The organism is Actinomyces sp. zg296 (assembly GCF_009829695.1).
GTDB classification, from domain to species: Bacteria; Actinomycetota; Actinomycetes; order Actinomycetales; family Actinomycetaceae; genus Actinomyces; species Actinomyces marmotae.
The window spans coordinates 56,438-100,013 of the sequence record NZ_VWPG01000008.1 but is presented as its reverse complement, the minus strand read 5'-3'; the positions used below and the strand labels follow the sequence as shown (position 1 = coordinate 100,013).

36 protein-coding genes are annotated in these 43,576 nt (G+C 72.2%); 26 read left to right on the top strand and 10 right to left on the bottom strand.

All coding sequences use genetic code 11. The features are described 5' to 3' along the window. The first annotated feature begins 184 nt into the window (after nucleotides 1-184). Entirely contained in the window at nucleotides 185-442 is a 258-nt protein-coding gene (locus GVV76_RS07940; RefSeq protein WP_159523468.1) for a LysM peptidoglycan-binding domain-containing protein, read from the top strand. A gap of 106 nt (nucleotides 443-548) precedes the next feature. Further along, nucleotides 549-998, top strand: coding sequence for a transcriptional regulator NrdR (gene nrdR / locus GVV76_RS07935; RefSeq protein ID WP_159523484.1), 450 nt, complete (start codon nucleotides 549-551; stop codon nucleotides 996-998). Between the two features lie 25 nt (nucleotides 999-1,023). On the opposite strand, the gene GVV76_RS07930 is transcribed toward nrdR, so the two are convergent. Beyond that, nucleotides 1,024-2,163, bottom strand: a complete 1,140-nt coding sequence (locus tag GVV76_RS07930; RefSeq protein WP_159626249.1) for a glycosyltransferase family 4 protein — start codon at nucleotides 2,161-2,163, stop codon at nucleotides 1,024-1,026. Between the two features lie 590 nt (nucleotides 2,164-2,753). Then, entirely contained in the window at nucleotides 2,754-3,494 is a 741-nt protein-coding gene (locus GVV76_RS07925; protein ID WP_159523466.1) for an IclR family transcriptional regulator, read from the bottom strand. 129 nt (nucleotides 3,495-3,623) lie between these two features. Here GVV76_RS07925 and leuC point away from each other — a divergent pair, with 129 nt between their 5' ends. The 5 genes from leuC (at nucleotide 3,624) to GVV76_RS07900 (ending at nucleotide 9,127) form a co-directional block, all read left to right on the top strand. After that, nucleotides 3,624-5,066: a 3-isopropylmalate dehydratase large subunit gene (gene leuC, locus GVV76_RS07920; protein ID WP_159626230.1), complete on the top strand. Its 1,443-nt coding sequence runs from the start codon at nucleotides 3,624-3,626 to the stop codon at nucleotides 5,064-5,066. A gap of 35 nt (nucleotides 5,067-5,101) precedes the next feature. Next, a complete protein-coding gene (leuD, locus tag GVV76_RS07915) occupies nucleotides 5,102-5,755 on the top strand; it encodes a 3-isopropylmalate dehydratase small subunit (RefSeq protein WP_159626228.1) in 654 nt (217 codons plus the stop codon). Between the two features lie 101 nt (nucleotides 5,756-5,856). After that, nucleotides 5,857-7,179: a UDP-N-acetylglucosamine 1-carboxyvinyltransferase gene (gene murA, locus GVV76_RS07910; protein ID WP_159523461.1), complete on the top strand. Its 1,323-nt coding sequence runs from the start codon at nucleotides 5,857-5,859 to the stop codon at nucleotides 7,177-7,179. Nucleotides 7,180-7,268: 89 nt separating this feature from the next. Beyond that, nucleotides 7,269-8,096, top strand: a complete 828-nt coding sequence (locus tag GVV76_RS07905) for a lysophospholipid acyltransferase family protein (protein ID WP_236263314.1) — start codon at nucleotides 7,269-7,271, stop codon at nucleotides 8,094-8,096. Then, the gene (locus GVV76_RS07900) at nucleotides 8,093-9,127 is read left to right on the top strand and encodes an NAD(P)H-dependent glycerol-3-phosphate dehydrogenase (protein WP_159626226.1); all 1,035 of its coding nucleotides are present in this window, start codon (nucleotides 8,093-8,095) and stop codon (nucleotides 9,125-9,127) included. The genes GVV76_RS07905 and GVV76_RS07900 overlap by 4 nt, the downstream gene beginning before the upstream one ends. 45 nt (nucleotides 9,128-9,172) lie before the next feature. On the opposite strand, the gene GVV76_RS07895 is transcribed toward GVV76_RS07900, so the two are convergent. Further along, nucleotides 9,173-9,874, bottom strand: a complete 702-nt coding sequence (locus GVV76_RS07895) for an AMIN-like domain-containing (lipo)protein (RefSeq protein ID WP_159626224.1) — start codon at nucleotides 9,872-9,874, stop codon at nucleotides 9,173-9,175. A gap of 357 nt (nucleotides 9,875-10,231) precedes the next feature. Between GVV76_RS07895 and GVV76_RS07890 the strand changes: the two genes are divergently transcribed. From GVV76_RS07890 to GVV76_RS07880, 3 genes are read left to right on the top strand one after another with little or no spacing between them, the layout of a single operon-like run. After that, nucleotides 10,232-12,553 (top strand): Ig-like domain-containing protein, encoded by a 2,322-nt coding sequence (locus GVV76_RS07890; protein ID WP_159626222.1) that lies wholly within the window; start codon nucleotides 10,232-10,234, stop codon nucleotides 12,551-12,553. A 37-nt stretch (nucleotides 12,554-12,590) separates the two neighbouring features. After that, the gene (locus tag GVV76_RS07885; RefSeq protein WP_159626220.1) at nucleotides 12,591-13,805 is read left to right on the top strand and encodes a D-alanine--D-alanine ligase family protein; all 1,215 of its coding nucleotides are present in this window, start codon (nucleotides 12,591-12,593) and stop codon (nucleotides 13,803-13,805) included. After that, nucleotides 13,792-14,961, top strand: coding sequence for a thiamine-phosphate kinase (locus GVV76_RS07880; protein WP_159626217.1), 1,170 nt, complete (start codon nucleotides 13,792-13,794; stop codon nucleotides 14,959-14,961). The genes GVV76_RS07885 and GVV76_RS07880 overlap by 14 nt, the downstream gene beginning before the upstream one ends. Before the next feature lie 92 nt (nucleotides 14,962-15,053). Here GVV76_RS07880 and rpmB read toward each other — a convergent pair whose 3' ends face one another. Further along, complete coding sequence (gene rpmB / locus GVV76_RS07875) at nucleotides 15,054-15,245, bottom strand: 50S ribosomal protein L28 (RefSeq protein ID WP_017178316.1); 192 nt, start codon at nucleotides 15,243-15,245, stop codon at nucleotides 15,054-15,056. Between the two features lie 223 nt (nucleotides 15,246-15,468). Here rpmB and GVV76_RS07870 point away from each other — a divergent pair, with 223 nt between their 5' ends. After that, on the top strand, nucleotides 15,469-17,280 hold the full coding sequence (locus tag GVV76_RS07870; protein ID WP_159626216.1) for a DAK2 domain-containing protein: 1,812 nt from the start codon (nucleotides 15,469-15,471) through the stop codon (nucleotides 17,278-17,280). 18 nt (nucleotides 17,281-17,298) lie between these two features. Further along, nucleotides 17,299-19,662: an ATP-dependent DNA helicase RecG gene (locus GVV76_RS07865; RefSeq protein ID WP_236263312.1), complete on the top strand. Its 2,364-nt coding sequence runs from the start codon at nucleotides 17,299-17,301 to the stop codon at nucleotides 19,660-19,662. A 108-nt stretch (nucleotides 19,663-19,770) separates the two neighbouring features. Here the strand turns inward: GVV76_RS07865 and rsmD are convergent, their stop codons facing one another. After that, a complete protein-coding gene (gene rsmD / locus GVV76_RS07860; protein ID WP_159626214.1) occupies nucleotides 19,771-20,343 on the bottom strand; it encodes a 16S rRNA (guanine(966)-N(2))-methyltransferase RsmD in 573 nt (190 codons plus the stop codon). A 92-nt stretch (nucleotides 20,344-20,435) separates the two neighbouring features. Between rsmD and coaD the strand changes: the two genes are divergently transcribed. From coaD to GVV76_RS07830, 6 genes are all read left to right on the top strand, one after another. Continuing rightward, a complete protein-coding gene (gene coaD / locus GVV76_RS07855) occupies nucleotides 20,436-21,029 on the top strand; it encodes a pantetheine-phosphate adenylyltransferase (protein ID WP_236263310.1) in 594 nt (197 codons plus the stop codon). An 11-nt stretch (nucleotides 21,030-21,040) separates the two neighbouring features. Beyond that, nucleotides 21,041-21,574 carry an ATPase gene (locus GVV76_RS07850; protein ID WP_159523445.1) on the top strand — a complete coding sequence of 178 codons (534 nt, stop codon included), beginning with the start codon at nucleotides 21,041-21,043 and terminating at the stop codon, nucleotides 21,572-21,574. Between the two features lie 106 nt (nucleotides 21,575-21,680). Next, nucleotides 21,681-22,238 (top strand): YceD family protein, encoded by a 558-nt coding sequence (locus GVV76_RS07845; protein ID WP_159626212.1) that lies wholly within the window; start codon nucleotides 21,681-21,683, stop codon nucleotides 22,236-22,238. After that, entirely contained in the window at nucleotides 22,238-23,056 is an 819-nt protein-coding gene (gene rnc, locus GVV76_RS07840; protein ID WP_442858365.1) for a ribonuclease III, read from the top strand. Before GVV76_RS07845 ends, rnc begins: the two co-directional genes overlap by 1 nt. Nucleotides 23,057-23,060: 4 nt before the next feature. Beyond that, the gene (gene mutM, locus GVV76_RS07835; protein WP_159626209.1) at nucleotides 23,061-24,098 is read left to right on the top strand and encodes a bifunctional DNA-formamidopyrimidine glycosylase/DNA-(apurinic or apyrimidinic site) lyase; all 1,038 of its coding nucleotides are present in this window, start codon (nucleotides 23,061-23,063) and stop codon (nucleotides 24,096-24,098) included. Nucleotides 24,099-24,131: 33 nt separating this feature from the next. Further along, a complete protein-coding gene (locus GVV76_RS07830) occupies nucleotides 24,132-24,788 on the top strand; it encodes a response regulator (RefSeq protein WP_159523437.1) in 657 nt (218 codons plus the stop codon). A gap of 41 nt (nucleotides 24,789-24,829) precedes the next feature. Here GVV76_RS07830 and GVV76_RS07825 read toward each other — a convergent pair whose 3' ends face one another. The 5 genes from GVV76_RS07825 to GVV76_RS07805 form a co-directional block, all read right to left on the bottom strand. Beyond that, a complete protein-coding gene (locus GVV76_RS07825) occupies nucleotides 24,830-26,734 on the bottom strand; it encodes a sensor histidine kinase (RefSeq protein WP_159626207.1) in 1,905 nt (634 codons plus the stop codon). Then, nucleotides 26,727-28,538: a thiol reductant ABC exporter subunit CydC gene (gene cydC / locus GVV76_RS07820; RefSeq protein WP_159626205.1), complete on the bottom strand. Its 1,812-nt coding sequence runs from the start codon at nucleotides 28,536-28,538 to the stop codon at nucleotides 26,727-26,729. Before cydC ends, GVV76_RS07825 begins: the two co-directional genes overlap by 8 nt. Continuing rightward, nucleotides 28,535-30,310, bottom strand: a complete 1,776-nt coding sequence (gene cydD, locus GVV76_RS07815) for a thiol reductant ABC exporter subunit CydD (RefSeq protein WP_201292222.1) — start codon at nucleotides 30,308-30,310, stop codon at nucleotides 28,535-28,537. Before cydD ends, cydC begins: the two co-directional genes overlap by 4 nt. A 181-nt stretch (nucleotides 30,311-30,491) precedes the next feature. Continuing rightward, nucleotides 30,492-31,625 (bottom strand): cytochrome d ubiquinol oxidase subunit II, encoded by a 1,134-nt coding sequence (cydB, locus tag GVV76_RS07810; protein ID WP_159626203.1) that lies wholly within the window; start codon nucleotides 31,623-31,625, stop codon nucleotides 30,492-30,494. Nucleotides 31,626-31,648: 23 nt separating this feature from the next. Beyond that, the gene (locus GVV76_RS07805) at nucleotides 31,649-33,163 is read right to left on the bottom strand and encodes a cytochrome ubiquinol oxidase subunit I (protein WP_159523429.1); all 1,515 of its coding nucleotides are present in this window, start codon (nucleotides 33,161-33,163) and stop codon (nucleotides 31,649-31,651) included. A 548-nt stretch (nucleotides 33,164-33,711) separates the two neighbouring features. On the opposite strand from GVV76_RS07805, the gene GVV76_RS07800 reads away from it, so the two are divergent. The 8 genes from GVV76_RS07800 (at nucleotide 33,712) to GVV76_RS07765 (ending at nucleotide 43,514) form a co-directional block, all read left to right on the top strand. Then, on the top strand, nucleotides 33,712-36,318 hold the full coding sequence (locus GVV76_RS07800; protein WP_159626201.1) for an Rne/Rng family ribonuclease: 2,607 nt from the start codon (nucleotides 33,712-33,714) through the stop codon (nucleotides 36,316-36,318). 189 nt (nucleotides 36,319-36,507) lie between these two features. Then, nucleotides 36,508-36,987 carry a cytochrome c nitrite reductase small subunit gene (gene nrfH / locus GVV76_RS07795; RefSeq protein ID WP_159523425.1) on the top strand — a complete coding sequence of 160 codons (480 nt, stop codon included), beginning with the start codon at nucleotides 36,508-36,510 and terminating at the stop codon, nucleotides 36,985-36,987. 13 nt (nucleotides 36,988-37,000) lie between these two features. After that, a complete protein-coding gene (locus GVV76_RS07790; RefSeq protein WP_236263308.1) occupies nucleotides 37,001-38,575 on the top strand; it encodes an ammonia-forming cytochrome c nitrite reductase subunit c552 in 1,575 nt (524 codons plus the stop codon). Further along, the gene (locus GVV76_RS07785) at nucleotides 38,575-39,492 is read left to right on the top strand and encodes a tetratricopeptide repeat protein (RefSeq protein ID WP_159626198.1); all 918 of its coding nucleotides are present in this window, start codon (nucleotides 38,575-38,577) and stop codon (nucleotides 39,490-39,492) included. Before GVV76_RS07790 ends, GVV76_RS07785 begins: the two co-directional genes overlap by 1 nt. Then, complete coding sequence (locus tag GVV76_RS07780) at nucleotides 39,489-40,313, top strand: cytochrome c biogenesis CcdA family protein (protein ID WP_159523421.1); 825 nt, start codon at nucleotides 39,489-39,491, stop codon at nucleotides 40,311-40,313. The genes GVV76_RS07785 and GVV76_RS07780 overlap by 4 nt, the downstream gene beginning before the upstream one ends. 10 nt (nucleotides 40,314-40,323) lie before the next feature. Further along, on the top strand, nucleotides 40,324-41,871 hold the full coding sequence (gene resB / locus GVV76_RS07775; RefSeq protein WP_159523419.1) for a cytochrome c biogenesis protein ResB: 1,548 nt from the start codon (nucleotides 40,324-40,326) through the stop codon (nucleotides 41,869-41,871). Beyond that, nucleotides 41,864-42,808, top strand: a complete 945-nt coding sequence (gene ccsB / locus GVV76_RS07770) for a c-type cytochrome biogenesis protein CcsB (RefSeq protein ID WP_159626196.1) — start codon at nucleotides 41,864-41,866, stop codon at nucleotides 42,806-42,808. The genes resB and ccsB overlap by 8 nt, the downstream gene beginning before the upstream one ends. Continuing rightward, nucleotides 42,801-43,514, top strand: coding sequence for a TlpA family protein disulfide reductase (locus tag GVV76_RS07765; protein ID WP_159626194.1), 714 nt, complete (start codon nucleotides 42,801-42,803; stop codon nucleotides 43,512-43,514). The genes ccsB and GVV76_RS07765 overlap by 8 nt, the downstream gene beginning before the upstream one ends. The last annotated feature ends 62 nt before the right edge of the window (nucleotides 43,515-43,576 follow it).

The window sequence follows — 43,576 nt, the reverse complement described above, 5'->3', positions numbered from 1 at the left end:
CCCGGCCCAGGCCGGGCCCGCGCAGGGGATGGGGCGGGCAGGAGCCTCCAAGCGGGGTGGGGGCGCCGCGCGCGCCGGGCATGCTGGGGGTGCCGCGCGCGCTGGGCATGCTGGGTGCGCCGGGGGTGCCGCGCGCGCTGGGCGTGGGGCCTCTCGGGGAGTCCTCGCCTCGCTGCCGGCGCCCATGCGTTGGGCCGTCGTCTCGATGATGGTCGTCGTCCTACTCGCTCTGGCCGCCGCCGCGGGAATCATCGGCAGTGGTCTCATGGCCCCCGCGAAGACCTCCACGACCACGGTCCAGCCGGGCCAGTCCCTGTGGGACGTCGCCGCCGCCACGGGCGCGGCTGACGTGTCCGAGGCCATGGCTCAGATCGTCGACCTCAATGGCCTCGACTCCTCAACGATCCACCCGGGGCAGAGCCTCGTCGTCCCCGCCCACTGACGAATCGCCCAGAGGGGCGGTCGCTGGGCGCGCGGCTCCTTGCGGCGACGGCGGTGGGCGCCTAGGCTCCACGTCACAGGCCATGCTTCAACCCCGAGGAGCCCGCGTGCACTGCCCCTTCTGCCGCCACGACGGCTCCCGCGTGGTCGACTCCCGGACCTCCGATGACGGCCTGGCCATCCGTCGTCGCCGAGAGTGCCCGGCCTGCGGTCGGCGCTACACGACCATCGAGACGGCCAGCCTGTCCGTCCGCAAGCGCTCCGGCGCCGTCGAGCCCTTCTCCCGGGACAAGGTGATCGTGGGCGTGCGCCGGGCCTGCCAGGGCCGCCCGGTCTCCAATGATGACCTCGCGCTGCTGGCCCACAAGGTGGAGGAGGCCATCCGCGCCACCGGCCATGCCATCGTCGACTCCCATGAGGTCGGCCTGGCGATCCTCGGGCCGCTGCGCGAGCTCGATGAGGTCGCCTATCTCCGCTTCGCCTCGGTCTACTCCAACTTCAACAGCCTGGAGGACTTCGAGCGGGCCATCGCCGACCTCCGAGCGGCGCACGCCTGAGCCACTGGGAGGGCCCGCCGCCTCCTTAGCGCTCGTCGATCGCGCGGACCAGCCGCTCCACCAGGGACGGCCACGTCCAGCGATCGATCATGAGATCCCTGCCAGCGGCGCCCATCCGGGCGCGCGCATCGGCGTCGGAGAGTTGGCGGACGATCGCTTCCACGAGCGCGTCCTGGTCGCGCCCGTCAACCACGTTCCCAGTCACGCCCTCCACGACGGTCTCGGGCGCGCCACCGCTGGTCCCCGCGATGACGGGCAGTCCCGCCGCGGAGGCCTCGAGGAAGACGATGCCCAGGCCCTCGACGTCGAGGCCCCCGCCGCGCGTGCGGCAGGGCATGGCGAACACGTCCCCCATGGCCACATGCCCGGGCAGCTCGCCGTAGGGGACCTCGCCGGTCAGGATGATGGAATCGCGCACGGGGGAGCGCCGCTTGAGGAGCGCCAGGCGGCGCGCGTAAGAGCCCCATCCCACGATGACCAGGCGGGCCCCCGGGACGCGCTCCACCACGCGCGGCCAGGCCTCGATGAGGGAGTCCTGACCCTTGCGCGCCACGAGCCGGGACACGCACACCACCGTCGGGGCGCCCCCCAGCCGGTAGCGGGCGCGAAGCGCGGCGCGGGCGGCGGGATCGGGGCGGAAGCGGTCGACGTCGATGCCGCTGGGAAGATGGGTGGTGAGGGTACCCGCTGGCATGAAGGGGCGCAGGCGGCCGAGCGTGTACTCGGAGATGTAGGTGACGACGTCGGCTTCGCGGAGGATGCGGCGCAGGAGCCGGCGGGAGCCGGGCAGCATGGACCAGCCGACCTCGTGCCCGTGAGTCGTGGCGATGACGCGGCTCGCGCCGGCCCGCCTCGCGGCGCGGCCAAGCAGCCCGAGCGGCGCGGCGGCGCCGAACCAGACGGTCTCGATACCGCGCTCGGCGATGATCCCCCGCATCCTGCTCCGCGCCCCCGGCGTGGGCAGGAGCATGTGGGTGGGCATGCGGATGACGTCGAAGGGGGCCTCGGAGTCGAAGGCCGCGGCGGCCTCGGCGCCCTCGGGGGGAGTGGAGGCCAGGACGGTCAGATCCGAGGGCGGTAGGCGGCGGGTGTAGTCGTCGAGATAGGACTGGATCCCTCCCACGACGGGCGGGAAGTCGTTGGTGACGAGGAGTGTCCGGCGCATGCCGGGAGTCTAGAAGACCTCTCCATCGAGACCGGTCGATATCACGAGCGAGACCGGTCGAAAACAGGAGCGAGACCGGTCGAAAAAAGGAGCGAGACCGGTTCCCCGACCTCGCCGACGGTCGACCGCAGGACGACACCAGTGAGGACGGCGGGGCTCACGATGGCCACCGCCGCGCCGTCGGCGGCGCCGTAGCGTGACGGGCCGGTCTCGCAGGTGGTTCCTCCGCCCCCTGACCCACGCCACCGGCTGGGTGAGCGGGTGGAACGCGGAGGGGGTGGGTTCGCGGCGCGTTGAGAACGACGGCCCTGTGAGCAGACCATGCAGTGACTGCTCGTCGTCGAGCCCGCTGCGCGTTCTCATGCGCTTCCGCGCGTGGTTCTCCAGCTCGCGCGGATGGATCTCCTCGATCGCGACGAAGCCGTACGGCGGCTTCTGGTGATCATCGACCCCACCCGCCTGCTGGCCGCCGCCCACCCGCAACCAACACGGAGGCCCCGCTCCCGGTATCGACCGGTCTCGCTCCCGGTATCGACCGGTCTCGCTCTTATTTTCGACCGGTCTCGGCGAGGGGGGGGAGGGGGGAGGGGTCAGCCCTCGTCGGCGGTCCGCAGGATCTCGGACAGGCGGCGGGCGGCGGCCATGACCACGGCGCCGTGCACGCGGCCCGGCTGGCGGCCCATCCGCTCGATCGGCCCGGAGATCGACACGGCCGCGATCACCTTGCCGCTCGCGCCGCGCACGGGGGCCGAGACCGAGGCGACGCCCGGCTCTCGCTCGCCCACGGACTGCGCCCAGCCGCGCCGGCGCACCGCTGAGAGCATCGTGGCGTTGAAGCGCGCCCCCACCAGGCCCCTGTGCAGCCTGTCCGGCTCCTCCCAGGCCAGCAGCACCTGCGCCCCCGAGCCGCCCAGCATGGACATCGTCGCCCCCACCGGGATCGAGTCGCGCAGGCCGATGGGGCGCTCGGCGTTGGCCACGCACACGCGCACGTCCCCCTGGCGGCGGTAGAGCTGGGCGGACTCGTGCGTCTTGTCCCGCAAAGCCGCCAGCACCGGGCCGGCGGCTGTCAGGAGGTGATCCTCGCCGGCGGCCGAGGCGAGTTCGGTCAGGCGCGGGCCGAGGATGAAGCGCCCCTGCGAGTCGCGCGAGACCAGTCGGTGGTACTCCAGGGCGACGGCGATGCGGTGGGCCGTCGGCCTGGCCAAGTGGGTCGAGGAGACGAGCTGGGCGAGTGTCGCCGGGCCCGCCTCCAGGGCGCTCATGACGAGGGCCGCCTTGTCGATGACGCCCACACCGCTGCTGATCTCTGATTCCAACGCTTCGTCCATACTCTGATACTGCCATCCCGAGGGCTGAGATCTCAAGTAATGTCGAGGATCTACAGCAACGGTGTGTCACGAAAGACAATAAGCGACGCTGAAACGGCGCCGAGCGACGCTGAGTGAAGGGGTAATGCGATGGGAATGACTCTCGCCGAGAAGGTATGGCGGGACCATGTGGTCAAGAAGGGGGCGGACGGGGCCCCGGACCTGCTCTACATCGACCTCCACCTCATCCACGAGGTGACCAGTCCGCAGGCCTTCGAGGGGCTGCGCCTGGCCGGGCGCTCGGTGCGCCGCACGGACCTGACGATCGCCACCGAGGACCACAACACCCCCACTCTCGACATCGACCTGCCGATCGCCGACGTCACCAGCCGCGCCCAGATCGAGACGCTTCGGGCCAACTGCGCCGAGTTCGGGGTCCGCATCCACTCCCTGGGTGACGCCGACCAGGGCATCGTCCACGCCGTCGGCCCCCAGCTGGGACTGACCCAGCCCGGCATGACCGTGGTCTGCGGGGATTCCCATACCTCCACCCACGGCGCCTTCGGGGCGCTGGCCTTCGGCATCGGCACCAGCCAGGTCGAGCACGTGCTCGCCACCCAGACCCTGCCGGTGGCCCCCTTCAAGACCATGAGCGTGACCATCGACGGCGAGTTGCCGTCCGGCTCGGGGGCCAAGGACATCATCCTGGCCATCATCGCGAAGATCGGCACCAACGGGGCCCAGGGCCACGTCATCGAGTACCGGGGCCGCGCTATCGAGGGCCTCTCCATGGAGGCCCGCATGACGATCTGCAACATGAGTATCGAGGGCGGTGCGCGCGCCGGCATGATCGCCCCCGACGAGACGACCTTCGCCTACCTCAAGGACCGCCCCCACGCCCCGCGGGGCGCCGACTGGGACGCCGCGCTGGAGCACTGGCGCACCCTGCGCACCGACGACGACGCCGTCTTCGACACCGAGGTCGTCCTCACCGCCGCGGACATCGAGCCCTTCGTCACCTGGGGCACCAATCCCGGGCAGGGCCTGCCGATCTCCGCGTCCGTCCCCGACCCCGCCACCATCGCCGACGAGACCGAGCGCCGCGCCGCCGAGCGCGCCCTGGAGTACATGGGCCTCGCCCCCGGAACTCCGCTGCGGGACATCGCCGTGGACACCGTCTTCCTCGGCTCGTGCACCAACGGGCGCATCGAGGATCTGCGCGCCGCGGCCGAGGTCGTGCGCGGCCGCACCAAGGCTCCGGGCCTGCGCATGCTCGTCGTCCCCGCCTCCGCCCGCATCCGCCTCCAGGCCGAGGCTGAGGGCCTGGACCAGGTCTTCAAGGGTTTCGGCGCCGAGTGGCGCAACGCCGGGTGCTCCATGTGCCTGGGCATGAACCCCGACCAGCTCACCCCCGGGGAGCGCTGCGCCTCAACGTCGAACCGCAACTTCGAGGGCCGCCAGGGCAAGGGCGGGCGCACCCACCTGGTCTCGCCCGTCGTCGCCGCCGCCACGGCCGTGCGCGGGAGGCTGTCCACCCCAGCGGACCTGGAGCCGGTGGCCGGGCGGGCCGCCACTGCCGGCCGGGCCGCCTGAGGGACACCGGGACGAGACAGGGAAGCAGGATCACCATGGACAAGTTCATCCGCCACACCGGTATCGGCGCCCCGCTGCGCCGCAGCGCCGTCGACACCGATCAGATCATCCCGGCGGTCTACCTCAAGCGCATCACCCGTACCGGCTTCGACGACGCCCTCTTCGCCGCCTGGCGCGCCGGCGAGCCCGACTTCATCCTCAACCAGGAGGCCTACAAGCGGGCCTCCGTGCTCGTCGCCGGCCCTGACTTCGGCACCGGCTCCTCCCGCGAGCACGCCGTGTGGGCCCTGAAGGACTACGGCTTCAAAGTCGTCCTCGCCCCGCGCTTCGCCGACATCTTCCGCGGCAACGCCGGTAAGCAAGGGCTCGTGGCCGGGGTCGTCAGCCCCGAGGACTGCGAGCAACTGTGGAAGATCCTCGAGAACGAGCCCGGCACCGAGATCACCGTGGACCTTGAGGAGCGCTCCGTGACGTGCGCGGGTCTGCGCACCACCTTCGCCATCGACGACTACGTGCGCTGGTGCCTCATGGAGGGCCTCGACGACATCTCGCTCACCCTCACCGAGGAGGAGGCCATCAGCGCCTACGAGGCCGCGCGCCCCTCCTTCAAGCCCGCCACCCTGCCCGCCCGCCACCTGGCCCCCGCCGAGGTCGTCCCCGCCCGCGGTGCGGAGATGCCCACACCCTGAGGAGGTCGGCCGGGCGCCTGGCCTCGCCTATGCTTGGTTGGCCCGCCGTCCCTGCGCCGGGCGGAGCGCGGACCCAGCCGCGCGGGGTTAAGGAGGTAGGCATGGTCGACGGTCTTCTTCAGGTTGAGGGCGGCCGCCCGCTCAGCGGTGAGATCACCGTGCGCGGCGCGAAGAACCTCGTCCCCAAGGCGATGGTCGCGGCGCTGCTCGGCACGACGCCGTCGGTGCTCGGCAACGTCCCCCTCATCCGGGATGTCGAGGTGGTCTCCGGACTGCTGACCCTCCACGGCGTCCAGGTGGACTACGACCAGACCGCCGGCATCCTCCGCCTCGACCCCTCCCGCGTGGAGGCGGCCCATGTGGCGGATATCGACGCCCACGCCGGCAGCTCGCGCATCCCGATCCTGTTCTGCGGGCCCCTCCTGCACCGCCTCGGCGAGGCCTTCATCCCCGACCTCGGCGGCTGCCGCATCGGGGACCGCCCGATCGACTTCCACCTCGACATCCTGCGCAGCTTCGGCGCCGTCGTCGACAAGCTCGAGGCCGGCATCCGCCTGACCGCGCCCGATGGCCTGCGCGGCACCGTCATCGAGTTGCCCTATCCCAGCGTCGGCGCCACCGAGCAGACCCTGCTCACCGCCGTGCGCGCCGATGGGCGCACCGAGTTGCGCGGCGCCGCCGTCGAGCCCGAGATCATGGACCTGGTGGACGTGCTGCAGAAGATGGGCGCCATCATCTCCGTGGACACCGACCGCATCATCCACATCGAGGGCGTCGAGGAGCTCGCCGGCTACCGGCACACCGCCCTGCCCGACCGCATCGAGACGGCCTCCTGGGCCTCCGCAGCCCTGGCCACCGGCGGCGACGTCTTCGTCCACGGCGCCCACCAGAGCCATATGACGACCTTCCTCAACATCTTCCGGAAGGTCGGCGGCGCCTTCGACGTGCGCGACGACGGCATCCGCTTCTACCACCCCGGCGGGGACCTACGCTCCATCGTCGTGGAGACCAACGTCCACCCCGGCTTTATGACCGACTGGCAGCAGCCGCTCGTCGTGGCCCTCACCCAGGCCGACGGCGTCTCGATCGTCCACGAGACCGTCTACGAGAACCGCTTCGGCTTCACCAAGGCCCTGTGCAAGATGGGCGCGGCCATCCAGGTCTACCGCGAGTGCCTGGGTGGGACCGCCTGCCGCTTCGGGCAGCGCAACTTCTACCACTCCGCCGTCATCTCCGGGCCCACGCCCCTGCGCGGCGCGGATATCGTCGTGCCCGATCTGCGTGGCGGCTTCTCCCACCTCATCGCCGCCCTGGCCGCCCAGGGGACGAGCCGCGTGGAGGGCATCAACCTCATCGACCGCGGCTACGAGCACTTCATGAGCAAACTGGGCTCACTGGACGCCAAGGTGACCCGCCTGGCCTGACGCCGCGCGACACGAGGGCGCCGCGCCCGGTGAGGCGGCGCGGCCGGGCCCGATCCGGCTAGAGTCGTGCCGTGCCTCAGAAGCGTCCTATGAGCCTGTTCTACCGCTTCGCCTCGCGCGGAGCGATCATCCCCTTCCTCAAGATCGTCTCGCGCCAGCGCGTGACCGGTGTCGAGCGCTTCCCCGCCGACGGCGGCTTCATCGCCGTGGCCAACCACCTGTCCAATATCGACGCCCTCACCGCCATGCGCACGCTCGTGGACGCCGATATCCCCGCCTACTCCCTGGCCAAGGCCAGCCTGTTCAAGATCCCCGTGGTCGGGCAGGTGCTGCGCGCCGGCGGCCAGATCCCCGTTCAGCGCGGCACGGCGAGCGCCTCCGACGCCCTGCGCGAGGCCGAGAGGGTCCTCGCCGACGGCGGCGTCATCATGATCTTCCCCGAGGGCACCCTGTCCCGCGACCCCTTGAAGTGGCCGATGGTCGGCAAGACCGGCGCGGCCCGCCTGGCCATGAGCACCGGCGTGCCCGTCATCCCCATGGCGCAGTGGGGCGGGCAGGACATCATGGACACCTGCACCGACGCCTTCCACCCCTTCCCGCCCAAGCCCGTCACGGTGCGCGTGGGCGAGCCGCTGGACCTCACCCGCTTCGGCAGCGACACCGACGACCACGACGCCGTGCGCGCCTGCACCGCTGAGATCATGCGCGCCATCACCGCCGAACTCGAGGTCATCCGGGGCGAGAAGGCGCCCCGCCCCTTCGACCCGCGCTACGACATCGACCACGGCCCCGGGGCCTATGGTGAGCGCCGGCCCGACCCGGACCCGGGGGCGGCCCCCGGGGTGGCCGCCCGGCCCGAGCCCGGGGCCGGTGATGCCCCGGGCGGCCGCGTCGAGTCGGAGGAGGCCGGGCGGTGACCGGCCAGGGGGCGCCGGCCCGCGCCGCCATTATCGGCTCAGGGGCCTGGGGCACCGCCTTCGCCTCCCTCATCGCCGAGGCCGGCGGCAGCGCGACCATCTGGGCGCGCCGGGCTGAGATCGCCGAGGAGATCAACGCCGGCGCCAACGAGCGCTACCTGCCCGGCCTGCGCCTGCCCGCCGACGTGCGGGCGACGACGGACATGGCCCAGGCCGTCAGGGGCGCGCAGATGCTGGTCGTCGCCGTGCCCTCCCAGGCCGCCCGGGGGATCGTCGCCCCCCTCGCCGGGCGCCTTGAGGAGGGCGTCGCCGTCGTCTCCCTCATGAAGGGCATTGAACTGGGCACCGGGATGCGCATGAGCGAGGTCCTGGGCCAGGCCCTCCAGGCGGGGCCTGAGCGCCTCGCCGTGGTCTCCGGCCCCAACCTCGCCGACGAGATCGCCGCGCGGCAGCCCACCGCCACCGTCATCGCCGCGGCGGACGAGGGCTTGGCCGTGCGCGTGGCCGCCGCCTGCGCCACCGCCGCCTTCCGCCCCTACACGAACACCGACGTGCTCGGCGTTGAGCTGTGCGGGGCGGTCAAGAACGTGATCGCGCTGGCCGTCGGTATGGCCGCCGGCCGGGGCTACGGCGACAACTCCAAGGCCACGATCATCACCCGGGGCCTGGTGGAGATCACCCGCCTGGGCCTGGCCCTGGGCGCGAGCCCCGAGACCTTCGCGGGCCTGGCCGGGATGGGCGACCTCGTGGCCACCTGCTCCTCGCCACTGAGCCGCAACCAGTCCTTCGGCCGTCACCTCGGCGAGGGCATGAGCGTGAACGAGGCCGCCTCGGCCTCGCGGGGCGTGGCCGAGGGCGCTAAGTCCGCGCGCGCCGTCCTCGATCTCGCCGCCCGGCACGGCGTTGAGATGCCGATCACTGCGGGAGTGGTGGCCGTCGTGGAGGGGGCGGCGAGCGTCGAGGAGGTCAATGACGCGCTCTTGGCGCGCCCCCGCAAGACCGAGGGCGTCCACGGCGAGCGGATCGACTAAAGGGCCGCCCTCCCGCCCCGGGAGCGGGAGGGCGGGACGCGCCGCTCAGGGATGCTTGACGTCCACGACCAGGCGCGTGGGAGAGTTAAGCGCGAAGATCCGGTAGGACCGCGATGTGGTGCCCAGGACCAGCTGGTACTGGGCCTCGACGGTCGGGTCGTAGTAGACCGAGGCGATCGCCGGCATGCCCACCTCCGCGCTGAGGGTCTTCTGCACCGACGCGATCTCCTCAGCGGTGGAGGGCATGCGCGCGCCCGTTCCGAAGATCCGCAGGATGTGGTCGCCGGAGGGCTGGATCGGGTCGCCCTTGCCCTGCGTGCCCGCGTCGGCGACCCAGTCCGCCCGCCAGCCGGGCGTCCCCTCGCCGCTCAGGTCGACGACGACGCGGTCGTAGTCCTCATGCGTCCCCGTGCGCACGCCGGTCACTAGGAGGCTCGCCGCGTCGCTGGACGCCTGTGCGGAGCCCGTCTCCACCCAGGGCGCGTCGGCGCCCGTGGCGGATGACTCCGAGGCGGTGGCGATCGTCGTGGCGGTGGGCAGGGGCTCGCCGGTGGGGATCGGCCCGGTGGAGGTCGGCCCGGTGGCGGCGGCGCCATCCGCGGCGGCGCTGGTGGCCGGGGCCGCGCCCGGGGCGCTGGGGGTGGGGGGAGCGGGGTCGGCGGCGGAGCCGCAGGAGGCCAGCGCCAGGGAGGACAGGGATACGAGGCCGGAGGCGGTGAAGATGCGGCGGCTGGGCGCGGTGGTCATGGTTCCTCCTCGTGGGCAGTGGTGGGACGACAATAGCGCCTTGTGTCCCATGGCACGTCCCGGGCCGCTCGCGGGCCGAGCCGGTAAGCGCCTCGCAGCTTCGAAGGAGATGAATGATCGTCCGCTCAGTGGGATGAGAGGGAGGGGTGAGCAACAATGCCATCTATTTTCGGTCTCGTTGCGGTAACTCCGCCGAGTTTATCTTCGGCCGGGGGTAGATTGATGGTCGGTGTTTAGGGCGCCCATTCCCCTGGGGTGCCCGCATGCCTCCTCTGTCGTATTAGGGTTGAAAGATGTGGAGGAATGCTCTTGCCATCCCTATCCCATGACCGGATCTCGCGCCATCGCCGAGGTCGAATGACGTCGAGAGCGTCGATGGTCCTGATCGTCGTCGCCATGGCGTCATTGTTGTTCGTGCTCCCGGTGCTCCCCGGCGCGCTGCCCCGCGCGTCGGCCGTCAACTCCTGTGCTGGCAGCTTGTCTGAGTTCGCCTGGCAGCCGGGGCCCAACATCGTCGACGTCAATGGTGAGAAAACTTACCAGAGCAGGGGCGGCCAGCTGGCCCGCCTCCAGTGGAAATGGACGGTTGACGCCGACGCCAATCCAGGCGACACCATCACGATGACCCTGCCGGACCTCGTCGAGGTCTACCCCCTTCTGAAGCCTTTCGACGTCTATGACGGCTCGGGTGAGAAGGTCGGCACTGTCACCTGGGGGCCTGGCAAGGGCGCCACGGTCACGCTCACCCTCGGTAGTTACGTGAGTACCCACGGCTCGGTGTCGGGGTCCGCGTTCATCAACATCGTGTGGACGCAGGGGGCGGCTGTCGGCAAGCACGACCTCCTCTTCAAGGGGTGCAGGGGTGAGGCGACGCTGAAGTCCGAGCTCCTGCCTGAGCCCCCGGCCGGCACATTCGCCGTCAGTTCCAAGTACGGCCAGGTCGACTCAGGGAGGAATCAAGTCGTCTGGAGTCTCGGTATTGGCAGCGCCACGAAGCAGAACTACTCTGATGCCCAGCCGGTGATCGAGGACCCGGGTGGTGAGGGCTATGTTCTCAGCTGCGATAAATTGACTATTGACAACATCACGCCGCGCCCGTACGACAAAGTGGTGTACAACAAGAACTTCCTCGACAAGAGCAGGTACACCTGTGAGAAATTCGGTGAGCGCGGCATCAGGGTGACGATCAACAAGAACGCGGACGGCAACTACATTGATCGCTACGAGTCGTACTTTATGAAGATCTATGGAACTCTCGACCCCAATTACAAGGACTACGCGAAGCTCCATAACACCGCGAAGGTTAAGAACGGCCCCGATGTCGTTAAAGGCCCCGACTATGATGTGCCCGGTGAGGCAGAGGTCCCTGACGCTGGCGGAGAGGGCTCCGGCAAGCAGGTCAAGTTCTCCATCCAGAAGGAAGTGAGCGGGCCCGCCCCCGACGGGACCAAGTACTCCTTCGAGTACAAGTGCCTGGGGGACCAGTTCGCCCCGCTGCCCGCCGTGTCCGCCGGCGAGAAGACCACCAGCGCCACAACCAAGTCCTCAGCCAGGTGCACAATCAGGGAGAAGGATGTCCCCAAAGGCGTGACGGTGGCCTATGAGATCCAGAATCCCGATTCAGGGGCCACCCTCACCCCGGGCCCGAACGGTGAGGTCACCCTGACGTTCAAACTGGATTCCGAGGCCGATGTCAAGATCAAGGCGACCAACACCTTCCCCGCTGAGCTCCCCGCTTTCTCCGTGAAGAAGGAGACCTCTGACGGCAGTTTCGTCGTCGGCTCCACTGCGAGCACCCTGCGTCGCACCTACAGCGTGACGGTAACGAACACGGGCACGGGTCGGGGGACATCCCCGGAGGTCGTGGACATCCCCTCCACGCCCCAAGGATTCTCAATCGACAAGGTCGAGGTCGACGGCGTCAAGGTGGAGAAGAATCAGGCCGGGTACTACGTGACCCGAGGCGATGAGCTCGACGTCAAGGCCTCCAAGACCCACGAGGTGGTCATCACGTACAGCCTTGATCCCACGGCCATGGACTCGGGAAGCTTTGAGCTCCTCGGCCAGTGCCAGACGGGCGGGGCCGCCGCCGACTCCACGAAGGGCCTCTACAACAAGGTCACCATGGAGCAGGACTCCGATGGCGATGCCAACAACGATGCCTGCACCGTTGGTGAGGACCGCCGAGGGCGGGTCACGTGGACCAAGATCGACGCCGACACCCGCCAGGCCCTGGCCGGATCCGAATGGGAGATGAGCGGCGAGGGCATCCCCGCCGGCACGGTCATCACCGACTGCGTCGCTGATAACGCGGACTCATGCGCTCCTCAGGGCGGCAACGGCGCGACGGCTCTCTACGACCGCGATCCGAAGCCGGGCGCTTTCGATGTCCAGAACCTCCCCCTGGCGAACACCTGGCGGAAGCTCAGGGAGTCCAAGGCTCCCGCGGGCTACGTGCTTAACAAGCGCGCGCAGAACTTCATCACCCACGAGGGCGCTCCTCATCACAACTTCAGTAAGCCTTTCGAGAACTCCAAATCGCCGGTGCCGATGCTCCCGCTCACCGGTGGGATGGGATCGGATGTCTTCCTCATCAGTGGAGGCGTCGTCTTCCTCCTGGGAGTCGCCTGGGAGGCGGCCCGCAGGGTCCGATCCAAGCGACGGCCCGCGTCCCTCTGAGCCTGTGACGGCAGTGAGCGGCGGGTAGCCTGGGCCCATGTCTGAGACCCTGGAACCCGCCGCTCCCTCCGCCGCAGAACCCGCCGTCGACGCCCCCGGGGCGCCTGCCGCCCGCGCTCGTCCCGCGTCCGGCAGGCGCCCTCGCGTCGCAGTCGTCTTCGGGGGGCGCAGCGGTGAGCACACGATCTCCTGCGCCACCGCCGCCGGGGTCCTGTCCGCCATCGACCGGGATCGCTACGAGGTCGTGCCCATCGGCATCACCATGGAGGGGCGGTGGGTCCTCGTCGATGACGACCCCGCCGCCCTGGAACTCCGGGACGACGCCCCGCCCGTGCGCGTCACCGCCGAGGGCATGGGCCGCGGCGAGCTCGCCATGCGCATGGGAGGGGGAGCGCCGGTGGCCCTGACCAAGACCGGCCCCAGCGTCCTGGAGGAGATCGACGTCGTCCTGCCCCTCCTGCACGGCCCCTACGGCGAGGACGGCACCATCCAGGGAATGCTGGAGATGCTGGGCCTGCCCTACGTGGGCTGCGGAGTCCTGGCCTCCGCGGCGGGCATGGACAAGCAGGTCACCAAGGTCCTCCTCGCTGATGCCGGGATCGCCACCGCGCCGCACGTCGTCGTCGGCCCGCGCGCCTGGAAGCGCGATCCCGAGGCGATCCTCGCCGCCTGTCAGGAGCTCTCCTACCCGCTCTTCGTCAAGCCCGCCCGAGCGGGCTCGTCCCTGGGAATCACCCGCGTGGAGTCCCCCGAGCGCCTGCGCGCCGCCATCGAGGCCGCCCGCGAGGTGGACCCCAAGGTGCTCGTGGAGTCCGGGATTGAGGGCCGCGAGATCGAGGTCGCCGTCCTGGGGGGCCACGGTGACGACGCCCCGCGCGTGGCCGAGCCCGGCGAGATCGCCATGGACGCCGCCCGCGGCGCCGGCGAGTTCTACGACTACGAGACGAAGTACCTGGCGCACGACGCCGTCGCCATGGTCTGCCCGGCGCCCATCACCGCCCAGGAGCGCGAGCTCCTCATGGGCACCGCCGCCCGCGCCTTCGAGGCCATCGGCGCCGAGGGCCTGACGCGCGTGGACTTCTTCCTGACCCCCGACGGGCGGGCGATCGTCAACGAGGTCAACACGATGCCCGGGTTCACGCCCTTCTCCATGTACCCCTACATGTGGCGCAAGAGCGGCATGACCTACCCCGAACTCGTCACCGAGCTCATCGAGCTGGCTCTGGCCCGCCCCGTGGATGTCAACCGCTGAGGGAGCGGGCGCGCAGGACCCGCGCGCCCAGGGGCGGGGCGGGGACGAGGCGCGCCTGACCGTCGCGGACCTCGGCGAAGAGGGCCTGCTCGCCCGCTTCGCCCCCCTGCTGCCCCACGCGGTGGGCGAGGTCGTCGGCACGGGCGATGACTGCGCCGTCCTCGCCGCGCCGGACGGCCGCTACGCCGTGAGCACCGACATGCTCGTCGAGGGACGGCACTTCCGACTCGATTGGTCCACGCCGGAGCAGGTGGGCCGCCGTGCCGCCGCCCAAAACCTCGCTGATGCCGCCGCCATGGGGGCCCGGCCCACCGCGCTGACCGTGGGGCTGGCCATGCCGGGGACCACGCCGGTCGCCTGGGTGGAGGGGATGGTCGCCGGCCTGGGCGAGGCCTGCGCCGAGTGCGGCGCCGGCGTGGTCGGCGGCGACCTCGTGGGCGGCCGCGCCATCGTCATCTCCGTGACCGTCCTGGGTGATCTCCAGGGCCGCGCCCCCGTGACCCGCTCCGGGGCGCGGCCTGGGGACGCGATCGTCCACGTGGGCACCCCCGGGCGAAGCGCCGCGGGACTGGCCCTGCTCAGCGCTGGGATCGGGGTCGGGGAGGCCCCGGGCCTCCCGGGGCGGGGGCCGGCGCTCGCGGGCCTTCCCCGCGCCGTCGACGCGGGCACCCGCGCTCAGGCGCGCGCCTGCCTGGAGGCCTTCCGCGCGCCCCGGCCGCCCCTGGAAGCCGGCCCCGCCCTGGCGCGCTCCGGCGCGAGCGCGATGATGGACGTCTCGGACTCCCTGCTGCGCGATGGCGACAGGATCGCCCGCGCGAGCGGAGTCATCCTCGATTTCGACGAGCCCGCGACAGGAGAGGGCGCCCTCGCGGACGCGGTGGCCTCGCTTATGCCGGTGGCCCGCCTGCTCGCCGATGACGAGGCCGCCGCCTGGGCGATGGCCCGCGCGTGGGCTCTCACCGGGGGAGAGGACCACGGGATGCTGGCCACGGTGCCCGCGGAGGCCCTGGGTGCGCCCGCCGGTGCCGACAGGCTCCCGGACGGGGCGCGGGTCATCGGGCGCGTGCGCGAGGTGGGCGACGGCGAGTCGCCGGGCGCGCGCGTGGGAGGTCGCGCCCCCGGGGCCGGCCTCGGCTGGGATCACTTCGGCGGGTGAGGCCCCTCAGCGGACTTCGCTCGCGCATGACGAAGGCCGCCGCCCCAGGGGGCGACGGCCTCGACGTTGGGCCTCTGCGGGTGGGCGCGCGCTCAGACGTTGCGCGTGACCTTGCCGGCCTTGAGGCAGGACGTGCACACGTTGAGGCGCTTAGGGGCGCCCTTCACGAGCGCGCGCACGCGCTGGATGTTCGGGTTCCACCGGCGGTTGGTCCGCACGTGGGAGTGCGAGACGCTCTTGCCGAAGATGGGGCCCTTGCCGCAGACGTCGCACACAGCAGCCACGGATCTCTCCTGATCTTCCTTGCTTCAACGCTGGGGCCTCCTCGGCCCCGCGCCAGGTCTTACCGCCCGAGGCCGCGCCTCGGGCAACCAGGACACAATAGCGGAACCGCGCGCCGGGCCCCAACCAGCGCCGGCGTGGGCTCAGGCACACGACGACGGTACCCTGGTCCCCAGGCGCGCCGCCGATCGGGCGCGCGCATGAGCAACTGGGGAGGACGCCGCCATGGGACCACGCGCCATCAACGACCCCGGCCCCGCCCCCCGCCTGGACGCCCCGGCCCTGCGCCGCTGGCTCGCCCTGGCCGCCTCCGTCGCGGAGCGCTCCCGGAACCTGGTGGACTCCCTCAACGTTTTCCCCATCCCAGACGCCGACACCGGAACCAACGTCCTGCTCACCCTGCGCTCCGCCCTCGACGCCGTCGGGCTCCTGCCCCCTGGCGCCGATGCCGCCCAGACCAGCCGGGCCATCGCCGACGGCGCCATCCGCGGCGCGCGCGGCAACTCCGGACTCCTCGTCTCCCAGGCCCTGGCCGCCCTGGCCGAGGCCTTCGCGAGCGCCCCCGATCCCGCCGGGCTGCGCCCTGTCGAGCTCGTCCACGCCCTGGAGCAGATGGCCTCCAGCACCTGGGCGGCCGTCTCCCGGCCCGTCACCGGCACCCTGCTCACCGTGGCCTCCGACGCCGCCTCGGCCGCCCGCGACGCCCTCGCCGCCGCCGGCCCCGAGCAGCCCGCCACCCCGGTCCTTATCGCCACCGCCGCCGCCCTCGGCGCCCAGGAGAGCGTCGTCGAGACCGGGGGGCTGGGGCACGGCCCCGTTGACGCCGGCGGCGCCGCCCTCATGCTGCTGCTCACCAGCCTCGCCGACACCCTCGACACCGCCGCCGGCCCCGCGCCGGGCCCCGTCCCCAGCCCCGCCACCGACGTGTCCCTCCAGATGCTCACCGATCTCGCCGCCGGCGCCCCCCACCAGGGCGCGCCCGAGCACGTGTCCACCGGAGAGTTCGAGGTCATGTACCTCCTGGAGGCCACCAGCGCCCAGGCCTCCCGCCTGCGCGCCACCCTGGAGGGCATCGGCGACTCCGTGGGCGTCGTCGGCACCCCCGACGCCCTCGGCGTGGGCCTCTTCCAAGTCCACGTCCACACCGACACCCCCCGAGCTGCCCTGCCCCGGGCCGGCCGCGCCCGCCAGATCTGCGTCCACCATCTCGCGCCCACCCCGCTCATCGCCGAGGCCGACGAGCCCCCCGCCCCCTGGCTGGAGGCCGGCGGAGGTGACAGCCGCGTCGTCTCCTTCGAGCGGCTCGCCGCGCGCCGCGCCCGCCGGGGCGCCGGTGGGCCGGTCCCGCGCCCCTCCCACCCGCGCCCCGCCTCGCGCATCGGCGTCATCGCCTGCACCCGCGCCCCCGGCCTCATCGAGCAGCTCGCCCGCGCCGGTGCCGCTGTCGTCCTCGATCCCAGGCGCGAGGGCATCACCCGCGCCGCCGGGGACCTCGGCGCCGACGAGGTCATCGTCCTGCCCTGCGACGACGCCGCCACCACCGCCGCTCACGAGGCCGCCCGGGCCCTGGCGGCCCGCGCCGCCAGCGCGTCCCCCGGCGGGGCGGAGGGCACCCACCTGACCATCGGCGATACCGACGACGAGGCCCAGGTCCTCGCCGCCACCGTCGCCCTGGCCGGCCAGGCCGAGCGCGAGGGCGTCCAGATCGGCGATCTGGCCCGCCGCGCCTGGCGCGCCGCCGCCCACGTGCGCACCACCGCGCTGAACGGGGCCGCCGCCGAGCCCGACGCCGTCGCCCGCGCCGTCACCGCCTCCCTGCGCGCAGACGACGAGATCCTCACCGTCATCCTGGGCCGCTCCGCCCTCCCCGACGTCGGCTTCATGGCCCGCGAGGCGGCCCAGCGCCCCACCGGGGCCGCCGCCGACCCCTACGGCGGGGAGGACGGCGGCGGCGCCGCGGACAGCGCGGACGCCGTCGAGGTCATCGTCCTTGCCGGCGACCAGCCCACCCCCGACGTGCTCCTCGCCTTCGAATGACGCGGTGAGGAAGCGCCCATGAGTCCGAGCCCGCCCCACGGCCCAGCCGCCGGCGCCCCCGGCGCCACGCACCGTCCGCCCGGCTCTGTCCCCTTCCTGCTCCGCCCGCTTGACAAGGTCCTGGGCAAGCGCACCGCCGACCAGCTCGCCAAGCAGGGCGCCACCACCGTGGCCGGGCTCCTGCGCCTCCTGCCGCGCCGCTACGACACCTGGGGCGAGCTCACCGACCTCGCCACCCTCGTCGAGGGAGAGCAGGCCACTCTCCAGGCCGAGGTCGTCCGCTCGGCGGCCCGCCGCACGCGCTCCGGTCGGCCGCCAGCCATCCTCGAGGCCACCGTCACCGACGGCTCCGGCCTCATGGACGTCGTCCTCTTCGGCGCCGCCGGGCTCATGAGCGCCCACGCCGCCCAGCTCGCCCCCGGCTCCACCGTCCTGCTCAGCGGCAAGGTCGGCATGCGGCAGGGCCGTCGCCAGCTCGCCAGCCCCCGCTTCCAGGTCCTCACCGATCTCGACGACGCCGAGCGAGAGGCCCTCCTGGCCCGCCCCGTCCCCATCTACCCGGCCACCGACGCCCTGCCCTCCTGGCGGGTCGCCAAGGCCGTGCGCGCCGTCCTCGACCAGCTCGGCCCCGAGGACGTCCCCGACCCCATCCCCGCCGACCTGCGCGACTCCGAGGGCCTCATCGACGCCCTGACCGCCTACCGGTGGGTCCACATGCCGCAGGACCCCTCCCAGTGGAAGGCCGCCCGGGCTCGCCTGCGCCATGAGGAGGCCCTCGTCACCCAGACCGCGCTGGCGCAGCGGCGGGCCGAGCACGCCGCCACCCGCACCGCCGTCGCCTGGCCCGAGCCAGAGGCCAGCGGGAGCCTGCGGGCCGCCCTCGACGCCTCCCTGCCCTTCTCACTCACCGAGGGCCAGAGGCGCGTCGGTGACGAGCTCGCCGCCGCCCTGGCCTCCGCCACCCCCATGCAGCGCCTCCTCCAGGGCGACGTCGGCTCCGGCAAGACCCTCGTCGCCCTGCGCGCCATGGCCCAGGTGGTCGGCGGCGGGGGGCAGGCCGCCCTCCTCGCCCCCACCGAGGTCCTGGCCGCCCAGCACCGCGACTCCCTCGCCGCGCTGCTCGGCTCCCTGGCCAGCGCGGGCACCCTTGAGTCCTCCCTGCTCACCGGGCCCGGCCAGGCGCCCGCCCCCACCACGGCGCTCCACCTTCTCACCGGTTCCACCCCTGTCCCCGAGCGGCGCCGCATCCTCGCCGCGCTGGCCGCAGGGGAGCCCGGCATCGTTGTGGGCACCCACGCCCTGCTCTCCCAGACCGTTCGGACGCCCTTCCTCGGGCTCGTCGTCGTCGATGAGCAGCACCGCTTCGGCGTGGCCCAGCGCGACGCCTTGCGCGAGCGCCCCGGCATCACCGACCCCGCCACCGGCCAGGTCCGCACCCCCCACCTGCTCGTCATGACCGCGACCCCCATCCCGCGCACCATCGCCATGACCGTCTTCGGGGACCTCGCCACGAGCGTCCTGGACGAGTTGCCCGCCGGGCGCAGCCCCGTGGAGACCTTCCTCGTGCCCTGGGAGCGCCAGAGCTGGGTGGAGGGGCTGTGGCGCCGCGCCGCCACCGAGATCGCCGGCGGTGGGCGGGTCTACGTGGTCTGCCCCCGCATCGAGGCCGGCGACGGCGCCACGACGGGGGAGGAGGCCCCGGAGCCCCCCGCCGGAGACCCGCTCGATGGCCCCGCCGGGGGAGCGGGGGATGGCGCCCCCGACCGGGCGCTCGCCGCCGTCGAGGACTGGGCTGAGCGCCTCGCCCGCGAGCCCGCCCTGGGCGGGGCCGGGGTCGGCGCCCTGACCGGTCGCATGACCTCGGCGGAGAAAGACGCCGCCATGCGGGCCTTCGCCTCGGGAACCGCCCCCGTGCTCGTGGCCACCACGGTCATCGAGGTCGGGGTCGACGTCCCCGAGGCCACCATGATGGTCATCCTCGACGCCGACCGCTTCGGCCTGTCCCAGCTCCACCAGCTGCGCGGGCGTGTGGGCCGGGGCGGCAGGCCCTCGGTGTGCATGGCCGTCACCGGGGCCGAGGTCGGCTCGCCCGCCTACCACCGGCTGCGCGCCTTCGCCTCCACCCTCGACGGTTTCGCGCTGGCCGAGGCCGACCTCGATCTGCGCAGCGAGGGCAATGTCCTGGGCGCCGCCCAATCCGGGCGCCGCAGTGACCTCGACCTGCTGCGGGCGCGCCGCGACGCCGCCCTCATCGAGCGCGCCCGCGCCCAGGCCGAGACCATCATCGCCGCCGACCCGGCGCTGGCCGAGCACCGCGCGCTCGCGGCCGCCATCGCCGACCGCCTCGACGACGAGGCCCGCGCCTACCTTGAGCGCTCCTGAGCGCCGCCGCTCATGGGGGAGGGGCTCTCCGCCGCCGAGGAGCCCGGGGGCTGCCGCCGATGGCAGCAGGACGCCCGGGGCGGCGACGCGGCCCGCCAGCACGGGCGATCAGCCGTCGTCGGGGTCGGGCTCGGCGAACCAGACCGTGGTCTCGCCGTACTTCTTCAAGGCGAAGCGGCGCAGGCCCGCGGGCCACTCCGGCTCGCCCGAGCGCGCGGCCCGCTCGACGACGACCACCGAGGCCTCGGCCAGCCACGGGTCCTCCGCGCGCGTCAGCGGGGCGAGGATCGCGCCGAGGCCCGCCGCGTCCATGCCGTAGGGCGGATCGATGAGCACCAGGTCCACCGGCGCCCCCGCGACGCCGGCCAGATACCCCGCGGCGCTCGCCCTGACCGTCCGCACGCCCGCCAACCCCAGTGAGCGCGCGTTGCGCCGGCACGCGGCCACCGCGCCCGGCGCCGAATCCACCAGCGCCACCTCGACGGCCCCCCGGCTCGCCGCCTCCAGTCCCAGGGCCCCCGAGCCCGCGCACAGGTCCAGCACGCGAGCGCCATCGACCACCCCCAGGTGCTCCAGGCGGGAGAACAGGGCCTCGCGCACGCGCTCGGAGGTGGGGCGCGTCCCCGACACCGGCACCTCAAGCCGCCGGCCACCGGCGCTGCCCGCCACGATCCTCGTCATGGGCCGGAGCCTACGCGACCCCGCGTCGGCCCGCCCGGCTCCCTCCGGCGCGCGTCCCGCACGCGCGCCGGCCCCGCCGCTAGCGTGGGGCCATGCCCATGCCGTCCGAGTCCGCCCCACCGCCCCCGCCGGCGGCGCCCCTCGCGAGCGCCCTGGCGGTCTACCCGGGCAGTTTCGACCCCATCACCCTGGGGCACCTGGATGTCATCCGCCGTGCGGCCGCCCTCTTCGACGAGGTCATCCTCGGCATCGCCCACAACGCCGCCAAGGCCGGGCGCCACCTGCTCGACATCGACACCCGCGTGAGACTCGCCCGCGGCGCCGTCGAGGGCATCGAGGGCGCGCGCGTCGAGATCATCCCCGGGCTGCTCGCCGACTTCTGCCGGGAGCGAGGGGCCAGGGCCATCGTCAAGGGCCTGCGCAACGGTGCCGACCTCGACGCCGAGGCGCCCATGGCGCTGGCCAACCGGGAGCTCGGCGGGCCCGAGACGGTCCTGCTCATCGCCTCCCCGGCCCACGCCCACGTCTCCTCCTCCCTGGTCAAGGACATCGCAGCCCACGGCGGCGACATCGCCCCCTACGTCCCGCCGGCCGTTGCCACCGCGCTGTGCCAGCGCCTGGCACCACTGCCGGGCCCTGACCGCCCGCACCCGGGCCCTCAGACCACCTCACCCGCCCGATCCTGAAGGACTCAGCCGTGACCAAGCAGCACGACGCGTCAGATGACCTCCTCGACATCCTCGACGCCCTCGACGAGCTCATCGCCACCGCGCGCTCCATGCCGATGAGCGCCTCGGCGATCGTCAACCGGGACGACGCCCTCGACCTCATCGACCGCGCCCGCCGCTCCGTGCCCACCGCCATCCACCGCGCCCAGGCGATCGTCGCCGACGCCGACGCCGTCCTGGCTCGCAGCCATGACGAGGCCGAGCGCATCGTGGTCCACGCCCACGAGGAGGCCGAGCAGATCGTGGCGGGGGAGAACATCGTGCGCATGTCTAATGACCGCGCCGACGAGATCATCGCCGCCGCCGAGGAGCGCGCCTCCTCCCTGCGCAGGGGCGCCGATGAGTACTCCGACCGCTCCCTGGCCACCCTGGAGGCCGAGATCGCCAAGATCTCCGAGCAGATCCGCTCCGGGCGCGAGGTCCTCGCCTCCCGCCTGGGCGCCTGGGACGGCATCATCGGAGGCCAGGGCGACTCCTCAGACTCCCAGCGCTCGTCGTGGTGACGCCACCGGCGCGAGGGGTCCTTCTCACGGCGGCGCTCGCCATCAGAGCGCGCGCGGGGCGCCGCCCAGCGAGTACATTCGGCGCGTTCGCACTCCTGGAGGAATCATGAACGGACTCGTCGTCGACATCCTCGACCTGCCACCGACCATCGGCGCCACCAAGCAGGTCCACCTCGACCTGGTCGCGCCCGAGGACCTGGGCGCCGAGGTCATCGGGGCGGAGCCCGGCAGCCCCCTGGTCGTCGACGCCGCCCTGGTCTCGATGGAGGACGGCGTGCTCGTTCGCGGCACCGCCCAGGCGCGCATCCACGGCGAGTGCGTGCGCTGCCTGACCAGCATCGACGAGGATCGGGAGATCACCTTCGACGAGCTCTACCTCCTGCCTAACAAGGCCGCCGAGGCCCGCGCTGACGAGGAGGATGAGGAGGCCGACGACCTCTTCGTGGCCGGGGAGACCACCATCGACCTCGAGCCAGCCCTGCGGGACGCCCTCATCCTGGGCCTGCCCATGCGCCCCCTGTGCCGCCCCGACTGCGCGGGCTTGTGCTCGCAGTGCGGGGAGCGGCTCGACGACCTGCCCGCCGACCATCACCACGACACCATCGACCCCCGCTGGGCCGCCCTGTCCGAGCTGCTGCCCGGCTCCGACGAGGAGCGGGACTGATGGGGCGCCGCACCCCGCCCCCCGACCGTGACGACGTTGAGACGCTCCTGTACCGCTGGGGAGAGCGGATCGACCCCGACCTGTTGGACCTCGCCCTGACCCACCGCTCCTGGGCCCATGAGAATGGCGGCCTGCCCACCAATGAGCGCCTGGAGTTCCTCGGCGACTCCGTGCTCGGCATCGTCGTCACCGAGCGGCTCTTCCGCTCCCACCCCGAGTCTCCGGAGGGCCAGCTCGCCAAGATGCGTGCCGCCACCGTCTCCGAGCCGGCCCTGGCCGCCGTGGCCCGCGACCTGGGCCTGGGGGAGTTCATCAAGCTCGGCAAGGGGGAGGCCCTCTCCGGGGGGAGGGACCGCGCCTCCATCCTCTCCGACACTGTCGAGGCCCTCATCGGCGCCACCTACCTGACGGCCGGCCTGGAGCCCACGCGCGCCGTCGTCGAGAGGCTCGTCTCCCGCTTCCTGGCCACCGCCCGCACCCGCGGCGCCGGACTGGACTGGAAGACCAGCCTCCAAGAGCTCGCGGCCGCCCACTCCATGGGCCTGCCCTCCTTCTCGGTCGACGGCGTCGGCCCGGACCACGACCGCTCCTTCTCCGCGCGCGCCATCATCGACGGCGAGGTGATGGGCGAGGGCGAGGGCCGCTCCAAGAAGATCGCCGAGCACGCCGCCGCCGAGGCCGCCTACGCCGCGATCCTCGCCGCCAAGGGCGATGGCGGCCTCGATCTGCCCGGCGTCAACGAGGCCCTCAGGCAGGACCTGGCCGACCACTCGCGGCGCGCGGCCACCGCGCGGACGACCGCGCGCCCAAGGGACTGAGCCCGTGCCCGAGCTCCCCGAGGTCGAGTCCGTCCGCGCGGGCCTCGCCCGGCACCTGACGGGACGGCGCGTCGCCGACGTCGAGATCCTCGATCCCCGGCCCCTGCGCCGCCAGGACGGCGGGCCGGAGGCCTTTGCCCAGGCGCTGCGCGGGCGCGTGATCACCGGCGCCGTGCGCCGGGGCAAGTTCCTGTGGCTCCCCCTCGACGACGGGCGGGCCCTGTCGGCCCACCTCGGCATGAGCGGCCAGCTCCTCGTGCGCGGGACCGCCGCCCCGGCGGCCGCCGCCGCGCCCGGGGCTCCTCTCAGCCCTCCGGGCGAGTCGCCGCCGGACCTGACCGCCACTCGCGCCCCGAGCCTCGTGCGCGATCTGTCCTCCCACCCTCGGCACCTGCGCATCCGGCTGCTCTTGGCCCCCCGGCCCGGGGATGCCCCCGGCGGCGCGGCGCTGGACCTCGTTGACCAGCGGATGCTCGGCGGCATGCGCGTCACCGAGCTCGTGCCCACCCTTGATGGCGCCCCGGGCGGGCAGGGCTCGCCGGAGCCGCTGGTCCCCGCCGATGCCGCCCACATCGCCCGCGACCTCCTGGACCCGGCCCTGGACTGGGCGGCCGCCGTCGCCAGGGCCCGCTCCTCGCGCCGCGCCATTAAGACCGTCCTCCTGGATCAGGGCATCATCTCCGGAATCGGCAACATCTACGCCGACGAGGGGCTGTGGCACGGGGGAGTCCACGGCTCGCGGCGGACCTGCGCTCTCAGCCGGCAGGCGGTGGAGCGCGTCCTGAGGGCCACGGGGGGCGTGATGGAGCGGGCCCTGGCCGTGGGAGGCACCAGTTTCGACGCGCTGTACGTCGACGCCGAGGGCGCCCCCGGCTATTTCGCGCGGTCGCTGGCCGTCTACGGGCGGGCGGGTCGCGAGTGCCGGCGCTGCGGCGCCACCCTCCGCTCCGAGGTGATCGGCGGGCGCTCCCACACGTCCTGCCCCCGCTGTCAGAGGCGTGCGCGGGACGCGCGGGTGACCCGCGCGGGACGGCCTTTGTGACGTAGGTCCTCAGACGCTGCTAGTGTCAGGCTCATGCCGAATGCTGCAACGCCCGGGACGGTCCGCGTCATGATCGTGGACGACCACGAGATCGTCCGCCGCGGGATCGCTGAGATCATCGACCGAGCCGATGGCATGGAGGTCGTGGCCGAGGCCGCCTCGAAGGCGGAGGCCGTGCGCCGTGCCGAGCTAGTGCGCCCCGACGTCATGCTCGTCGACCTCCAGCTGCCCGACGGCACCGGCATCGAGGTCATGCGGGAGATCCGCGACTCCGTGCCCACCGCCCTGCCCATCGTCCTGACCTCCTTCGACGACGATGAGGCCCTCGCCGAGGCGCTGGAGCTCGGTGCCCGCGCCTACCTGCTCAAGACCGTGCACGGCGCGGAGATCAGCGACGTCGTGCGCGCGGTGGCCTCCGGCCGCGTCCTGCTGGATGAGCGCACGGTCACGCGCCGCCGCGCCGACCACGATGACCCCACCGCCGAGCTCACCAACGCCGAGCGCAAGGTCCTTGAGCTCATCGGCGACGGCCTGTCCAACAGGGAGATCGGCGAGAGGCTGGGCGTGGCGGAGAAGACCGTCAAGAACCACATCACCTCGCTACTGGCCAAGATGGGCCTCCAGCGCCGCACGCAGGTGGCCGCATGGGTGGCGGGGCAGCGGGCCTCCGGCTGGCGCAACAAGAACTGAGACTCCGCCCGGGCCCGGCTGGGCGGCCCGCGGCCCCGGATCTAGGCGTGGTCCAGCGGCACGATCCAGGTGAAGATCGTCCCCCGTCGGGGTCCATCCGAGCGCGCCCTGGGCCCGATGGAGAAGCTGCCGCCGTGGCGCCTGGCCCGCTCGGCCATGTTGGCGGTCCCGGAACGGCGCGTGACCGCGGGATCCACCCCGACGCCGTCGTCGCGGCAGGCGATCGCGACGAGCGGCCCGGTCATGCCCGCCCAGCTCTCTTCGATGCGCTCGGAGGCCGGCAGCACGCCGTTGATCCGCACGTGGATCGTCGCCGAGGAGGCCCGGGCGTGGCGGGCCACGTTGCTCAGCCCCTCCCGCACGACGGCGACCATGTCATCGGCGACGTCGTCATCCACGGAGGCGGCGATCGCCCCTGACAACTCGGGGTGGGCGCCCCCGCCCTCCTCGGTGAGGGAGTGGCCGTCGACGGTGATGAGCAGGGAGGGCGCGAAGCCGAGCGAGGTGCGCGCCAGGGAGGCCTCGCGCCGCAGCCTCTCGACGAGGCCGACCTCCTCATCGCGGTCCCGCAAGGAGTGGACGATGGCGCGGATCTGGCTCACCGAGTCGTCGACGGCGGACAGGACCGAGTCCAGGATGCCGCGCATCGCCTCGCAATCGGCGTCATTCTCGCGCAGGCGGTCCCGGGCGGCCGTCACCCGCATCCCGGTGGCGAAGAGTTGCTGGATCGCCAGGTCGTGGAGGTCCCGCCCGATGCGGGCGCGCTCATCGAGGAGGTTGGCCATCTCCTCGGCGTGCTGGGCGTCGGCGAGCTCGAAGGCCATGGTGGCCTGACCCGCGACGAGTTCGGCGATCTCCAGGTCGTGCTGAGTGAAGGGGGCCTCCCCGGGCTCGCGCAGCAGCAGCATGACGCCGACCCCCCGGTCGCGGTGGATCATCGGGGCGTAGAGCGCCGGGCCGAAGCGCGCCAGCGCCTCCACCTTGAGATCCGCCGCGCCCCAGGCGTCGATGAGAGAGGGGACGATCAGGCCGGTGCGCCGCGCGAGGGTGGACATGGCGCGCCCGGTGGGAGGGAAGTAGGTGCCGATGAGCTCGTCGGCATGGTGCCCATCGGCGATCTCGCAGATCCAGGTGTCGCCCACGCTGGGCAGCACGAGGGCGGAGGTGCCGGCGTGGGCCACCTCCCGCACGCGTCGCGCGATGAGGGTGAGGGCGTCGTCCTGCTCCGCCCCGGACAGCAGGAGGGTGGTGATCTCCTGGGACAGGGCCATCCACTGCTCGCGGTCCCGGGCCTGGCGGTACAGGCGGGCGTTCTCGACGGCGATGGCAGCCGCCTCGGCGAGTGTCACCACGGCGTGGATGTCGGCGCGCCCGAAGCCCCCCGGGCGGTCGCCCAGGTAGAGGCGGCCGAAGAGCCGCCCGTGGGCGCGGACCGGCACCGACAGCATGGCACCGGGCTCCTCCCCCTCGATGACCCCGGTGAACGCGGTGGTGCCCGACAGGTCGTTGACGACGACGACGCCCCGGGGGACGCCCTCGACCGGCCTTCCGTCCATGAGGCCGGGAGCATCCGGGTCTTCGATGGCAGGGGCGCCGCCGAGGACCCGCTGGAGGATCTCGGGGCGATCCCCCACGAGGTTGGGGACCCGGCCGGTGGACGGGGGAGCGGCCGCGTCAGGTTCGACGACGGCGTCCTTGCTCACGGCGATCGTGCCCCATGCGGCGCCGGTGATCGAGCAGGCCGAGTCCACCAGGCGCCGCAGCGCCTCGGTGACCCGCAGCGAGCTGGTCAGGCGCAGGGCCGCCTGGACGACGTCGGCCGCGCGCTCCCAGGGCGGCCCATCGTCCCGGCCCCCCCTGGCCGCCGCGGGCGCCTGGTGGGCGTGGACGGCGTAGGCCAGGGGACCACCTGGGCGCGGCTCCCGAGCCTCGTCATGCTCAGTCATCGGCGTCCTCCTGCGAAAGCGACCAGCGGTAGGCCTGAGAGTTCCTCATGAGTTCCTCATGCGTGCCGCGCGCCAGGACGGTGGCGGGCTCGCCGCGATCGCGGTCCGATTCCCCCGGGCGGCCCAGCACGAGGATCTCGTCGGCATCCGCCAGGGCGCTCAGCCGGTGCGTGATGAGCAGGACGCCCCGCTCCCGGCTGCCGGCGTCCAGCAGATCGGCCACGAGACGGTCGGCTGTGGCGGCGTCGAGATGCTCCCCGGGCTCGTCGATGAGGAGCAGCGGCGCGGGGGCGGCCAGGGCTCGGGCCAGGAGCAGTCGGCGCCGCTCCCCGCCTGAGATGCTGGTGGCCCCGGTGCCCAGGGGCGTGTCGAGCCCCGCGGGCAGGGCATCGAGCCAGGATGCCAGCCCCGCCCGCTCGATAAGCGCGGTGGCGCGCTCGGGCGCCAGGGCTCCGTCGGCCACCCTGAGGTTCTCCAGGACGCTGGTGCCGAAGACGTGGGCGTCCTCCGCGGTGAGCGTGAGCCGGCCGGCCACGTCCCGTCGCTCGGCGCCCCAGGGGGGAGCGCCGTCGATCGTGATCTCGCCGGCCTTGGGCTCGATGAGCCCGGCGAGGGTGAGCAGCAGGGTGGTCTTGCCGATTCCGGAGGGACCGATGATCGCCAGGCGGCGCCCGGGGGCCAGGTCGAGGTCGATGCCCGAGGCGACGACCGGCCCTGCGGGCCAGCCGACGGACAGGCCCCGGGCGCGCAGCCGGGGCCCTCCCTCCACGATCTCGGGGAGGGGCGACGGCTCGGGCACGCGGGCGGCGGAGGCCTCCGCGGCCTCCACGAGCTCGACGACGCGCCGGGCGGCTCCCGCCGAGCGGACGAGCTGGACGCTGGCCGGGCCGAGCGCGGCGACCGCCTCGAAGGCGGACAGGGGCACTAGGACGATGACGGCCAGCATGACCGGGGAGAGCTGTCCACTACTCACCGCGGGTATCCCCGTCAGGAGGGCGCCGATGACGGCCAGTCCCAGGGCGGCGATATCCAGCGCGGCGGCGACCGCCGCTGGCCGGGCCCCCGCGTCACGGGAGGCGGCAAGGCGTTTCTCGGCGCGCGCCACCTCCTCCATGAGCCGCGGCATGCGCCCCGAGACGCTGAGCTCGGATCCGGACTCGATGGCGGTAAGCGCATGGGCGGAAAGATCCGTTGCCTGCTCCTGGCGCGCCAACTCGGCCGCCCTGGCCGAGCGGATGGTGATGGCCGGCCCGACGATCCCGGATAGGAACAGGCAGGCGGCGAGGATGAGACCCGCGGGCCAGTGGACGATCGTGATCCCCGCCACGGTCCCTGTGCTCACGGCGATGGCGATGGCCATGGGCAGGTAGGCGCGGATGACGATATCCCCGACGGCGTCGATGTCCGCTCCCACACGGGCCAGGACATCGCCGCGGCGCAGCCCCGCCACTGTGTCGGTGCGAGAGCCGGCCAGGGTCTCATAGAGGCGGGCGCGCAGCGCGCTCATCCCGCTCAGGGCGGTGGAGTGCGAGACGAGGCGCTCGCAGTAGCGCAGGACCGAGCGCGAGGTGCCGAAGAGCCGCACCGCGACGGGCGCCACGCCGAGCGCGGCAATATCGGGGATCTCGGCCGCCCGCGCGATGAGCCATGCGGCCACGGCGCTGAGGCTGACGGCGCTGCCCAGGCCCAGGGCCCCGGCGATGACGGACATGGCGAACCGGCGGCGGTCGAGCCCGAGCAGGTCCACGGCGCGCCGCAGCGCTCGCCGCTCGTCGATGGTGAGGGGGGACGGGAGCACGCTCATCGCCCCTCACCGGTCCCAGCGGGGGCGCTCGCGGCGATCGCCTCGCCGGGCGCGGTCATCGCGGCGTCGAGACCGAGGGCCGAGCGGACCTCGATGACGTCGTCGGCGATGGCGATGAGGGCCTGACGGTGGGCGATGACGATGATCGTCCGCCCAGCGGCCCGAAGCGCCTCGACGGCCCGCAGCACATGGGCCTCGCTGGCGGCGTCGAGGTGGGCCGTGGGCTCGTCGAGCACGACGAGGGGCCTGGGCGCCAGGAGGGCGCGGGTGAGCGCGAGGCGCTGGCGCTGGCCGACGCTCAGGCCGACCCCGCCCTGGCCGATCGGGGTCAGCCAACCGCGCTCCAGGGAGGCGATGACCTCATCGAGACCGGTCTGGGTCGCGGCCCGCTCGACCGCCCCGGGAATGGGGGCGCCGGCGGCCTCGAGCGCGGCGGCCCCATCCTCGCCCAGGACGTGGTCGAGGATCGTTCCCGGCAGGATGGCTGGGCGCTGGGGCACCCAGGAGATCTGCTCCCACCAGGTGGTGGGGTCGATGTCCGCCAGGTCGATGGGCGCGTCGGCGAGCGCCCCTGGGGAGCCGCCGGGCGGGGGGCTGATGAGCACGCGGCCGCGGTCGGGGGGCAGGAGGCCGAGGAGGACCTGGGCGGTGGTGGTCTTGCCGGCCCCGGAGTCACCGGTGAGCGCCACGAGCCGGCCGGGGCGGATGACGGCGGTCAGGGCGTGGGGCGCCCAGGCGCCCCGGGCTGCGACAGACAGGTCCTCGACGCGGATGGTGGCGGTGGCGAGGGAGGGCGCGGCAGTGGTGCCGCGCTCCGGGACGGGGGTCTCGAGAATAGAGAAAACGGCCTCGGCGGCGGCCACGCCGTTGGCGGAGGCATGGAAGTGGAAGCCCACTTGGCGCAGGGGGTTGAAGATCTCCGGGGCGATCATGATGACGAGGAGGCCGGTGGCCAGATCGAGGTCGCCGTACAGGAGCCGGAATCCGACCTCGACGGCGATGATCGCGACCGACAGCGTGGTGATGAACTCGAGGACCGCGCCGGACAGGAAGGCGACGCGCAGGGTGGACATCGTGGTGGCGTTGTAGGCCTCGCCCAGTGCCCGCACGCGCTTGACCGGGCCGATCTCGCGGCCCAGGGCCTTGAGCGTCGGCAGGCCCGCGATGAGGTCGAGCACCTGGGATCCCAGTTGCTCCATCGCGGCGAGGCGCTGCGTGGAGTGCTTCTGGGTTAGACGGCCGATGAGGATCATGAACACCGGGATGAGGGGGATCGTGAGCACGACGGCGATGGTCGACGGGATGTCGGCCGCGAGCATCACAGCGCCGGTCATCGGGGTGACGGTGGCGGCCAGGAGGAGCTGGGGCAGGTAGCGGACGAAGTAGGGCTCGAGGTCATCCAGCCCCCTGGTGAGGAGGGTTGTGGTGTCGGCGCCGTGGGCGGACTGCCACCGGGGGCCGAGCGCCGCCGCGCGGGCCAGGACGAGGCGCCGAAGCTCGATAATCGTGGAGGTGGCCGCCCGGTGGGCCCGGCCCTCCTGGACGAGCACGACCAGCGCGCGCGCTGCCGCCACGCCGGCCAGCGCCGCGATCAGGCCTCCCTGCTCGCCCAGGCGGGCCTGGTCGAGGATGACGGGGGAGATGATCCGGGAGATGAGCCAGGCCTGGGCGACCACGAGAACCGCTGTGAGGACGCCTGTCGCAGCGGTCAGGGCCACGTAGCGCCTGGCGGAGCGCGCGTAGCGCATGAGGCGTGGGTCAAGGGGTTTCACGGCGTCCATCCTAGGGGGAGGCTCTTGAACAACGGTTTATAGGGGTTGACTATTTTGCAGGGCGACTGCGCGGCGTGACGATGATCGCCGCTCGGCCCATCGAGGCCGAGCGGCGATCATCATGCGCGGTGCGCGGGTCCTCCCCGCAAAGGGCCTTCCCCGGCGCGCGGGTGGGTAGGGCTCAGTAGCCGATCACGGCCTCGGGCTGGGCGGAGTCGCGCACCTTCGTGGGATGCAGGCCGCCCACGCCGGGGGTGATGTCCTCGACGCTGACGCGCCCGGCGAACACCTTGTAGGACCAGATCGTGTAGAACAGCACGACCGGGACGAACACGGCGGCCGCCACCGTCATGATCAGCAGGGTGACATCGGCGGAGGCCGCCTGCTGGATCGTCAGGGAGTAGGCCGGGTCGATGGACGAGCGCATGACATCGGGCGCCATGGCGGAGAAGATGAACGCCACGGCGAAGGCGATCGCCGCGAAGTGCAGCCCGAACGCCATCCCGAAGCGGCCGCGGTGGCTCATAAGCAGGGAGCCGACGAGGCTGGCGGCGGCGACGATGAGCGGCAGCCAGGCCAAGGCGTTGGGGGAGTAAGCCACCTGCGCCCACAGGGCCCACACTGCGGTGAGCGCCGTGGAGGCGCAGCCGGAGCGCACGGCGAAGGAGCTGGCGCGCTCGCGAAGCGCCCCGGTGGTCTTCAGGGCGGTGAACAGCGCGCCATGGGTGAGGAAGAGCGCGCAGGTCACCGCGCCGCCCAGAAGGGTGAACGGGGTGAGCAGCGAGAAGAATCCTCCGGTGAGCTGATGCGAGGCTCCGCGCAGAAGCGAGCCGGCCGGGACGCGTGACGGGTCCACGGCCGCCCTGCTCGCCGTCTCGATGACCTCGATCTTCATGCCCTGCACCAGGTTGGCGAAGGCCACGCCCCACAGCACGGCGGGAATCCACGCGCTGATCGTGTGGGCCCAGTCCCACCAGTCCCGCCAGCGCTGGGAGTTGATCTTGATGCGCCACTCGATGGCGCAGATGCGCACGATCAGGCACAGCAGGATGAGGAACAGCGGCAGATAAGCGCCGGAGAAGAGGGTGCCGTACCACTCCGGGAAGGCGGCGAAGGTCGCGCCGCCGGCGGTGAGCAGCCAGACCTCGTTGCCGTCCCAGTGAGGCCCGATCGTCCCCATCATGGCGCGGCGCTCGCGCTCGTCGCGGCCGAGGATCCTCAGGAGCATGCCGACTCCGAAGTCGAAGCCCTCAAGGGCGAGGTAGCCGGTCCACAGGACGGCGATAAGGATGAACCAGAGAGCCGAGAGCGTCATGGTCGTGTTCTTCCTTCCCGACTTCAGTACTCGAAGGACAGCAGGGCGGGGGCGCCCGCGGTCCTCGTGGATTCACTCTGCCCGGAGGCCTTGGACGTGGAGGCGGTCGCCGGATCGACCGGGGTGCGCACGCCCTCGTGGATGTAGCGGCGCAGGAGGTAGAACCAGATGACCCCCAGGATCGCGTAGAGGAGGGTGAAGATCACCATGGAGGCCAGGACGGTTCCCGAGGAGACCACGGTGGAGACCCCGTCGGCGGTGCGCATGTAGACCTGGGAGACCGGGTCGGCCAGGTTGGGGGCGATGAGCCAGGGCTGGCGGCCCATCTCCGTGAAGATCCAGCCGAAGGAGCAGGCGATGAAGGGCAGCCACATCGTCCACAGGGCCGCCTTGCCCAGGGCCGGGCTGCCGATGAGCCGGTCGCGCCGGATGAGCCACAGCGCGACGGCGCCGATGGCCACGGAGATCATGCCGAGCCCGATCATGAGGCGGAAGGTCCAGAAGGTGATCATCTCGTTGGGCGTGTAGTTGCCCGGGCCGAACTTCTGCTCGTACATGGCCTGGGCGTCTTTGAGGCCCATGACCTTGGCCTGCGGGTCGTTGGTGGCCATGAAGGAGTAGACGCCGGGGATCGTCAGGAGGTGCGACGCCGTGCCGTCGGTGCACGAGCCGAAGGCCGCGACGGTGAATCCGGCCCCCTTCTGAGACTCGCACAGCATCTCGGCGGCGGCCATCTTGGCGGGCTGGACCTCCGTGATGATCTGCCCCTGGGCGTGGCCCGAGGCGGCGCACAGCAGGCCGGAGATGATCATGGTGACTGCCCCGAAGCGGGTGAGCCGCCGCCACAACTGCCGGGCCTCGAAGTCCTGGCCGGCGCGCACCGCGCGGGTCATCCACCACACGGCGACTCCCACGATGACGGCCCCCGCCACGAGGAAGGCGCTGGAGATGGTGTGGGCCAGGGTGGTCCACAGCAGCGGGCTGCCCAGCACCTTGAGGAACCCGTTGACGCCGTCGAGCTCGGCGCGCCCGGTCTCCGGGTTGAGGACGGCGCCCACGGGGTGCTGCATCCAGGAGTTGGCCGCCAGGATGAAGAACGCCGAGACGTTGGTGCCCAGGGCGACCAGCCACATGCACAGGTTGTGCAGCTTGGGGGACAGGCGGTCCCATCCGAAGATCCACAGGCCCAGGAAGGTTGACTCCATGAAGAAGGCCAGGAGCGCCTCGAAGGCCAGCGGGGCGCCGAAGATGTTGCCGACGAACCGCGAGTACTCCGACCAGTTCATCCCGAACTGGAACTCCTGGACGATGCCGGTGGCCACGCCCAGGGCGAAGTTGATGAGCAGGATCTTGCCGAAGAACTTGGTGGCGACCTTCCACTGCTCGTTGCCGGTGCGCAGGTAGATGGTCTCCATGAGGGCGACGAGCGGGGACAGGCCGATCGTCAGGGGGACCAGGATGAAGTGATAGACCGTGGTGATACCGAACTGCCATCGAGCCAGGTCGAGGGAGTCCAGCGCCATCGGCGCGAGGGTCATGATCGCACCTTTCGGAAGAGGTGAACGGAAATATAAGTGACGCCATTTGGTGTGATGGCGGCGCATAGGGGCGGGGTCGGTGTCAGTGTAGGGCACGCGCTGACGCCGCGTCGCGATTTCGATGGCGCGCGAGGCCCTGTTTCTCGCCGTTTTTGGTGGGCCGGCCCTGCGGCGCCCCGGCGGGGCCTCCCGACGGTGTGGTCAGATCTCGCGGAGCCCCTGGGCGGAACCGCCGCGGAGGCCGACGTGCGCTACGCCTCGGGCGTGATAGGCCCGGCCGCGCCGTCGGGCGCCAGGGGGTGTGGAATACTCTGACCCGGCCCCGACCCCCCTCGTACAGGTGGTCGGTGCCCGACCCTCGTCGGCTACCCCGGCAGTGGAGACTTGCGCCGCATCGCGCGCCGCCGCACTCCCGCGCCGAGCGGGTGCCCCGACGAGCCGGCGCCACACGGCGCAGACGCAGACTTTCTCTGCCCCTCACCGAGGGGCTGACAGCGCCCCGGCGCCGCGAGTACGGGCGGTGCGCGGGCATCCGGAGAGTGCACACGATGCCACGAGCCAAGAAGACCAACGAAGCCGCCACCGAGGCCGTCGAGCCCATGAGCGCCGTCGAGCCCGAGGAGGCCCCCGCCGCGCCGGCGCGCCGGCGCCGCAAGGCGACTGCCGCTGCTGCGGCCCCCCAGGCCGCGCCCGAGTCCCGGGCGGAGAAGAGCCCCCGGCGCGCCCCGGAGGCCGACAGGGCCGGGGCTCGCGAGGCCGAGCCGGACGGCGCCTCGCAGGACGACCAGCCCATGCTGCCCGTCGCCTCCCTGCTCTTCCAGGCGCCCGACCCCGCCCGCGCCAGGCGCCGCCGCCGGGCCACCTCGGCCACGACGACCCCGCAGGAGGCGCCCGCCATTGAGCAGCCCGCCGCCCGCGGGCGGGGCGCCGATGATGATGCCGCCCAGGCCGACGGGCCGCAGGGCCCCGATGCCGCCTCCGAGGACGCCGCCGCGCCCGCGGGGAAGGGGCGCCGCCGTCGCAGGGCGACGGCCCCGGCCTCCGCGCCCGAGCACGTGGAGGAGACCGCGCCGGCCGGGCGCCGCTCGCGCAAGAAGAAGGCGGCGGACGCCCTCCCGGAGGCCGACTCCCCTGAGCCCCAGGACGCCCCGATCCCCGCCGAGGATGAGGCCGCCGAGTCCCCCGACGGCGCGAACGAGGCGGATGCCGCCGATGACGCCTCGGAGGCCGAGTCGGGTCAGGGCAGGCGCAAGCGCCGCCGCGGGGGCCGGGGGCGGCGCTCCCGCGCGCAGTCTGCCGAGGACGGCTCCAGCGATGACGCCCCCGGCGCTGAGGGCGCTGACAACGGCGAGCCCGATGGCCGGGCCGTGGGCGCGCCGGTGGGGGCAGCGGAGGACTCCGACGGCGCTCAGAGCGAGGAGGGCGGCGGCTCCTCGCGCCGCCGTCGTCGCCGCTCGCGCACCCGCTCCGACCGCGAGGCCAGGGAGGGCCGGGGCAGGGACGTCCGCGATGAGGTCACCGCCCTCAAGGGTTCCACGCGCCTGGAGGCCAAGCGCCAGCGCCGCCGGGAGGGCCGCGCCGCCGGCCGCCGGCGCCCGATCGTCACCGAGGCCGAGTTCCTGGCCCGGCGTGAGAGCGTCGACCGGCGCATGATCGTGCGCGAGCAGGATGGGCTCAACCAGATCGCGGTACTGGAGGACGGCCTGCTCGTCGAGCACTACGTCGCCCGCCACACGCAGGCCTCGATGGTCGGGAACATCTATATCGGCCGCGTGCAGAACGTCCTGCCCTCGATGGAGGCCGCCTTCGTCGACCTCGGCAAGGGCCGCAACGCGGTTCTCTACGCCGGCGAGGTGAACTGGGACGCTGCGGGCATGGAGGGCAAGCCCCGCCGGATCGAGGACGCCCTCTCCAGCGGAGACACCGTCCTCGTCCAGGTCACCAAGGACCCCATCGGCCACAAGGGGGCGCGCCTGACCAGCCAGATCACCCTGGCGGGCCGCTACCTCGTGCTCGTGCCGGGCGGCACGATGACCGGCATCTCGCGCAAGCTGCCCGACACCGAGCGGGCCCGCCTGAAGAAGATCCTCAAGCGGGTCGTCCCCGACTCCGCCGGCGTCATCGTGCGAACCGCCGCCGAGGGCGCCTCGGAGGAGCAGCTCGCCGCTGACGTCAAGCGCCTCGCGGACCAGTGGGCCTCGATCGACAAGCGCGCCAAGGCCGTCCTGGGCGGCTCGGGGAAGGCCCCGGTCCTCCTCAAGGGCGAGCCGGAGCTCGCGCTGCGGGTCGTGCGCGATGTCTTCAATGAGGACTTCGGCCAGCTCGTCGTGGCGGGGCGGGATGCCTGGCGCACTATCTCCGAGTACGTCACCGAGCTCAGCCCCGATCTCGCCGATCGCCTCCAGCACTGGGTGGAGCCGGAGGACGTGTTCACCGCCCATCGCATCGACGAGCAGCTCGCCAAGGGCTTCGACCGCAAGGTCTGGCTGCCCAGCGGCGGCACTCTCGTCATCGACCGCACGGAGGCCATGACCGTCATCGATGTCAACACCGGCCGCTACACCGGCGCCGGCGGCACCCTGGAGGAGACGGTCACCCGCAACAACCTTGAGGCGGCCGAGGAGATCGTCCGCCAGCTGCGCCTGCGGGACATCGGCGGCATGGTCGTCATCGACTTCGTCGACATGGTCCTGGAGTCCAACCGCGACCTCGTCCTGCGCCGCCTCGTGGAGTGCCTGGGCCGGGACCGCACCCGCCACCAGGTCACTGAGGTCACCTCCCTCGGCCTGGTGCAGATGACGCGCAAGCGCGTCGGCCAGGGACTGGTCGAGGCCTTCTCTACCACCTGTGACTGCTGCGGGGGGCGGGGCTTCATCGTCCATGAGAGCCCCGTCGAGAACCAGCAGGCCGACCTGTCCGCCTCGGGCTCCCGCTCATCGGGTCGCAAGGGGCGCAAGGGTAAGGATGGCTCGGCGAAGCCCTCCGAGCGCGCCTCGGGCAAGACCAGCGCCAACCGCTCCGATCAGGCGGAGGACGCCGGCGACGACGAGGCGGCGCGCGCCGCCGTCCGCGGGGCCCTCGCTCAGATCGCCGCCGCCGCCGAGCAAGCGCACGAGCAGTCGCAGGACGCCTCCCCGCAGTCCGACGGCGACTGATCGGGGCCGGGTGGGTCCAACGTCCCACCGCCTGGGCGTTTCGCCGGAATCGACGTGAAGAATCACGGATCCAGACCCTCATTGTGATGGCGGGCCCCCGAGGAGCCCGTAGCATTGGATGTGATGACGCAATGCCATCAACCGGGGGGATGATCCTCCGGCAAAGTGCGCAGACTCGGGGGAGGGGCAATGGCGGCGGCCACCGTCAGGAGGATTGGCATCGCCGCGATCCTGCGTTGGATCGTGGCATTCGCGATCGGCATCCTCATCGGGCTGATGGCCTACACCTTCGTGTACGCCAAGGGGTTCTCCTACCTCAGCAATGACCCGAAGGCCTGCGTCAACTGCCATGTGATGGAGGACCAGTACAAGTCCTGGCAGGCGGGGCACCACCGGCACACCGCCACCTGCGGGGACTGCCACCTGCCGCACGACAACATCATCCACAAGTACTGGGTGAAGGCGGAGGACGGCTTCCTCCACGGCTTGAAGTTCACCACCGGCGACTACCCCGAGAACATCGTCATCCGCGACGTCAACATGGATGTCGCCAACCAGGCCTGCGTGCACTGCCACGCCGATGTCACCGATGACATTCGCCATGGGGCGCTCAACCGCAACGAGGTCTACGACTGCGTTCACTGCCATTCCGGGATTGGCCATGAGTAGAGAGGATCAGGCCATGGACACCGCCGACCAGAGCTCCGAGGGGCTCGCAGCGGAGGTCGAGCGCGACAGCGCCACGAGCCCAGCGAGGGACGCGCGTCCCGGTGAGAGGACGGCGCGGCACAAGCGCTCCTTCTTCAGGGGGCCCGTGTTCATGGTGCTGCTCATGGCGGTGGTCGCCGGGGCGACCTTCGTCGTGACCATGCTGCTCATGAGCATCAACAACCACCAGGCCGAGGGCTCGCGCGCCTTCTACAACGTCGCGCAGCTCGATGAGACTTCCTACGACCCCGCCGTCTGGGGCCAGAACTACCCCGTCCAGTACGCGGACTACAAGAAGACGGCGGAGTTCACCCCCGCCGAGCACGCGGGCAAGATGGTGCCCCACTCGGTGGAGGGTGACCCCCGCACCGAGGTCAAGTCCCAGAAGTTGGAGGAGGACCCCCGACTGGTCAAGATGTGGTCCGGGTACGCCTTCGCCGTGGATTACCGGCACGCCCGCGGGCACGCGTACACCACGGTGGACCAGCAGTACACGCTGCGCAACGCCAAGGACCAGCAGCCCGGCACCTGTGCGAACTGCCACGTCTCGGCCCCGGCCCTCTATGACAAGCTCGGCAACGGCGATCGGGAGGCGGGCTTCGAGGCCACCGGCACGATGAAACTCTCGCAGGTCCTCGCCGACGAGTCGGTGTCCCACCCGGTGGCCTGCATCGACTGCCACGACCCCAAGACCATGGCGCTGCGGGTCACCCGCCCGTCCTTCATGCGCGGCATCAAGGCCCTCAAGGCCAGTCAGGGCGTGAGCGACTTCGAGGTCAACAAGGACGCCACGCCCCAGGAGATGCGCACGTACGTGTGCGCCCAGTGCCACGTGGAGTACTACTTCAAGGGGGAGAACAAGGTCCTGACCTTCCCCTGGGACAAGGGCATCGACATCGACAACATCTACTCCTACTACCAGGAGCAGGGCTTCACCGACTGGACCCATGAGAAGACCGGGGCGCCCATGCTCAAGGCCCAGCACCCCGAGTTCGACATCTGGTCCAACTCGGTCCACGCTGCCAATGGCGTCGGCTGCGCCGACTGCCATATGAACTACAAGCGCGTGGGCTCCGGCAAGGTCTCCAACCACCATGTCACCACGCCGATGAAGGACGTCAACGCCTCCTGCGGCACCTGCCACAAGACCGGCGACGGCGTCATCGAGAAGCGGGTGCGCACGATCCAGGCGAACTTCATCTCCTCGCGCGACCGCGCCTTCGACACCCTGGTCGGTCTCATCTCCGACCTGGAGGCGGCCAAGTCCGATGGCACCTCGCCCGAGCAGATCGCCCTGGCCCAGCAGTACCAGCGCAAGGCGAGTTTCTACCTCGACTACGTCTACTCCGAGAACTCCTACGGTTTCCACGCCCCGGACTACGAGCAGCGGATCATCAACCAGGCTGAGCACGCCGCGCAGAACGGCCGCCTGGCGCTGACGGGCAAGACCGCCGAGGAGCTCAAGGACTCGGACGTTTCGACCGCCAATGCCGAGCACTACCCCTCGGATAAGGCGGCGAGCGGCGCCTCCCGAGGCAGCGGCCACTGATGGCGGGCGCTGAGAGCGGCGACGCGCGGGCCGGTGCCCCAGAGCCGGATGACGACCGCCTCAGGCGAGTCCGCGAACTCCTCGATGAGCTGAGCCCGCAGGAGCGCCAGGAGCTCCTGCGGGCGGGGGGACGGGCCGCGGGGCCCGGGAGCGCTGAGGAGACCTCCGAGGACGGCGCCGAGGGATCGGAGGACGGCACCGACGTTGCCGATCCAGAGGAGCCGGACGAGTCCGAGGCCTTCTACGCCGGCCTGGAGGACGATGACGACCTCATCGGCTCCAAACTCGCCTCGCGCCGCGCCAAGCGGGGCAAGGGCGAGCCCCCGGAGTCGGCTGGCTCAACGCCGAGGCGGCGCGCGCCGTTGTCGAGCGCGGAGCGCATCGCGCTCATCGCCGCCGTCGTCCTCGGCATCGCCGCCGCGATCTGGTACAGCAATGTGGGGGGAGTCTCCTCCGGCTCTCCCCACGGGGGCGCCATGGCCAGCGCTGGCGCGCAGGGCGGTGCCTCCAAGCCGGGCACCGAGCAGTGGGCGGCGGAGGTCTCCACCATCCAGTCGCAGATCGAGGCCGATCCCACGAATGCCGATCTGAAGATCCGGCTCGGGCGCGCCTACGCCGGCCTCGGTGACTACGACCGGGCGATCGAGACCCTCACCGGCGTCACCGATGAGGACCCGGCCAAGACGGAGGCCTGGTACTACCTCGGCTTCATCCACATGAGCACCAAGCCGCCGAACGAGGCGGCCGCCCAGGCCGCCTGGCAGAAGGTCATCGACCTCGACCCCGACTCGGAGATGGCCGGCAAGGCGCGCTCGCATATGGCCAACCTGGGCTCGCAGGGCGGCACGGCCGGGCCCCAGGGCTCACCCGCCGCCCCCACTGGAAGCGCGACCGCCACCGCCGAGGCGGCCCGATGACGTCGGTGTCCGTCCCCGTCGCTCTCCTAGCGGGTCTCATGGCCTTCGCCTCACCCTGCTTCCTGCCCCTGGTGCCCGCGCTCCTCGCCCACCTCGCCGGGCGCGGAAGCGCCGCCGCGGCGGAGATCCCCTCACTGCGGCGCGCCCCCGTGCTCACCAGGGGTGACCTCGCCCCGGGGAGGGGCAGCGGCGCGGCCATCCCCCTGCGGGCCCCGGCCGTCAATGGGGCCGCGCGCCCCGCCACGCCCCGCGTCGTGCTCAACGCCACCGCCTTCGTGCTCGGCTTCTCCGCCGTGTTCGTGGGGCTGTGGGCGCTCGTCGTGTCCGGCGCCGTCGCCCTGGGCCCGCACCGCCGGGCCCTGCGCCTGGTGGGCGGCGCCCTTCTGGTCGTGATGGGCTTGCACGCCGTCGGACTGCTGCGGATCAGGGCGCTGGACCGCGCCCTCGGCGGTGGGCTCGGCGATGCCGGCCGCCCGGGCGGGGGAGCGACCCCGCTCAGTTCGCTGCTCATGGGCATCGGCTTCGCCCTGGGGTGGTCGCCCTGCATTGGCCCAGTGCTCGGCGCGATCATCGCGCTCGCCTCCCAGGCGGCCTCCGCCTGGCAGGGGTTCGCGCTCATGGCCGTGTTCTGCGCCGGGCTCGGCTCGCCGGTGATCGCCCTGGCCCTGGGCATTGACCGCGCGGCGGCCAGAACGGCGTGGCTGCGCGCCCACGGCCGCGCCATCCGGATCGCCTCGGGGGTCCTGCTCATCGTCGTCGGGGCGCTGATGACCATGGATCTACTGGCCCCGCTCTCCGGTCTCGTGAGCACCCCACTATGAGGAGGACTCCATGACAGATAAGGCGCCCAAGGCCGCTTCAGGCGCTGAAGGGCCCGACTCGGCCGCTGAGGTCACCGCCCCCGACATCAGCGGCGGGGAGAGGGACGTGCCGGTGGTCGAGCTGTTCCTCTGGCTCTACCGGCTCTTCTACTCCAAGACACTCGGCCTGACGGTCATTCTCCTGTTCGCCCTGTACGCCTTCATCGGCTCACTCCTGCCGCAGGCCACGAAGGAGGTCCTGGCCGACCCGCGGGCCAAGGAGGCCTTCCTCAAGGCCAGGCGTCCCGCCCTGGGGCGGATGACGACGGCCCTCGACGCCCTGGGCCTCTTCCACGTCTTCACCTCCATCGGCTTCTACGTGGTGGTCTCGCTACTGGCCCTGAGCATCATCGCCTGCACGGTCCACCGCGTCCCCGAACTGGTCAAGCGCGAGAGGGAGCCCCGGGTGCATGTCGCCCCCCGGTTCTTCGACAAGGCCCGCTACCGCGCGCGCGTGCCCAGCCCCGATGGCGTCTCGGCGTCGCTGGAGGCGACCCGGGAGGCGCTGCGCAAGGCCCGCTGGCGGGTCATCCCGGATGACCGCGACCCCGAGCACTGCCTCTACGCCGACCGCAACGCGCGCTCGGGCATTGGCACCGTGTTGGCGCACGCGGCCTTCGTTCTCATCCTGGGCGCTTTCGTCGTCTCCTCCACCTGGGGCGTCGAGGAGGACCTGACCGTTCCCGTCGGCTCCAGCGTCGAGATCGGCCATGGAACGGGGCTGAGCGTGCGCGCCAACTCCTTCACCGATTCCTACACCGACACCGGGCAGCCCATGGACTACGTGTCCGACCTGTCCATCCTGAGCGGGGAGACCGAGGTCGCCCGCCAGGAGGTGCGGGTCAATTCGCCGCTGTCGATCGGCGGCTACCGGCTCCACCAGGCCTCCTACGGCACGTCCGCGGATGTCACCATCGCCGACGCCGACGGGAACGTCCTCGCCAAGCGCAGCGTCCCCTTACGGTGGCAGACCCCGAAGAAGACCGAGGTCTATGGGCGGGCCGACCTGCCCGATGGCAGGGTCATCTACGTCTTCCTGCCCGCCTCAGGGCAGGCGGTGTCCAAGATCGCGCCGGGAACCGCCGTCTTCGGCCTGGCCCCCGACGGCTACACCGACCCGCAGTCCCAGCAGCGGGCGGAGGCCGGGGCCACGGCCCAGCTCGAGGACCTCTCCGTCACCTTCGAACGGGAGCGCCAGTACACGGGGCTCACGCTTCGGCGGGACCCGGGCACCCCGATCATGTGGGCCGCCTCGGCGCTGCTGATGATCGGCATGTCGATCACCTTCCTCATGCCCTACCGACGCCTGTGGGCGCGCGTGGAGCCTGACGAGAAGGGCACCGGGAGCGTCATCCGCCTCGGGTCGGTCTCGCGCCTCGACATCACCTTCGAGCGCATGTTCGCCGCGCTCGTCGGGCGCATCGAGTCCGCCGTCGGGTCCCAGGACGATCCCGAGGACCCCGATCCCGCCACCACTGCCAAGGAGAGCAAGGAGAAGGAGCCCAGCGACCATGGATAACGTTCTCAGCATCGGCCAGTTCCTCTTGACCTCGGCCATGGCGATCCTCGTCCTGGCCGTCGTCTGCGACGCCGTCGTCCTCACGGGGCGCGGAGCCCGGGCGCAGGCCGTCCCGACCCCGGCGAGCCCGGGCGGGGCCCACGGCGGCAAGGCCCCCGGCGGCGCAGCGGGGAGCCGGGCGAGCCACTCGGCCCATTGGGCGCGCGCCTCACGCCCGGGCCTGCCCAGGGGGCTGGCGCTGTACGCCACCGGCTTCACCGCCATCGCCCTGGCCCTCATCACCGCCTACCTGGCCCTGCGCGCCAGCGCCACCGGGTACAGCCCCTTCGCTAACCAGCATGAGTTCGCGGTGTCCTTCACCTTCGGCATCCTGCTCATGTACCTCATCGCCGAGTTCCGCTACCGCGTGCGCTGGCTGTCCATCGTGGTCCTCCCGGTGGTCATCGCCCTGCTCATCTACGCCGACAGCCAGGACAAGGCGATCAAGCCGCTCGTCCCGGCCCTGCGCAACTCCCTCATGCTGACCCTCCACGTGTTCTTCGCGGTACTGGCTTACGGGGCGGCCTGCGTGTCCTTCGCCGCGGCGATCCTCTACCTCCTCCACCCCCATCTCAAGAGGTTCCGGTCCCTCCCCTCGCGCGAGGTCCTCGACGACGTCGGCTACAAGGCCGCGACCGCCACCTTCCCGCTGCTGACCATGATGACCGTGCTGGGTGCCGTGTGGGCGAACACCGCGTGGGGCCGCTACTGGGGCTGGGATCCTAAGGAGACCGCGGCCCTCGTGACCTGGCTGGTCTACGGCGCCTACCTGCACGCCCGGGTGACCAGGGGCTGGCAGGGATCGCGCAGCGCCTGGCTCCTCATCCTCGGGTTCGCCGCGGTGCTCTTCGCGTACTTCGGGAACCACTTCTTCGGAGGGCTGCACTCCTATGGCTGACAGTGAGGTGAGGGACGACGAGGCCCTCCTGGACGAGTGCGGGGCGAGCCCCGCCCTGTCGACGGCGCCCGAGGGCGGGGCAGGGGGCGCCGAGCCGGGCCCGCGCTCCCACCGCCGCGTCCCCGTGTGGCTGAGCAACATCCTCGTCCTGGCCGTGGCCACGGCGCTCATCCTGAGCGGCGTGTGGCTGACGGGCTCGTGGCGCACTCAGGGCTCCGCCGCCCCGGCCTCCGGCCAGGGCGACGGCGGGGTGACGATGCTGTCGACGGGCGCCCCCAGGGGCGCCGCCCCCCAGGTGGGTCAGGAGGCCCCCGCCTTCAAGGCCACGGACATCAACGGCGCCCCGGTGGACCTGACCGATCTGCGGGGCCGGCCCGTGTGGCTGCTCTTCGGCGCCACCTGGTGCACCGATTGCCGCACCGAGGCCCCCGATGTCCAGGCGATCTCCCAGGAGTACGGGGATCAACTGGCGATCATCGCCGTCCACGTCCAGGACAAGACCCAGACCGTCGCCGACTACGTCCAGCGCCTGGGACTGACCTACACCACCGTGGTGGACACCGACGATGCGATCTCCTCGGCCTACGGCGTCTACGGGATCCCCGCCCACTGGTTCATCAACGCCGACGGCACGATAGCGGCCACGCGGGTCGGCGCGATGTCCCCGGACCAGATGCGAGCGCAGGCGCGCGCCCTCATCGGCTAGCCCGGGGGAGCGCCCGTGCCGAAGAACACAGGCACGCCGCGGTCCTGGGCTTGGAGCCCCGG

What these genes read in the sequence shown, in the direction of transcription:
- leuC (WP_159626230.1), top strand. Translation starts at nt 3,624, where the DNA reads ATGGGAATGACTCTCGCCGAGAAGGTATGGCGGGACCATGTGGTCAAG.
- rsmD (WP_159626214.1), bottom strand. Translation starts at nt 20,343, where the DNA reads ATGACGAGGATCGTGGCGGGCAGCGCCGGTGGCCGGCGGCTTGAGGTG.
- nrfH (WP_159523425.1), top strand. Translation starts at nt 36,508, where the DNA reads ATGGCGGCGGCCACCGTCAGGAGGATTGGCATCGCCGCGATCCTGCGT.
- rnc (WP_442858365.1), top strand. Translation starts at nt 22,238, where the DNA reads ATGGGGCGCCGCACCCCGCCCCCCGACCGTGACGACGTTGAGACGCTC.
- GVV76_RS07880 (WP_159626217.1), top strand. Translation starts at nt 13,792, where the DNA reads ATGTCAACCGCTGAGGGAGCGGGCGCGCAGGACCCGCGCGCCCAGGGG.
- GVV76_RS07905 (WP_236263314.1), top strand. Translation starts at nt 7,269, where the DNA reads ATGAGCCTGTTCTACCGCTTCGCCTCGCGCGGAGCGATCATCCCCTTC.
- GVV76_RS07885 (WP_159626220.1), top strand. Translation starts at nt 12,591, where the DNA reads ATGTCTGAGACCCTGGAACCCGCCGCTCCCTCCGCCGCAGAACCCGCC.
- coaD (WP_236263310.1), top strand. Translation starts at nt 20,436, where the DNA reads ATGCCCATGCCGTCCGAGTCCGCCCCACCGCCCCCGCCGGCGGCGCCC.
- GVV76_RS07895 (WP_159626224.1), bottom strand. Translation starts at nt 9,874, where the DNA reads ATGACCACCGCGCCCAGCCGCCGCATCTTCACCGCCTCCGGCCTCGTA.
- resB (WP_159523419.1), top strand. Translation starts at nt 40,324, where the DNA reads ATGACAGATAAGGCGCCCAAGGCCGCTTCAGGCGCTGAAGGGCCCGAC.
- GVV76_RS07805 (WP_159523429.1), bottom strand. Translation starts at nt 33,163, where the DNA reads ATGACCCTCGCGCCGATGGCGCTGGACTCCCTCGACCTGGCTCGATGG.
- GVV76_RS07890 (WP_159626222.1), top strand. Translation starts at nt 10,232, where the DNA reads ATGACGTCGAGAGCGTCGATGGTCCTGATCGTCGTCGCCATGGCGTCA.
- leuD (WP_159626228.1), top strand. Translation starts at nt 5,102, where the DNA reads ATGGACAAGTTCATCCGCCACACCGGTATCGGCGCCCCGCTGCGCCGC.
- GVV76_RS07825 (WP_159626207.1), bottom strand. Translation starts at nt 26,734, where the DNA reads ATGACTGAGCATGACGAGGCTCGGGAGCCGCGCCCAGGTGGTCCCCTG.
- GVV76_RS07785 (WP_159626198.1), top strand. Translation starts at nt 38,575, where the DNA reads ATGGCGGGCGCTGAGAGCGGCGACGCGCGGGCCGGTGCCCCAGAGCCG.
- ccsB (WP_159626196.1), top strand. Translation starts at nt 41,864, where the DNA reads ATGGATAACGTTCTCAGCATCGGCCAGTTCCTCTTGACCTCGGCCATG.
- GVV76_RS07870 (WP_159626216.1), top strand. Translation starts at nt 15,469, where the DNA reads ATGGGACCACGCGCCATCAACGACCCCGGCCCCGCCCCCCGCCTGGAC.
- cydB (WP_159626203.1), bottom strand. Translation starts at nt 31,625, where the DNA reads ATGACGCTCTCGGCTCTCTGGTTCATCCTTATCGCCGTCCTGTGGACC.
- GVV76_RS07765 (WP_159626194.1), top strand. Translation starts at nt 42,801, where the DNA reads ATGGCTGACAGTGAGGTGAGGGACGACGAGGCCCTCCTGGACGAGTGC.
- GVV76_RS07830 (WP_159523437.1), top strand. Translation starts at nt 24,132, where the DNA reads ATGCCGAATGCTGCAACGCCCGGGACGGTCCGCGTCATGATCGTGGAC.
- cydC (WP_159626205.1), bottom strand. Translation starts at nt 28,538, where the DNA reads ATGAGCGTGCTCCCGTCCCCCCTCACCATCGACGAGCGGCGAGCGCTG.
- GVV76_RS07845 (WP_159626212.1), top strand. Translation starts at nt 21,681, where the DNA reads ATGAACGGACTCGTCGTCGACATCCTCGACCTGCCACCGACCATCGGC.
- GVV76_RS07800 (WP_159626201.1), top strand. Translation starts at nt 33,712, where the DNA reads ATGCCACGAGCCAAGAAGACCAACGAAGCCGCCACCGAGGCCGTCGAG.
- GVV76_RS07925 (WP_159523466.1), bottom strand. Translation starts at nt 3,494, where the DNA reads ATGGACGAAGCGTTGGAATCAGAGATCAGCAGCGGTGTGGGCGTCATC.
- GVV76_RS07930 (WP_159626249.1), bottom strand. Translation starts at nt 2,163, where the DNA reads ATGCGCCGGACACTCCTCGTCACCAACGACTTCCCGCCCGTCGTGGGA.
- GVV76_RS07790 (WP_236263308.1), top strand. Translation starts at nt 37,001, where the DNA reads ATGGACACCGCCGACCAGAGCTCCGAGGGGCTCGCAGCGGAGGTCGAG.
- GVV76_RS07940 (WP_159523468.1), top strand. Translation starts at nt 185, where the DNA reads ATGCGTTGGGCCGTCGTCTCGATGATGGTCGTCGTCCTACTCGCTCTG.
- GVV76_RS07780 (WP_159523421.1), top strand. Translation starts at nt 39,489, where the DNA reads ATGACGTCGGTGTCCGTCCCCGTCGCTCTCCTAGCGGGTCTCATGGCC.
- GVV76_RS07865 (WP_236263312.1), top strand. Translation starts at nt 17,299, where the DNA reads ATGAGTCCGAGCCCGCCCCACGGCCCAGCCGCCGGCGCCCCCGGCGCC.
- murA (WP_159523461.1), top strand. Translation starts at nt 5,857, where the DNA reads ATGGTCGACGGTCTTCTTCAGGTTGAGGGCGGCCGCCCGCTCAGCGGT.